Genomic DNA, 57,671 nt, shown 5'->3' with positions numbered 1-57,671 from the left:
AAAGAGCGATAAATTTATTACTGCTTTTATTTAGTGCTAATAAAGCAGTGTAACAACGAATTGTTACACTTTATTGTTATACTTTATCGGGTTCTATTTCTTTTATATATCTATTTACAGACAAATACGAGCCGACAAAACCAAGCCCCGTTGCAAGTGCAACTAAAATGGCAAATTCAGATAACGTCAAACCGATTAAATTAAAACGGCTGCCATAAACTCCCGCGACTTCGCTCACCGCTGCACCTAGCCACCACATCATCAAAGCAACACAAATAAATGAAAATAGTCCACCGATAATGCCATACCAAATACCCGTCCATAAAAATGGCGCATGTATAAATGCATTGGTTGCCCCCACTAACTTCATAACTTGGATCTCTTCCTTTTTATCCATGATAGATAAACGAATCGTGTTTCCAATGATCAAAGTCACCGAGGTTAATAATAGTAAAGCAATGGTAATGACGCTCTCTTTTAATAAGCTTAACAGTGCGTTTAAGCGCTCAAGCCATGCAATATCCAGTTTACCAAAATCAACTTCACGCTCATCTTCAAGTTTTTTCAGTAACTGTTCAGCAGCATTTGGCTGACGATACCGTGCCGTCGGTGTCACAATAACAACATCGGGCAGTGGATTCGCATCTAAGTATTCTAATGCTTGTCCAAATCCTGACACCTGCTTAAATTCAACAAGCGCATCTGCTTTAGAAATAAACTCAACCTTATCGATTTCAGGGTAAAGCGCTAAACGTTTGACTAATGTTTGTGTTTGTTGCTCTGTCATAGACTCTTTAACAAACAACGAAATTTCAGCGGCATCTTCAAACCCGCTGCTTACCTGAGACACATTTTTCACGACTAAATACAAGGTCGCTGGTAACGTTAAGCTTAGCCCTAATACCGCAATAGTCATCAAGGAGGCAAGTGGCGTGCGCCACATTTCACCTAAGCTATGCACACCTTGACGGATTAAGTTAATAAAAAAGAAATACGGCGCCGCTAGAATTGATTTCTGCTGACGATCATTGTGACTGGCTCTACTTTTAAATAATAGGCTCATAGCGCTCCCTCAGCTAATGGATCCTGGATCATACGTCCATCTTTAAGGGTTAGGCTGCGATAGCGCATCCGTGCAATTAAACCAATATCATGGGTGGCAATTAACACCGTCGTACCATGATTATTAAAGTCTTCGAATAAGCGTAAAATATCCATTGAAAGTTCGGGGTCTAAATTACCGGTCGGTTCATCAGCTAACAAAATAGGCGGTGAATTTACGATAGCCCTCGCAATTCCCACGCGTTGTTGCTCGCCTCCAGATAAAGTCGCAGGGTTACATTTGGCTTTATCAAGTAAGCCCACTTTATCAAGCGCACCATGCACACGCTTTGCAATTTGTTTATGGTGTGTGCCTTCAATAATCAACGGCAAAGCGACATTATCAAATACCGAATAGCGTTCTAACAAACGATGGTTTTGAAAAATAATCCCTATATCACGGCGTACATAAGGAATTTGACGAGACTTAACAGCATTTAAATCAATATCATTAATTAGTACTTTGCCAGCCGATGGACGTTCCATCAAACTAATCAGCTTTAATAATGTACTTTTACCTGCGCCACTATGCCCAGTTAAAAAAGCCAACTCGCCTGACTTAATATGAAAACTGACTTTTTCCAGCGCACGGTGACCGCCGGGGTATGTTTTACTGACTTGCTGAAAATTTATCATTTTAGTTATCAATCATCTTGCAGCTGAAAAGGGAGCATGCTCCCTTTTTTATGAATTATACGTCGTCCTCATCTTGGCTAAACAACGCATCAATGAAGTCATTACTATTAAAAGTACGCAGGTCGTCGATTCCCTCGCCAACGCCTATGTAACGAATTGGAATATTAAACTTATCTGCCACAGCAAAGATAACCCCCCCTTTTGCTGTCCCATCCAGTTTAGACAAGGTAATACCCGTTAAGCCAACACATTCATTAAATAGTTTTACTTGGCTAATGGCATTCTGCCCCGTGCCCGCATCAATTGTTAGCATGACTTCATGCGGCGCATCTGGGTCTATTTTCTTCATTACACGCGCTATTTTTTCAAGCTCTTGCATGAGGTTATCTTTATTTTGCAAGCGCCCTGCTGTATCCGCGATTAATACGTCTACATTACGTGCTTTCGCCGCTTGAAAGGCATCAAACACAACCGATGCACTGTCTGCACCAGTATGCTGTGCAATAACAGGTATACTGTTACGCTCGCCCCACACTTGTAATTGCTCAACCGCGGCGGCACGGAAAGTATCCCCCGCAGCCAGCATGACTGATTTACCTTCATTTTGGAATTGCTTAGCAAGCTTACCAATGGTCGTGGTTTTACCCACCCCATTTACACCCACCATTAAAATAACAAATGGTTTTTTATTTTCTGGCAAAGTTAATGGCTGCTCAGCTGTCTTTAACATTGCGGCCATTTCCTGCTTCATTAGCTCGTAAAGTGCATCGCCATCTTTAAGTTGTTTTCGATCGGCTGCATCTGTTAGATTATCAATCAACTTCATGGTTGTATCGACACCTAAATCAGCCGTTAATAGCTGCGTTTCTAACTCTTCGAATAGCTCATCATCAATTTTTTTACCACTAAAAATAGAGGCAAAGCCCGAGCCAATATTAACGCGAGTTTTTAATAAACCTTTTTTAAGGCGGGCAAAAAAGCCTTCTTTTTTCGGTTTATCGGTTACTTGCTCTGTTTTTTCTTTTTCAATACGAGCTTGTTCTATACGCTCAGCTTCAGCTTGTTCTGCTGCAATACGTTCCTGTTCTACACGTTCAGCTTCAGCTTTTTCTGCTGCAATGCGCTCCTGTTCTAAACGTTCAGCTTCAGCTTTTTCTGCTGCAATACGTTCTTGCTCTACACGTTCAGCTTCAGCTTTTTCTGCTGCAATGCGTTCTTGTTCTACACGTTCGGCTTCAGCTTTCTCGGCTGCAACACGTGCTTGCTCTACACGTTCGGCCTCTGCTTTTTCTGCTGCAACGCGTTCTTGTTCTACACGTTCAGCTTCAGCCTTTTCTGCTGCAATGCGTTCTTGTTCTACACGTTCGGCTTGTGCCTTCTCTGCTGCAATGCGTGCTTGTTCTACACGTTCGGCTTCAGCTTTTTCTGCTGCAACGCGTGCTTGTTCTACACGTTCGGCTTCAGCTTTTTGTGCTGCAATTTGCTCTGCTTCACGCTGCGCCTGTTCAGCTGCAATACGCTCCTGCTCTAACTTCATGGCCGCTTCTTGCTCTGCAAAACGCGCTTGTTGTTCTTGACGACGTTGCTCTGCTGCTTGCTGTTCTGCAGCGATACGTTCAGCTTCAGCCTTTTCTGCCGCAGCGCGTTCCTGCTCTATGCGCATCGCTTCTGCTTTTTCTGCTGCAATACGTTCTTGTTCTACACGTTCAGATTGTGCCTTCTCTGCTGCAATTTGATCTGCTTCACGCTGCGCCTGTTCCGCTGCAATACGCTCTTGCTCTAACTTCATGGCCGCTTCTTGCTCTGCAAGACGCGCTTGTTGTTCTTGACGACGTTGCTCTGCTGCTTGCTGTTCTGCTGCGATACGTTCAGCTTCAGCCTTTTCTGCTGCAATACGTGCTTGTTCTACACGCTCGGCTTCAGCTTTTTCTGCTGCAATACGTTCCTGCTCTAAGCTCGCCGCTTGCGCTTTTTCAGCTTCAATACGCTGTTGTTCTTCTAATTGCTTTTGGTTATCAGCCTCATTTGCTGTTTGCTCTGCTTGTTGTTTTTCTGATTTGCCAAAACCAAACCAAGACAAGAATTTACTTTTTTTTGCCATACTTGCTAATAACCACTTATAAAAATCTGATAAACTTACATGAATAATAGTTTGGTGATAGTTCAGCTATGCTCAGCCAAACCGAAACGGGTACCATCTATCCTAAGGTCGCAATACTACCATTTTTAGCGCAGTAGAAAAATGACACACCAGCTATTGCTTGCAATATTATCTGAGCTGGGGGTCAGTTACCAATAATTAGTGAGTTAAATGAGAAAAAAATCAACAGCTAACCGCCAAGTAAACGCTAGCAATAATAAATCAGCAAATGGCTTTATCCGTATTATTAGCGGACAATTTCGTGGCAGAAAACTTCCTGTTAAAGATGTACAAGGTTTACGTCCAACGACTGATCGCATTAAGGAAACCGTGTTTAACTGGTTAATGCAAGATACGCGTGATGCAGCGGTCCTTGACTGCTTCGCAGGTTCTGGCGGGTTAGGATTCGAAGCGTTGTCACGCTTTGCTAAACGTGCTGTATTTTTTGAGCTTGATAAAAGTGCTGCATCTCAACTTATACAAAATATAAGCACCCTCAAACTTGAAAATGCCACAATTAAACAGGGCGATAGCCTCGCATTATTGGCAAATAATTCGCTAGATGAGCAGTTTGATCTTGTTTTTGTTGATCCGCCATTCCGACAAAATTTAGCTGAAAAAAGTTGTTTATTACTCGAATCAAATCAATGGTTAACTGAGCAAGCGTTGATTTATGTGGAACTTGAAAGTGAGCTAACCAGCTTCACTCCCCCAGGTAACTGGCTGCTTTTAAAGGAGAAATCTGCAGGGCAGGTAATTTGTCGTTTGTATCAACGAGAGCCAAATTAATACTGTTTAGCCGCCTCAGTTTCTGTTAATATTATTCTTTACATGTGGTGTTGCTTCGGATTACAATACCGCACCATTTTTGAACCACTTGATCGTTATTCGATCAACTTGAGCAACGCTCATTATTTAGGTAGGTGAATTTTTAATGCCAGTAATTAAAGTAAGAGAGAACGAACCGTTTGACGTAGCACTTCGTCGCTTCAAGCGTTCATGTGAAAAAGCAGGTATCCTTTCAGAAGTTCGTCGTCGCGAGCACTATGAAAAGCCAACAGCTGAGCGTAAGCGTAAAAAAGCTGCTGCAGTAAAGCGTCACATGAAGAAGCTTTCTCGCGATAACGCACGTCGCGTTAAATTATACTAATCAGTATTTGGTCTTGTATAAATGAGCCTTTTATTAACGCTAAAAGATGCGCAAAAAGATGCGATGAGAGCAAAAGACAAAGACCGTCTTAAGCCAATCCGCATGGTACTTGCTGCAATCAAGCAACGTGAAATTGACGAGCAAATCACGCTAGACGACGACGGAATTACCGCTGTTTTAGTGAAGCTTGTAAAACAACGTCGCGACTCTTACACCCAGTATATTGATGCGGGTCGTGAAGATTTAGCAGAAATTGAAGCCAATGAGATTAAAGCTCTTGAAGAATTCTTACCTCAACAATTGAGTGAAGAAGAAATCATTGCTCTTATTGACTCGGCTATTGCTGATACAAACGCAGCAGGTATGCAAGACATGGGTAAGGTAATGGGAGTAATCAAAAGCAAAGCCGAAGGTCGTGCCGATTTAGGTAAGATTTCTGGCTTAATCAAGCAACGATTAACTGCCTAACCCCCACATACAGACGTATGATTCAAGCAAACCGAGCCTAGTGCTCGGTTTCTTGTTTTTAGTCTTTCATAAAGAGAGTAATTGTGTTCAAATCTCACTTTAGAACGTAAAAATAGCGCAGGAAAAACAACAGCTATGGCCGGAAAAATCCCTCGACAATTTATTGATGATTTGCTCGCACGAACAGATATTGTTGAGCTAATTGATTCAAAAGTTGGCCTAAAAAAAGCCGGGAAAGACTACCAAGCATGTTGCCCTTTTCACAACGAAAAAACCCCGTCATTTACTGTTTCTCAAGATAAACAGTTTTACCACTGCTTTGGTTGCGGAGCGAATGGTAATGCCATTTCGTTTGTCATGGAATACGACAAATTAGAGTTTGTTGATGCTATTGAAGAGCTAGCTAGTATTCTAAATTTAGACGTACCACGTGAGCAAGGCACTAGTTCAGGTCCACAGCGTACCGCCGAGCAAAAACGTTCCGATTACGATTTAATGCTTCATGCCGCCCGTTTTTATCAGCACCAATTAAAACACCATAGCAACTCAAAAGCGGTAATTGATTACATAAAAGGCCGTGGCCTAAGCGGTGAAACCGCTAAAAAGTTCATGATTGGTTATGCGCCAAGTGAATGGGAAGCACTGTGCCAGCAATTAGGCCGAAATAAAGAGCAAAAAGAGCAATTAATTGAGCTAAAACTCGCGTCTGAAAAGTCGCCGGGTCGCCAATTTGACTTTTTTCGTGATCGGCTCATGTTTCCTATTCGTGATAAGCGAGGCCGGGTTATTGCCTTTGGTGGTCGCGTGATGCAAGCCGATCAAGGCCCAAAATACCTTAACTCTCCTGAGACACGTATTTTCCACAAAGGTTTTGAGCTTTATGGTTTATACGAAGCGAAACAAGCACATAAGAAACTTGAACATATTTTAATTGTTGAAGGGTATATGGATGTGGTTGCCTTAGCAGAGCAAGGCATTGAATACGCTGTAGCAGCACTTGGCACAGCAACCACAGCTGAGCACATGCACACCTTGTTTAGAACCACTGATAAAGTGATATGCTGCTATGATGGTGATAGAGCGGGTCGTGATGCAGCATGGCGCGCACTCGAAAATGCCCTGCCTTATTTAGCTGATGGCAAATCACTTCAATTTGTCTTTTTACCTGACGGTGAAGACCCCGACTCATTGGTACAAAAAGAAGGAAAAGAGGCATTCGAAGCACGCCTAGCAGAGGCCGATGATTTCAGCAAAGTGTTGTTCAGCAAGCTAAGCCAAGAGATTGACCTAACGAAAGACGCTGGCAAAGCAAAGTTACTCAGTGATGCCTTACCTTTAATCGAAAAAATACCGAGTGAATTTTACCAAGAAAATATACTGGAACATTTGGGCCGATTAATTGGTCGTACACGAGAGCAATTGAGTAATCGGGTTAAAACCCCGAAGCAGCAACATGCAATTGAGCGTAAATTTAAAATAACGCCGATGCGTCAAGCTATAGGTATTTTATTGCAGCATCCGAATCTAGCAACGAGCATCGCTTACATGCCTGAACTTGCTGAAATGAAAATTGCCGGCATTGAGCTATTTTTACGGATACAGCATTTAGCACGTGAACGACATGGTATTACAACCGCGCAAATCTTAGAATCGTTCCGAGATAGCGCTGAATATGATGCATTAGTGAAATTAGCAACTTGGCAGCATCAAATAAATGACGATCGTTTAGAGACAGTTTTCAAAAATACTTTTAAATTTATTGAAGACCAGTGTTTAAATTATCGACTAGAGACCCTATTAATAAAAGACAAGACCCAAGGCTTAAGCAGCGAAGAACGGCTAGAATGCCACTTACTGACGCAAGCGTTAAAAGGCAGCAACAGCTAGTCAGAATTGAATAAAGCTGTTATACTGTGCTATTCACTGCGTCTAGTTAGTTTTCGTGTCGCTTATTTTTTAAGCGAGCTGGCGCCTGTTGTATCAACTTTCAGAGTGGAAGAAAAAATCTCTATGGATCCAACTCCTCAGTCACAATTAAAGCTTCTGATTCAAAAAGGTAAAGAGCAAGGTTATTTAACTTTTGCAGAAGTTAATGATCACCTTCCACAAGACATTATCGACTCAGATCAGGTAGAAGATATCATTAGCATGATTAATGATATGGGTATCAAGGTAAGTGAAAACGCGCCTGATGCCGATGAATTAATGATGCAAGAAACAACGACAGACGAAGACGCAGCAGAAGCCGCAGCCGCTGCACTTGCGACTGTAGAAAAAGAGATCGGTCGAACGACTGACCCTGTGCGTATGTACATGCGCGAAATGGGTACTGTTGAGCTACTTACACGTGAAGGCGAAATTGTTATCGCCAAGCGTATTGAAGAAGGTATCAACCAAGTTCAGATTTCTGTTGCTGAATACCCTGAAGCAATTACATATCTACTCGAGCAATGGGACAAGTTTGAAGCAGAAGAAATGCGCTTAAGCGACATTATTTCTGGTTTCTTTGATCCTAATAATGAAGACGAATCACAAATTTCTGCGACTCACATCGGTTCAGATCTAAATGAAGAACAGCTCGACGACGAAGACGACGATGACGACGACGACGATGATGACAGCGATGATGATGCAGATGGTGACACAGGTCCAGATCCTGAAGAAGCACGTGTCCACTTCGAACATTTGCGTGAGCTTTACAATAAAGCACGCGATACATTCGAAGCAAAAGGCCGCTCACACCCTGATTCACAAGCTGCTATTTTTGAAATCGGTGAACTGTTTAAAACATTTAAACTAGTTCCTAAACAGTTTGATCGCATGGTAAACAACATGCGTGAAATGATGGATCGCGTTCGTGTACAAGAACGTCTTATCATGAAGCAAGCTGTACAAATTGCGAAGCTACCAAAGAAAAACTTTGTGAAGCACTTCGCTAACAACGAAACAGACACTGCTTGGATTGATCTTGAAATTGCTGCAAACGAGAAGTACTCAGTAGCACTTGAAGAAGTAAAACCAGAAATAATTCGTTGTATTAGCAAGTTATCTGCAATTGAAGAAAGCACAGGCTTAAGCATTGAGCGTATTAAAGATATCAACCGTCGTATGAGCATTGGTGAAGCTAAAGCGCGCCGTGCAAAGAAAGAAATGGTTGAAGCCAACTTACGTCTTGTAATTTCAATTGCTAAAAAATACACCAACCGTGGTTTACAATTCTTAGACCTTATCCAAGAGGGTAACATTGGTCTAATGAAAGCGGTTGATAAGTTCGAATATCGCCGTGGTTATAAGTTCTCTACTTATGCAACATGGTGGATCCGTCAAGCAATTACGCGTTCAATTGCTGACCAAGCGCGTACCATCCGTATTCCTGTGCACATGATTGAGACGATCAACAAGTTAAATCGTATCTCTCGTCAAATGTTACAAGAGATGGGCCGTGAGCCGAGCCCAGAAGAGTTAGCTGAGCGCATGTTAATGCCTGAAGATAAAATTCGTAAGGTACTTAAAATCGCTAAAGAGCCAATTTCGATGGAAACTCCTATCGGTGATGATGAAGATTCGCACTTAGGTGACTTCATTGAAGATACAACCATTGATTCGCCAATTGATTCTGCAACAATGGAATCTCTTCGAGGCGCAACCAATGACGTATTAGCAGGTCTAACAGCACGTGAAGCTAAAGTACTGCGTATGCGTTTCGGTATCGACATGAACACCGACCATACTTTAGAAGAAGTAGGTAAACAATTTGACGTAACACGTGAACGTATTCGTCAAATTGAAGCGAAAGCGTTACGTAAATTACGTCACCCTTCTCGCTCAGACTTACTAAAAAGCTTCTTAGATGCTAAATAAATAGCATTATTAATATATTAACTAAAAGGCCGCTGTTGCGGCCTTTTTTCTATTTGAGAGACGACCATGGCTTGGATCCAAATTCGCATAAATGCAAACGCTGATAATGCCGAGATGATCAGCGACTTACTTATGGACACTGGCAGCGCATCGGTTACTTATGTTGATGCGAAAGACACCCCTATTTATGAACCAAAACTTGGTACAGTACAACTGTGGGCTGATACCACGGTGATTGGTTTATACGATGCTAATCATGATATGGACAGCGTCGTAGCCGTACTTAAGGCTGAACCGACGCTCGCTGACAAACTCGTATACAAAATTGAGCAACTTGAAGACAAAGACTGGGAACGTGAGTGGATGGATAACTTCCACCCGATTAAGTTCGGTGAGCGCTTATGGATTTGTCCAAGCTGGCGTGATATTCCAGAACCGGATGCAGTCAATGTATTGCTTGATCCTGGTCTTGCTTTTGGCACGGGCACACATGCAACGACAGCGCTATGCTTAAAGTGGCTAGAAAGCCAAGATTTAACCGGAAAAACGGTCGTCGACTTCGGGTGTGGCTCAGGTATTTTAGGAATTGCAGCGATCAAATTAGGTGCTGAACGTATGATCGGCATCGATATTGATCCTCAAGCAATTGAGGCCAGTCGCGATAATGCTGAGCGCAATGGTGTTGCAGACAAGCTCGAAGTGTATTTACCTGAAGATCAACCTGATTTTAGTGCTGATGTGGTTGTTGCGAATATCTTAGCACAACCTCTTAAAGAGCTTCATGAAGTCATTTTGGGACTATTAAAGCCCAACGGTAAAATTGCTATGTCGGGTATTTTAGAGGAACAAGCACAATCTGTTGCCGATGTTTACGCACCGTTTTTAGCACTTGACGAGATTGCTGTTGAAGGTGAATGGACACGTGTTAGTGGTACCAAAAAGTCATAATACACATCTGAACATTTAATAGGTAAAGCCAGTATTTAACAGGCTTTACCTTATTTTTACACTCTTCAATTTGTTATCTATTTTCACGCGAATTTTTTTCTGGTTAAATAACAAACAAATCAACCCGCCCGTCAAACTGTTATCAAAAGTCAATACAAAATAGGCAAAAAAAAGTCACTTTTGTTCAATTTATAGCCTTTGATTTTTGCAAAAAAAGCCGTAAACTTAGCGCCCCTTGAAAAGAGGCCTATTGAATAACAGTGCGTATCGGTTCATACCAACTTGAGAACAACGTAATTGTCGCGCCAATGGCAGGCATTACAGACAGACCATTTAGACAACTTTGCCGTCGCTTAGGTGCGGGGCTTGCGGTATCTGAAATGCTCTCGTCAAACCCAAAAGTGTGGAAAACCGAAAAGTCGATGAACCGTATGGATCACAGCGGTGAATCGGGTATTCGCTCGGTGCAGATTGCCGGAGCCGATCCTGAGCTTATGGCACAGGCTGCACAATTCAATGTTAGCAACGGTGCACAGATCATAGATATTAATATGGGGTGCCCAGCTAAAAAAGTGAATAAGAAACTCGCAGGCTCAGCCTTATTACAGTTTCCTGAATTAGTGGAAGAGATACTCGATGCAGTTGTTAATGCTGTCGATGTCCCTGTCACCTTAAAAATCCGTACTGGATGGGATCAGGATAACCGTAATGGTGTCGAGATTGCGAAAATAGCTGAACGTTATGGCATTGCTTCTTTGGCTGTACATGGGCGTACGCGCGCATGTATGTACAAAGGTGAAGCAGAGTACGCCACGATTAGGGATATTAAACGTTCAGTGTCGATCCCTGTCGTTGCCAATGGTGATATTACATCACCAGAAAAAGCAAAACAGGTTTTGGATTATACGGGTGCAGATGCCATTATGATTGGTCGAGCCGCCCAAGGTCGCCCTTGGATATTTAGGGAGATAGACCACTATTTGCGAACTGGAGAACATTTGCCAGCACCTGAAATTGCAGAGGTGCGTAGCATTTTGATGGAGCACTTAGCAAACCTTCATCAGTTTTACGGTGAGCCAATGGGAGCGCGTATCGCTCGTAAGCATGTATCTTGGTATTTGCAAACCCATGACAGTGACGGTCAGTTTAGGCGAGTATTTAATGCGTTAGATAACCCACAGGCACAAGTCGACGCATTAGAGCAATACTTTAAAACACTAGCAGCTAACTAAGAAAGAAAGAGACATATAACGATGTTCGAACAAAACGTGACTTCTCCATTTATCACAAACCCTCATGTACAGTCACACGAGAAACCACAGCCGTTGCGTGATGCAGTGAAAAAAGCGGTTCATCACTACTTGAAGCAACTTAATGGTCAAGACGTACAAGACGTATACGACCTTGTTCTTTCTGAGCTAGAAGCACCATTACTTGAAGAAGTAATGACGTACACGCGTGGTAACCAAACTCGTGCAGCAATCTTACTAGGTATCAACCGTGGTACTTTACGTAAGAAGCTTAAAAAATATGGCATGAACTGATACCAGTTGTATTGAAACCGTAATCATTCTAACGAGCTAAATAAGTCCCTAACTGCGTTAAAAATTTCTTATGTAGAATAACTACACTGCAAAATTTTTGCCTTGTTATTGACTTATTTCTCTGTCGTTATAATTACTTACTAATCCAATACAACTGGTATAGAAGTTTTTTAAGAACTGGTATATAAGTTTTTAAAGAGCTGATATAAAAGTTTTGAATAAAAAGCACCTTAGGGTGCTTTTTTTATAACCGTTAAAAACTATGCAAATTCCTCACGCTTAAAACATCGTTTTCTCAGCAATATTCAGTTAAAATACCGCCTTTCTAAGCTAGCTCAAACATTGAGGTAATCAAAACTACAATGGATACACATCGTCCAATTCGTCGCGCACTATTAAGTGTGTCAGATAAAACCGGTATCGTTGAATTTGCTCGCGCTCTTGAAGCTCAAGGCGTAGATATTTTATCAACAGGCGGTACTTGCAAATTACTTGCTGATAATGGCATTAAAGTCACTGAAGTATCTGACCATACTGGTCACCCTGAGATCATGGATGGTCGCGTAAAAACACTTCATCCAAAAATTCATGGCGGCATTCTTGCGCGTCGCGGCCAAGATGAAGATGTAATGAGCGAGAACAATATCTCTGCTATCGATATCGTTGTAGTTAACTTATACCCCTTCGCAAATACAGTTGCGAAAGAAGACTGCAGCCTTGAAGATGCAATTGAAAACATTGATATCGGCGGTCCAACAATGGTGCGTGCTGCAGCGAAAAACCACAAAGACGTGACTATCGTTGTTAATGCGAAAGACTATGACCGTGTAATCAGCGAAATGCAAAGCAACAATGGCTCAACAACGTATAAAACACGTTTTGACCTAGCGATTGCTGCGTATGAGCACACAGCACAATACGATGGTATGATTGCAAACTACTTCGGCAAAATGGTTCCTGATTATACAGAGGAAGCTGCTGAAGAAACTAAATTCCCTCGTACAATCAACATGCAATTCACTAAAAAGCAAGACATGCGCTACGGTGAAAATTCACACCAAGATGCTGCTTTCTATGTTGAAAATGACGTTGCAGAGGCATCTGTTGCAACTGCAGTACAACTTCAAGGCAAAGCATTATCATTCAATAACATCGCAGATACGGATGCTGCATTAGAGTGTGTTAAAGAATTCGACGTACCCGCCTGTGTTATCGTAAAACATGCGAACCCATGTGGTGTGTCTATCGGTGAAAATATTCTTGAAGCTTACGACCGTGCATTCAAAACTGACCCTACATCAGCATTTGGTGGCATTATTGCTTTTAATAAAGAGCTAGATGCAGACACAGCCGAAGCGATTGTTTCTCGTCAGTTCGTAGAAGTTATCATTGCTCCTAAAGTATCAGAAGCTGCAGCACAGATCGTTTCAGCTAAACAAAACGTACGTTTATTAGAATGCGGTGAATGGTCTGCCAAGACAACAGGTCACGATATCAAACGTGTTAATGGTGGTATCTTAGTTCAAGACCGTGATTTAGGTATGGTAACCGAAGGTGACCTTAAAGTTGTTACTAAGCGTCAGCCTACTGAGCAAGAATTAAAAGACTTATTATTCTGCTGGAAGGTTGCAAAATTCGTTAAGTCAAACGCAATTGTTTACGCTCGTGACGGTATGACTATTGGTGTAGGCGCCGGCCAAATGAGCCGTGTTTACTCAGCGAAAATTGCAGGAATTAAAGCAGCTGATGAAAACCTTGAAGTAAAAGGCTCTGTAATGGCATCTGATGCATTCTTCCCATTCCGTGACGGTATTGATGCAGCTCGCGACGCTGGTATCACAGCGGTTATTCAACCTGGTGGTTCAATGCGCGATGAAGAAGTTATCGCGGCAGCTGATGAAGCGGGTATGGCAATGGTATTTACTGGTATGCGCCATTTCCGCCACTAATTACATAAAGGGTTAAGCAAATTGTTTAACCCTTTTTGTTTGCTACTAATTCACGTATTCTGATTATTAATAACCCTAAAAATGAAGGAATAGATGATGAAATTTGCCGTAAAATCGCTACTTGTTGCAAGCCTAGCACTTGCATCTGCACACGCACTCAGTCACAGCCATGAATCAGCGCTTACAAGTGCTGTACAATCAAGTGAACGTGACGCTAAAAACAGCGCGCGCGATACATATCGCCACCCTATTGAAACCCTTGAATTCTTTGGTTTCAAACCGACAATGACAGTGGTAGAAATTGCCCCTGGTGGTGGTTGGTACAGCGAAATCTTAGCGCCGGCTGTAAAAGGTCATGGCGTCTATTACGCGGCACATTTCCCAGCTGATTCAGAAGTCGGTTATTATCAACGTTCATTAGCGGGTTTTAAGAAAAAGATGAGCGATGATGCACGTTTTAGTGAAGTAAAACTCACTGAATTTGCTCCCATTACTCACCTTGATATTGCCCCAGCCGGCAGTGCTGACTTAGTACTCACATTTAGAAATGTACACAACTGGTACATGGGTAAAGAGAAAGAAGGCACCTTAAGTGCATTTAAAGCATTTTATAAAGCACTTAAACCTGGTGGCACACTAGGCGTTGTTGAACATCGCCTTCCTGAATCTCGTAGTGATGACGATCAGAAATCTTCAGGTTATATGAAACAAAGCTATGTGATTGATATTGCAAAACAAGCAGGCTTTGAACTGGTAGCAACTAGTGACATTAATGCAAACCCACTCGACACAGCAGATCACCCTAAAGGGGTATGGACATTGCCACCACGCTTAGCGCTTGACGAACAAGACGCTGCAAAATATAAAGCGATTGGTGAAAGTGACCGCATGACGCTGAAGTTTAAAAAACCGCTTTAAATAGGATTATTTCGCCATGAATGTACTTGTCATCGGCAGTGGCGGCCGCGAACACGCACTTGCGTTTAAGGCTGCTCAAAATAGTAAAGTAAACACGGTATTCGTTGCGCCAGGTAATGCTGGTACGGCACTAGAGCCAAAACTTGAAAACGTTGCAATCAATGTTGAAGACCTTGAAGGTCTTGTTACGTTTGCAAAAGAAAACGCTGTAGAGCTCACCATTGTAGGTCCTGAAGTGCCATTGGTACTGGGTGTTGTTGATACATTCCGTGAACACGGTCTTGCTATCTTCGGCCCTACAGCTGGTGCGGCACAACTGGAAGGCTCAAAGTCATTCACGAAAGACTTTTTAGCACGACACAATATTCCAACAGCTGATTATCAAACATTTGAACAAATCGACCCTGCTCTTGCTTATTTAAAAGAAAAAGGCGCTCCAATTGTTGTTAAAGCAGACGGCTTAGCGGCAGGTAAAGGCGTTATTGTTGCAATGACTGAGAGCGAAGCTGAAGAAGCTATCCGCGACATGCTTGCAGGTAATAGCTTTGGTGAAGCGGGTAGCCGTGTGGTTATCGAAGAGTTCTTAGAAGGTGAAGAAGCGTCTTTCATCGTCATGGTTGATGGTAAAAACGTATTGCCATTCGCCACAAGCCAAGACCACAAACGTGCTTACAATGGCGATAAAGGTCCAAACACTGGCGGTATGGGTGCATACTCACCTGCCCCCGTTGTTACAGATGAAATTCACCAACGTGTTATGAATGAAGTGATCAACCCTACGGTTGAAGGTATGGCGCAAGAAGGCCACCCTTACACTGGTTTCTTGTACGCAGGTTTAATGATCACTGCAGACGGTACACCAAAAGTGATCGAGTATAACTGTCGTTTTGGTGATCCTGAAACACAACCAATGATGCTGCGTTTGAAATCAGATCTTGTTGAATTAATTGAAGCGGCTAACCGTGAAGAATTAGATAAAACAAGCATTGAATTTGATCCGCGTGCAGCAGTGGGTGTTGTTCTTGCAGCGAAAGGTTATCCTGGTGATTACCCGAAAGGTGATGCAATTAACGGTTTACTTGTTAATTACCCTGAAGGCGAAAAGGTATTCCATGCTGGCACTAAGCAAGATGGTGATGCGGTTGTAACCGCGGGTGGTCGCGTATTATGTGCAACCGCACTAGGTAATACGGTAACCGAAGCACAGCAACGCGCGTATAAGCTAGTTGAGCAAATCAGCTGGGATGGTATGGAGTATCGCACCGACATCGCTTACCGTGCTATTGCACGTGAACAGCATTAAGGTCGAACCTGTACCCTTGTGAAAAAAGCGCAGTTTAACTGCGCTTTTTTAATGCTACACTGTAGTAAAGTATTAATTTGTTAAAGAACCCATTTTGAATAATAAAACGCTGAAATATCATTTTGTTTCATTTTTTATTCTTGCAACTTTGTTTTTTATCATCACGACTTTGTCGACTCATCTTGCAAGCCCTACTCGTTATACTATTGATAAAACAGCGCCTGTATACACCCACACAGCTTACCGTATTGACGACACTGAATCATTAACCCTTAAAGAGCTCCTTTCTGAGCCAAAGAAATTAATTGAGCAACCCTTCGAGTACATAGAATGGGATTTAGCGGCAAAAGATTACTGGCTCAAGCTAGACCTGGAAAATAGACAATCGAAAGCAATTGATTTATTTATCCACTTCGACAATCCCATGGTTGACTATTTAACCCTGTTTGAATTGGATGCTGATCAAAAGCTGATCAAAAAAACGAGATTAGGCGATAAAGTTACTGGGCTTAACTTATTTCAGTACAGTACGCCTCATGCGTTACTCACATTACAGGCTAACGAACAAACAACTCTGGTTGTAAAAATTGATACGGTTGGTATCAGCAAAACCCCCATCAAAATTTATGGTAAAAACGAATTTCAACACCTTATTCGCTCACAAGTGGGGATTTGGGGGATATTTATTGGCGTGCTTATCATGGCGGCCCTTTATAACTTAGTGTTATTTTTTGGTATTCGTGACCGTGTTTACCTAATTTACATTGGTTATATCATTTCAGCCTTATTACTTATGGGCTCAGTACTGGGTTTTGGTTTTTATTTATGGCCTCTTTCATGGCAACTATTTTTTAATGAACACGTCGTTTTTAGTAACTATGCCATTGCCTTTTTCACGGTCGCATTTTGCACCATGTTTTTGCGTTACCACAAAGACAACTGTCTTCTCTACAAACTCAGCATTAGCTTTTTAGCCTTACTGTTCAGTTTTAGCTTAATTAGCTTCTTTATGTTGGAGTACCATTCGTCAAAGATTTTCTTTGCCTTAATGGTGCCGCTGTATATTTTATGTATTTGCATGATTTACAAAAAGCTTGTGAGTGGCTTTCGTTGGGCAAAGTTTTATGTGATGTCATGGGTCCCGTTAATAATAGGTGCTGCTGTGCAACCACTCGAATTAACGGGTTTTATCCCTTACAGTTTTGCAACTCGCCACCTATTTTTAATTGCGATTTTATGCGAGATCGTATTAATGGCAATGGCTTTGGCCGACCGTGTACGGTACCAACGAGAGAAAGCGCTGTATCATGCGACTCATTCGCAGCAAACAAAATTACTTAATCAGGCCATGTTAAAGCAAGCCTACATGAGAATGATAAATGAGCATAGAAACGCCAACTTATGCTTGTTAAAAATCGAGCAGTTTAATGCCTTAATGAGCATTTTAAATCCGACCCAAAGCAGTCATATCATTACCACAGTTGCTAAATCTTTAGAGCACCAACTTAGCAAACAAAGACAGTTTATAAGCTTAGAATCCTCACTGGATACCGCCCCAAAGGTAGCCGATTTAGGCAACGGCATACTGGCTTTTGTTTCAACCAAAATTCAACCGCAAGACGAGCTCAACGAAGAACTCAATACGCTTTGCAAACAACTGCCAAAGCAGTATCAAATATCAGGGCTAGATTTACAGCTTTATTACCGCTTCAGTATTACAGAACCTGTGGAAAATGATGGTTTTGACTCTTGGTTACAACGCGGCTATTTAGGGCTGTCACAAAAGCACCAAAATACAGATACAACCGCCCCACATATCGACATGGATTTAAGTTTAGCGGTGTCATTACAACACGCGATTCGCAGCAACTCTCTCGCCATTTACTTGCAACCCATTGTCAATTTACGCACCGGAACTATCGTGGGTGCTGAGGCGCTATTGCGCTGGCCATCAGCCGATAAGCACCTTGATATTGAGCAACTAATTTTACTTGCTGAACGCACAGGCCTTATCAACGAGCTAAGCTTATGGGTTATCGAAAAAGCATGTCAGACAGTGGCAAAACTGAATCAACAAGGCTATTACGATCACACGATTAGTGTGAATTTAAGTGCTAAAAATTTAGCCATTCCTAAATTAATCGAAAAAATCGAAAACAGTATCTTAAAGCACGGGGTTTCTGCTGCGCAGTTAAAATTTGAGTTAACTGAATTTGCACTGATAAAAAATCACACTGATATGGTGCGTTTCGTAAATGAATTAAATAAATTAGGAAGCCAAGTGATTCTTGATGACTTTGGTACAGGCTACTCTTCATTGAATTATTTAGTTAATTATTCATTTAGTACCATTAAAGTTGATAAGTCATTTATTCTCGACCTTACCAACAACGAGACACACCAAGTTATCGTTAAAACAGCCATTGATATGGCTCATAACCTGGATATGAATATCACCGTTGAAGGCATTGAGGATCAAACGACAGAACAGTTATTAATTAAAATGGGCGCCGACCAAGGACAAGGTTTTTATTACAGCAAAGCGATTCCATTCGATGAGTACCTGTCGTTAATTGCCACACATTCTAAATAGAGCATGTTACACTAGCCTTTTTTACATCTTTAGGGGCTATGTAAAGATGCAAGGCACACTTCGCAAATTAAAATCGTCGCACGCTGCACCCGTTCAATACCACCTGCCAATTGGTGATGAACTCGTTTCTTTAAATGATTACATTGGCAAAACACTGACACTGACTTTTACAGGCAATATTTTTTGTAGCAACTGCGGCAAGAAAACCAAAAAAAGTTACTCGCAAGGTCACTGCTTTGTATGCATGCGTAAGCTCGCTAGCTGTGATATGTGTATTATGAAACCAGAAACATGCCACTTTGATAAAGGGACTTGCCGCGAGCCACAATGGGGGGAAGAAAACTGCATGATCCCTCATTATGTCTATTTAGCAAACACTTCTGGATTAAAAGTCGGTATTACCCGTCACACGCAAATCCCCACTCGTTGGATTGACCAAGGCGCGACCCAAGCACTTCCTATCTTTAAAGTGCAAACTCGACTTCAATCGGGTCTTGTTGAAGTTGCTTTAGCACAGTTTATCGCCGATAAAACGAACTGGCGAAACATGTTAAAAGGCCAATCAGAAGTCATCGATTTAAAAGCTGCTGCTGCAGAACTTATTCCGCAAATAGAGCCTAAGCTCTCTGAACTTGCAGCGCTTTTTGGTGCAACAGCCATTGAAAAACTTAACGAAGACGTTGTTGAACTAGACTACCCTGTTAGCGAGTATCCGACAAAGGTTAGCTCTTTTAACTTTGATAAAAACCCTGAGGTATCTGGCGTACTTCAAGGTATTAAAGGTCAGTACCTCATTTTTGATACTGGCGTCATTAATATTCGTAAATTTACGTCTTATGAAGTCACTCTGGGTTAAGCACTCTGGGCTTTAGCAAGATAAAAGTCATACCATTGCTGCTTCGCTATGGGGCGGCAAAAGTAATACCCTTGGATGGTATCGCAGTTAAGCATTTGCAAATAGTTTAGCTGCTCTATTTTCTCCACGCCTTCAGCAACCACATGAATACTTAGACTTTTTGCAAGCGTAATTATTGCAGTTACAATCTCACTATTGCCATATTCATCCGGCACTTTGGCGATAAAACTGGCATCAATTTTCAATGTATCAATGGGTAACTTGGTTAAATAACTTAGCGCAGAATACCCCGTGCCAAAATCATCAAGCGTAATATGCACACCGAGTTTTTTTAGTGCAAGTAACTCTTGCTTCGCTTCACTAAAATGACTAATAAAGCAGCTTTCTGTTAGCTCAATTTCTAACTTGCGGGGGTCTACATCATATTGTTCAAGTAAACGCGCAACATTAGATGCCAGCAACCCCTGACGTAAATGATTGGCCGAAATATTAATCGCTAAACGGCCTGCCTCAATATCATATTGCCGCCATTTGGTTAATTCCTTACAGGCTTGCTCGATCACCCATAAATCAAGCTTAACAATTAAACCAAGCTCTTCTGCAAGGGGGATAAATTTGGCAGGCGATATCACACCTAAACTCGGCTCTTGCCAGCGTAATAATGCCTCAACGCCTAATATTTTACCGCTATTTAAATGCTGCTTAGGCTGAAAGTACAATTCGAATTCATCGCTTTCGATAGCATTTTGTAAACGACTCATCATCGCTAAACGCTCTAAAGAACGTGCATTCATCGCGGGCTTAAAGAGCTGAAATGAGTTTCGTCCGACTTCTTTAGCACGGTACATCGCTATGTCGGCATGTTTAAGCAACGTTGCACTATCAATGCCATCATCGGGGTAAACAGCCGCGCCGATTGAAGCAGTAATCGCAACCTCATGTTCATTAATTAATAGTGGCATACTGACTTGTTGTAATACTTGCTCTGCGAAGCCCAATAAAGTTTCAACACGGCTCACTTCGCACAGCAATACAAACTCATCGCCACCTAAACGCGCTAGAGTGTCTCCTTGGGGGAGAATAGATAAAATACGATCTGCAACTTGCGCTAATAAGTTATCGCCAGCATCATGCCCTAAGCTGTCATTGACTTCTTTAAAGCGGTCTAAATCAATAAACATCACAGCGAGTAGATCATCGTTTCGCTTAGCCGCACTTAATGCGATTGAAAGCCGGTCATTAAATAAGCGTCGATTAGGCAGACCGGTCAATTCATCGTAATAGGCAAGCTGTGAAATCTTTTCTTCTGCGCGCTTACGCTCCGTGATATCACTGAAAATAGCAGCGTAAAGAATTTCATCAACATTAGGGTCTTTAATTTTAATGATGGTCAACCACTCAACAAACTCTTCCCCCCCTTTTTTGCAGTTACAAATTTCTCCCTGCCAAACTCCGTCGTACTCAATGGCATGCCACATTTTCTGATAAAAAGAACGACTGTGTTTTGTAGAACTTAAAATACTCGGCCGTTTGCCGATGACTTCATGCTCAGCAAAACCTGTTAGCTTTGTGAACGCGGGGTTTACTTGAATAATCGTGCCGTCTCTTTGAGTCAGCATAATGCCATCGAGTGAAGCATCAATAATCTTATTAGCAAGGAATAAGTTACGCTGAGACTTTTGTAGTGCAATGTCGCGTTGTTCAATTGCACGCTCTAATTCACAGCAATAAGCCGATTCAATTTCAGTAATCAAATCGGCAAATGAAATAACGCCACAAATATCGGTATCTCTCACAACAAGATGACGTACATTTCGATCAGACATCAATCGGTACGCATCAAATAGGCTGCTTTCACTATCAATTTCAATCAATGGATAACTTGCATACTGCCAACAAGGATTTAGCCATTCAGTTTGAATGATCAACCCAACAATATCACGCTGCGTAATAATGCCATGAATGTCTAACGCTTGATTATAAACAAGAACGCTTTCAAGGCGCTTCGCGCGCATAATATCAACCACGCCTTCGATAGACATCGCTGAGTCCACAATTTCTAAATCGGTGCGGTATTGCTCATGAATGGGTCTAAACTGTAAATAATGATCAAGCCCTTGATTATGAACTATATCAGAAAGGCTGAGCATTCCCGCGGGCTGCTTATCGTTATCCAATACCAACAAGTGACGAATCCCATGTTGCTGAAAACGCAATGTCGCATCACTCAGCAAGCACTGACTTGGCACAGAAACAACTGGCGCCGACATCACCTCGTGAATCGCCACATCTTTAAAAACAGGGCTGGTAATGTCTACCTGCAAGCAGTCAGCTTCGGTCCAAATACCGACAATTGATTGTTCGTGTTTAACAAAAATAGCCGTTACATTATGAACATGCATCAACCGCACAGCATCAACCAGCGGAGTATGCGCAGGGCACGATACCAGCTTTTGCGAGAAAACATCACCGACCTTTTGATGGCGTCTTGGTTGATTCATAAGCAAACTTACCTAGTTTTGAAAGGAGTTAGCAATTATAATCATTTCAACCTATGTAGCTTTGATGCAGGACAATAAATGCACCAATCATTTCCCTTGATCATCTGCGCACAGCAGGAGTTGGATTACTTAAAAGATGAGAGTGATCTGGAGAGTTTCTTATTTAATTTAGATGAAAATCAAAAAAATCAGGTCATTTTAATAGCCAAAAACGGCCAGCACTTTGACTTAAATAATAACCAACTCGCCCCATTGAGTGATACAGATCTGGCAAAGCGCGTAACGCAACATTTAACTCAAGAAGGTATTTGTTGTCTCAGTAAGGTAACGAGACTGACTACGCAACAAGCATTTTCACTGCTGGAGTCTTAGGGCGCATCCACCAGCGCTTTTACATGAGCAACGGCGCTGCGACCTAATGCAGAAAGAGCGTATCCCCCTTCTAAAAAAGACACAATACCCCGGCAGTGTTGTTGCTCACACAGCTCAGCGAGCTGAGATGTTAGCCATGCATAGTCATCTTCTACAAACTTTAAGCTTGCCATATCATCTTCTAAATGAGCATCAAATCCCGCACTTATGAATAATAACTCAGGCTGAAATTCAGTCAGTTTAGGAAGCCATTGCTCAAGATAAACAGCTTTTAAATCATTACCATCACTGGCAATTGGCAAGGGGGAATTAACCAGAGTTTGATTATTTTCAACAGCCGTATTCGGATAAAAAGGATGTTGGAACAAAGAGCAAAATAATACATTTTCATCGTCTAAAAAGATGTCTTGCGTACCATTACCATGGTGGACATCAAAATCAACAATTGCAATGCGCTGAACCCCTTTACTTTGGGCATACTTAACCGCAATTGCTAAATTATTAAAGACACAAAACCCTGCAGAAGTGGTACGGTTAGCATGATGGCCAGGGGGTCTTATAGAACAAAATGCTGCATCAATGTTATCAGCAAGAATTTCATCAACCGCAAGTATGCCCGCCCCTACAGCTCGCTCAATGGCTTTCATCGAGTCGGGACATAACCATGTATCACCATCTAGTTCAGCAAGGCCTGAGCTTGGAATCGTTTGCTCAACATGCCGAACAAGGGATTCATCGTGAGCACGTAAGAAGTCATTCCGGGTGGCTTTGGGCGCTTGTAAATGAGTTACCGCAATATCAACACCGCTTGCCAGTAAGCGATCAGTGATCATATCTAATCGTGCTGGACACTCTGGATGATCTTCTATCATTTTGTGTTTACGGCACATTGGGTGTGAGATAACAGCCGTTCTCATAACATGCTCCTTGAACAATTTTCTCCGATTATAACAAAGCCGCCATGTGGCGGCTTTGCGACTTTGGTTTACTTTTTAGCCTGTAAATCGAGGTTTCTAAAGTCAAAGCTAAAGTCAGTGACCTCGGTCGAAACGGCACGCATTGTCGCGCTACTGACACGGTTATCGGGGTTCATTTGGAACTCGATATACGCATCTGCTTCAAGCAGCTTCTCATCCCATTTAACAATAAACGTATTACCCGTGTAATGCTCAAGCTGGCCTTTTAAACGTTTGGTATGAGTGAAATCAATACGTAGTTGACCATTTAATTCTTCAATTATTACATCGCCATACCAGTTATCATGCAATGTGCCTGTGTAATTAATATTAGGCAGTTTAGGTTGATAATCAGCGGGGGTTTCTGGCGTAGCGTTCGCGTAGGCCTTTTCTTTGTTCTCAAAATGCTTTTTCGCTAACTCTTCCACCCAATCTTTATCGTCAAGTTCAAGGGCATCTTCCAATACTTCGTAAGTCACAGCTGATAATGCACTGAATGCTTGCTGGTTACTTAAAATGACAATCCCAAGGTTTTTCTCTGGGAGTAACGTTACTTGCGAAACCATGCCAAGAATCCCCCCACCATGGCCTAGCTTTTTAATTCCATGAAAGTCTTCAATACTCCACCCTAAGCCATAACCTCTAAATTGCTGATGATACATGTCATAGGCACTTTTTGATGCCAGTGAGGTAATGTGTGGATGCCACATTTGCTGCTGTTGTTTTTCTGTGAATAGTTGCTCACCGTTAGGCATTTTTCCGTGAGCAAGTTGTGTACGTAGCCACTGGCTCATATCGTTTACACTGGATGCTATTGCACCTGCACCACGAAAATCTTCTAAGTAATTAACGAAAAATGGGTGTAACTGACCATCCATCGGAATGTGGCCTATTGCCCAGTTTTTATTGCTTTTAGGAATACGTGAAAAACCTGCTCGTGAATTTTCCATCGCAAGGGGTTGTAGTATGTTTTTTTCGATATAATCATTCCAGCTCATGCCTGATACGCGTGCAACGACTTCGCCTGCCGTAACAAACATTAAATTGTTATACGCATACTTACTGCGAAAACTACTTGCCGGTTTTAAATATTTTAGACCTGCGATAATCTCATCAATCGATTTATCCGTGTCAGGCCAGATCATCAAATCGCCCTGGCCTAAACCAAGGCCACTGCGATGGCTTAATAAATCGCGTATGGTCATTTCTCGGGTCACGTACGAATCGTATAAACGAAACTCAGGTAGGTGATCAATCACCTTGTCATCCCAATTTAACTTACCTTCATCAATCAATTTTGCTAACGCGGCTGCCGTGAACGCTTTTGTATTAGAGGCGATACCAAATAACGTGTCTTTGTTCACTTTTTTACCGGTATCAAGGTTCGCAATACCAAAACCTTTAGCTAGCACTACCTTGTCATTTTCAACAATCGCAACAGCCATCCCCGGTACATCAAAACGTGCCATTGAGGTTTCAATAACTTTTTCTATTTTTTGCGTGTCGATATCGGCATAGCTGTTAAATGCACAGCTAGTTAACAGCGCAGCTGCTACGGCTAATTTACGGAATGTCATAATGTACCTTGGTGATTTTTATTGTTATGAATAGCGAACTCTTTCGCTGCTCGGGTTTTATCTGGATCATCGCGACTATCTCGCGATAGGATAGCTTCACTGTAATGATTTGGCACGCCAGCTTCAAGTGCGCCGCGATGAACATGCTGTAGATACCAGTCGAATGGCAGTAACGCGCTGTCTAATGTATTGGCAATGTAGCAATGCGCTGTCAATTGCTCACCTTCAACTAATTCTACACACACATCAACACAATCGTATCGTGGACCTTCAATTTCATCTAATATCGCTTTTTCAGCTAAACTTAACTGATACACCACACCATAAACTAACGCTTCAGGCTCGTGGGTTTGACGAATACTGCATTTAGCTGAGCCATCTGTGCTCACCATATCAAACGTCAGTTCGTAGCCTTTCAATACCGCTGTCCCGACACGCTTTGCTTCAGGCAGCCTAGCTAATAGACGACTTGACGACATGTTTGACCCAAATGAAAAGTTATATACTGTCATAATCACCTCACACGACTACACGAATGGCTAAGGCAATTAGCACCACACCAATGCCTCTATCAAACCAATAACCACGCTTTAAAAAAAATGCACGAACCGATGCCTTGGAAAGCACCAGTGATAAAAATGAAAACCACAGCCAAGTAGCAACAGCCATATACACCCCATAGCTAGCTTGCACTCCAACTGGCGTATCAGGGCTAATTACAAGTGTGAATAACGACATAAAAAATAATGTCGCTTTAGGATTAAGCGCATTAGTAAAAAAGCCCCGCCGAAACGCTTTGAAGTAGGATTCAGGTGCAGTTTCAGTGAGTGTTTGTTCATCAGTGTGAGCGGGCTTAGCACTGCGAATTGCGTGTACGCCTAAATAAGCTAAATATGCACCTGCCACGTATTTAAGCACCATAAATAAGCTGGGTGATTGTGACAAAATAAGCGCCACACCTAAAACACAATAGCCAATATGCAGCAGTATTGCCGCGCCCACTCCCGCACTAGTCCAAAGCGCATTTTTACGCCCTTGTTGAATACTTTGTTTAAGCACCACTGCAAAATCAGGGCCGGGGCTTGCCACAGCAAAAAAATGCGCCACAGCAATTAATAAAAATTCATCAACATATTGCACGTGCTAACTAACCTACTTTTTGTTCATCTAAAGCAAGTAGCAAAGGATTAGCGCTATCATTAATAAAGGCTTTTATCTGCTTTTGTGCTTTTTTATATTGGCTACGTAAATGTGGTTTCAAATATTTTTTAGTTTGATTGTCTGTTTTAAAGTGCGTGACCAGTGCATGCATAAATAACGTTTGAGGCTCTGTTAATGCAGCCTGACGATTTGCATACGGATTATAACCACACCCACATCCACCTTTAAACTGATAGACCGTGTTACTCATCATAACCCCAAACCCTAAATAACACGCAAGTGCATCACTGGCCTGTGGTAAAAACTCTTTTCCACCTGGCGGTAACACGCCAACATGATGAATCAATATGGTTGCCAACGTACCAGCAAAGCTCGCCACTAAATCTTGTGGTTGGTTAATTTGATTTTGGTTAAACGACACATTAATCAAATGATTGGCAGGTACCATAAGCGTTGCACTTTCCCCTCTTAATGAGTCTTGAAACGCAAAATGAGGAAATACCTGTGGTGTTAATTGCGAGGGCGAGACCAAATTAACTGGCCACGCTTGCATGCCGGCATAATCAACAACGCGGGCAAATACCTTTTTTGCCATGTCTTCAATGCTAGACACACTGTCAGGAAAGAACTGACTATTCGGCAAAATTATTTGTGTCTGATTTAAAAAGTAATCGCTGTCAAAGTGTTCAACAGCCCACATAAACGTGTCTATTAACCATTGTTGTTCTTGTTCATCAACTAATGGGGCTGATTTAAATAGTGCTAACATAATTTACTCTTGTGAAAGTGCCCACTGCCATGCTTCGGTATTATACAAAGGCACCGTAGATAAGGCGTGATGATGGCTGCCTGTTGACTCTTTGGTTGAATAAGACAGATACAATAAAGTACGCGTTGGCGCATCATAAATGCGACGGACTTTTAACGATTTAAATAAAATACTTTTCGATGACTTAAACACCACTTCACCAGATTTACTACGATCGATACTTTGTAACTGCTGAGCCGTAATTGGTCCCGTTTGACGACACGATATCGACATATCCGATGGATCGGCAAAATCGAGGTTCGCCTCAATATGACTAATATGACAGGTGACACCGCTAATAAGTGGGTCTTGTTGTGATACAACTTTAATATCTTTAGTCGTAAATAGCCCTAGACTGACAGACGCAGCCTCATCCGAACAGCCGTTGAGCAACGCCAAAATCGCTGCACAGGCTACATATTTCAGTAACTTCATGTTAGTTATCCTTATAAAAACGCGCGTTATGCATTTACAACAATTTGCCTGCTATGTTTCAATACTATCTCAAAACATCCTCAACAACGAGCACCTAAACAATGAAAAAGTCGCTAACTGTATTGTGCTTAATGCTAACGAGTTTCACCGCCTCTGCTGGGTATTCTGTCAGTGCAGGTTTTGGCAAGAATTTCAGTCAATCATTAGAAACCGAAGAAAACCTAAAAGTTGATCTCGACGATGATAGTCAATTTACATTCAGCATTGACCGAACTATTGAATCAGCACGGTATGGGCTATTTTACTCAGCAACAACATTGAATATGGAAGCACAGAGTGATAAGAAAATCGAGATGCAATACCTACTATTTCAAAGTGCTGTTGAAGTGCCTCTAGGTAAAAACATCAGTGGCTTTGTCGGTGCACAAATTGGTGCAAACCATGTTAGTACCAACTTTACAGAGTCTGATACCTTTTTTACCACAGGCTTATATGCCGGTGCTGAGTACTTATTTACCGACAATGTACGTGTTTATGTTGAAAGTCGCTGGTTGGCGACTATTGTAAATAATGCAAGTAATGTGTCATGTACCTTGCCCACATCAGAAAACGAACAATGCCTTTGGCATTTCGACGGTGATGTGTTGAACCAATTTCAGACAAACATCGGTTTTAGCTACCGCTTTTAAGGAACACCCCATGCCGCATATTGTTATTGAACACTCTGAAGACTTACCAATTCTTCCGCAAGTGCTGGTTGAAAAAGTACACTTGGCAGTCTTTGATTCTGGTTTATTCGAACTATCAACCATAAAAACGCGTGCCATCGCTTATCAACACTACCAGCTAGGTGAAGGAAAAGACGGTTTTATTCACATTAGCGCATCGATAATGCAAGGTCGTACCGTTGAACAAAAGCAACTCTTGAGTGAGCAATTGCTGAATTGTTTGAGAACATACTGTCGTCGTTCATACAGCTTAAGTGTCAACATTTCCGACATGAACCCAGACATTTACTGCAAGTGTTAAACAATTTGCTGAGTTAGAAACTCTGTTCATAAGCATTTCATTTCTATTTAAGGCAACAAATAAGCAGTAAGCACTCACCACGCTCATTGGGCAACAATGCAAAACCCAATGAGCAACTCTGTGCATATTCAGCTCTCCCTTTAAATCAAAAGAATGTGCTGTTTAAAAATGATAATAACTTGCTTGCTTAGTCATTAAGCGAACATCCTCAGTACACTTAGATTAGTGTCGTGGTTCTCACTCAATGCTTTACTCTCCCTCTAACACTATTTCAGCGCCGAATGCTGTTAGTAGTCGCTTTTTCAAAGTGTTACCCAGTAATAAAACAAGCTAATAAACCATCAAAAGAGAGCGAATATTACATAGTTACTAGCTTTTAGGTACTGGCTTTTAGGTACTGGCTTTAACGTACTCACTTTAGACTAATGAGTTACATAGCTACAATCTTATTCGCTTCTCTTTAAAATCATCAAAAACATAACAAATTGTTTTTATTAAACAATATTTAAAAATAGATGTAAAAAAGACATATAAGCCATCAAAAATAGAGTTTAAATGATTTGTTACCTCATTCTGTAATTGCGATAACTCATTACAGGTGCTCTTTTCGCCTTACCTTAGTGATGGATGTTGCAATGAATTAACACCTTCGAGTACATCCCTAGCACCTGATGATAGAGACAAATAACGTAACGCACATAGAAAATTAGGAGGTAAAAATGAATAATCACTCCATAGCAAAGCGAAAGCATAAGTATCGTGAAGAGCAAAAAGGTGTACTGGCTTTAATGCTTGATTTTACGTTTATTATTTTCGTTACATTAATCTGCTCTTTATATATTTACTCACTTTGCTTTATATCTCTTAAAGCTTTGTAATACGCAATTAAAGAGAACCCGAGGTATTAACATGCTCTTTTCTAAGTTTTTAATTTACACATTACTTCTTACAAACTCATTGTTTATCACCACAGCATTGGCACACAATAACGATGAAAAAAGCACCAAGTATGATGATGGCCCTTATTTATTTTATAATAACAATCACATCCAACAATTTGATGTGATTAACAGCAAGCTAGAAATTACAAACTATGCTGGCCCACTTGCTATTCCTGAGGAGTTTAAAGCGACAGACAAGGATCAATATAGTGATGTAAAAAAGTTTGCTGCAATCAGTGATATCCATGGGCAATTTGCAATATTTAAAAAATTGCTCATCAACAATGGTGTAATAAACGACGCATTAAATTGGCAGTATGGTACTGGGCACCTAATCATAACTGGCGATATTTTTGACCGTGGCGACACTGTTACAGAAGCACTTTGGCTAGTATTCAAGCTTGAGCAACAAGCAGCAATTGCCGGAGGTCACGTTCATTACCTTCTCGGTAATCATGAATATCTAGTTTTGCGAAATGACCAACGCTACCTGCACCCCAAATATAAACATACCGTCTCGTTTTTTAACGATAATCTAACAGAGCAATACAGCGTGCAAAGTGTGTTAGGCCGCTGGTTAAGAAGTAAATCAACCATTATAAAATTAAATGACTTTATTTTTTTACATGGGGGCATTCATGAGGACTTTCTGAATCTAAACATGACACTTGAAAGTGCAAACCAAGCGTTTAGAGACAGCATATCTAAAAGTAAGAAGGAATTAAAAGCCAATCCTTTATGGGCTACTTTACATGGAAAAACAGGCCCTATCTGGTATCGAGGCTACTTTAGAGATGAGCAACTTAAAGATGAAGCGGTTGCTGGCGTGCTAAGAAAGTTACAAGCGAGTAAAGTAATCGTAGGCCATACTTCAATGCCATCAATCGAAACGCGTTTCGATGGTAAGGTTATCGCGATCGACAGCTCAATCAAACGAGGAAAAGAAGGTGAATTGCTCCTATGGGAAAACAACCAGTTTTTTAGAGCAACGCTTACCGGTGAAAAAAAGCCACTGTAATAAATGCAATTTAAAGCTGCAACATTAACCACCCAATGCTTAAAGGAGTGCTTAATGTTGCAGTTAACTACACCGTTAATGAGAATGGGTAATGAATAACAGGTAACTGAACAGATTAAGACGTACTTGCACTTAAGGCATTTAGTTTTAAACCCACAGTGTTAAAACCCACTTAGTCTTGTACGCGCTTAGCCTTAAGCCCTCTTGTTTTACACAGAATTTGTCCCCTATTTCGCTGCCTTGGCTATCAGATAAAGACACCGTAATTACATATACATGCCTTTTCTTTTAATACTTACCGGCAAAGCTGTAAAACAGAGGCAGCAAAACTAGAGTTAGAGAAACTAGGGTATAAACTCGGCAGGTAAACGCTTGATCTCTATATCAGGCAATAAATAAGCGGTATAGACTAACCAACGCTCATTAGGTATGTAGGTTAAACCTGATGAGCGGCTGTATGCTCGTTCAGGTAACGCAATTAAATCAAAATGACGTTGTGTTTCTAAATCATAATAGCTAATACGGTAGTCGCCTAAGCGCACTTTATAGTAATAAATACGCCCTTCATGAAAAGCATTTTCAGCAACATATAACCATGTATAGTGATGCGCTAAATTAATATCCTGTACCAGTAATTCTTCTACACCTGTGTCGTGATGCTTAACCCAAATAGCATCATTTGAGTTACTAAATAATATATCGCCTTGCGATGTCTCAATACCATAACGAGCTTTAGTATTTACAGCCTTGCCTTTAATTTGCCCATTTAAATCATAACGGTATAAATAATCACCATCCGACACCAAAAACGATTGACTGTCTGCTGAAAATCTCGGCTTAATATCAGGCTTAAATGGCAGCGTTAGCGCTTGGCTTTGCTCGACTTTGAAATCATAAAAATATAAAGACGTGCGTCCTTTGTTTTCCAAAAAGAACAAAATATAGCGGCCATCAGGTGACCACGTAGGATCGAGTATTTGCCCTGTAACATGACTAAAATCAGTAAGCTGTTTGCGAGAACTACTATCAGGGTTCACAATCCATAATTGTGAACTACCAGATTCATCAGATACATATAAAAGTTTATTCTGTTGCTCGTTATATTCAGGAAAACGAGAGCTAAAATTAGTTGAAAGCATTGAAAAAGGTGAACTTGCAACTTGCTCGTCTATTTTCAAGCGCGTGATCACTCTATCGAGATCCCACTGATGATAATACACACTGCCATCACTACTAAAGTTAGGTGAACTCATACCTGCAATTTGTGTATTTATTAAAGAGTTGTCACTTATGTCGTAAAAGTACCCATAACGCTTTCCTGCTTCCACAGCTGTAAAAGCCAGTTTATCTTTATGTGGATGCCAATCAACGCCATGAATATCAACAAAATTATCGGTAATGCGGCGGCTTTCCCCAGAAGACACATCGATTAAAAACAATGCTTTTTGATCATTTTCAACATTTCGAGTCACCACTACTTGCTGAGCATCCGGAGAAAATGACACTGATTCATCGATTACGTCACAGTGATCTGTACAGGGTATAAATGTTTCACTTAATTGATTAGCATGTAAATCAAGTAGTTTTAAGCGACTAACAGACTTACCAGATTCAGAAATTTGTTCATCAATATAAACTAATGTACGACCATCAGCACTAATGTCTAAATCAGTTCGAAACTGACGACTACACTCAGTCAGTACCACACTGGTTGCATTCACTAAAGAGAGTTTAACAATCTCACAAAACTTATTTGTTTGATACCGATAATAATAGAGAGTCTTTGCATCAGGACTGAATACAGAGTGGCCTTTAGCATAAGGTGAGTCAGTGAGTTGTTTTGCTGGGTGCTCAGGAAAGTGCAAATCACGTAAGTATAAGTTGGTCGGTTTGCCTAACTGTCGCCATAAATACACTAAATAATGCTGGTCGTTTGATATCGCAGGGTATATTTCTCGCCCGGGGCTTGCCGTTACGCTTTCGATACTGTTAAGGGGGAGTGAAAATGCAGTATTATCTTGATTATCAGGTTGGGTAGAAAACTGCCAATACAAAGCAACAACACTAATAACAGAAATGGCTACAAAAGCCCCCGCAAGAATCGGCCTAATCAATGATAAGCGCCTACTTTTGTTTTTTTCGTTTCCACTTAACGCACATTCAGAGGGAGGTTGAACCAGTCGATACCCTGTTTTACGCAACGTTTCTATATAAGTCTGTTCAGGGTCAAGCTCTTTAAAAGCTTTACGTAAATGCCATATTGCATTGGTTAATGCTTTTTCACCAACATAAAAATTCCCCTCCCATACAATATTGATTAACTCTTCTCGGGTAATAGCTTCAGGATAACGCGCAACAAGACAAGCGAGTAATTCAATAAACTTTGGTTGTAAGATTTGCTCGCTATTATCATGGATCAGTTTGTTTTCGAGCGGGTTAATAACACAACGACCCAATTGATAAGCACGATTAGTTGTTTCCATTAACTCAAAATAACCCTCATTGTTGGTATGTAGCAGTATATAGCTTATTCAAGTTATCTTAAATCCTCCCTTTTAACCAGCTTTAAAGTTAAGAACTAGTTAATAGCATATCCAAAGTTAACCAACTGATTTTAAATAAATAGATATTCAATAGATGTTAAATAGAGACATAAACGAGTCATGGTTAGTTGTAGTTGCATTCACATTTATATAAAAGTTTTAACGTCAATACCTGACAACCAGAGTGTTGCTCGCTGTACATTTATACTTAACTGCCCTTAATTGAGCTTCACTCTGGTTTTTTAGAACTAAAAATAAACACAACATAAGTAGGAACACCCGTGAGAAATCAACTAATCAAACCGTGTGCTATCGCGCTTGCTGTAACGAGCGCTTTATGTCAGCAAGCTTATGCAAATGAAGCTGAAGAAGTTAAAATCGACCGTCAACAAACTGCTAACTCTGTTAATGTTGAACCCGAAGCCAAAGAAGACGTTGAGCAAATCATTGTTACTGGTTCACGCTTAAAGCGTGATAGTTTTTCTGTAACAACCCCCTTAGTAACGATGGACAAAGCGGCGATTGATGATTCAGGTTTTACCAACCTATCTGAAGTTCTCGTTGACAGTATGCCGGCTTTATCACAAAGCTTGGGTAACAATAACAGTCAGTCAAATATTTCAAATACTGGTTTATCAACCATTCAATTACGTGACTTGGGCGCGAATAGAACATTAACCCTAATTGACGGACGCCGTGTGGTTTCTAACAGCTACAGTGGTAACTATGTAAGTTTAAACACAATTCCTACAGGTATGGTAGAGCGTGTTGAAATTATTAGTGGTGGTGCCTCTGCAACTTATGGCGCTGATGCCGTAGCTGGTGTGGTTAATATTATCACTCAATCTAAAAAAGAAGGCGCTGAATTCCAAGCCAAAGCAGGCCGTACCGATGAAGGTGGGGGTAAAACCTTTACCATAGATGCAAGCTACGGTACTTCATATGCAGAAGACCGCGGTTATATGTATGTCAGTGCAAACTGGGACCGCGATTTTGGTATTAGCTATTACGACAGAAAACGCGCCCAAATTGAGGCCGATATTTTCTACGATGAAGATAACCTTTGTAATGGTGTAAACACGACTACGGGCGACCAATGTATGCGTGATACTACGCGTGCCGAATGGCGTGATAGAAGTGATGGCACACTAGGGGGGGTATTTTTAGAAAGCTCAAAATACGATACACAATATTGGTATGATGGCACTACACTACGTGATGATTGGAAAGGAAACGAAGAAATATACGGTATCCATTCAGCGCAGTACGTCATGCTTAATGTGCCGAGTGATAATTTTTCTTTAGCATTAAAAACTGACTTTGATATTACAGATTCAACAACGGCATATGCCCAAGTTCAGTACAGCCGAAGTGGTTCATTTAATGATAAGTCGCCAGAAGATGAATCAGAGTCAGATGGTGTTGCTTATCATGATCCTATCTCAGGTGAGGTTATTGAAATTTCACCAGGTTATATTCCTATTGATAACCCGTATGTACCTCAAGTAATTGCGAATGATGCAACCTATAAAAACCGCATTTACTGGGATCGCCGCTTTGGTGAAGTCGGCAACATTAGCACCGACAATGACCGTAAAACCATTCGTGCATGGGCAGGCTTACAAGGTACCATGTTTGATGATATGTGGGATTGGGATGTATCAGTTGGTTATGGTGAGTATAAACAAAAACAAATTCGCGCTAATGAGTTAAGTGTAGTCCGCCTACAACAAGCACTCGATGCTGAAAAACTGGATGATGGAACAATTCAATGTGCTGACAGTGATGCACGTGATGAAGGCTGTGTGGCCATAAACTTATTTGGTGAAGGCTCTATCACACCTGAAATGGCCGATTGGATACGTTCGACGCCGGTAATTGATACTACTAACAAACAACTGACCTTAATGGGGTATATTAGTGGTGATTTATTTGAACTACCAGCGGGTTATGTGTCGTCTGTATTTGGTGGTGAGTATCGCAGAGAATCACAAGATTTAGCGCTATCAGAAGATATGAGAACGGGTGGTATTACCTTTAATTTAGTACCTGAATTTTACGGCGAAGTAAATGTTGTTGAAGCGTTTGCTGAGTTTGGTATTCCACTCTTAAAAGATGTCGATTTCGCTAAAAGCTTAACAGCAGAAACGTCACTTCGCTTGTCAAATTATGATATTGGTGACATTGGTACAGTTGCAAGTTATAAACTGGGTTTCTTCTGGCAGCCAACTGATGACTTTGCTTTACGTGCCAATTATGCACGAGCACAACGTGCCCCCACTATCACCGAGCTTTTATCACCTGAACGTGGCGACTATGACTCATACGATGATATTTGCGATAAAGTAACAGCAACCTCTGACGATACTGGTCATGACAAGTGCCGATTAGATCCAAAAATTGCAGCTTTAATCGCAGAAGATTCTAGTTTTGAGTTTGAAGATGAAAACAGAGGCTATTCACCTGCAGCTGGTAACTTGAATTTAAAAGAAGAAACTGCTGATACCTATACATTTGGTATGACGTTTACTCCAAGTTATTTAGATGGATTCCAACTAGCCGTTGATTACTATGATATTGCTATTGAAGATGCAATTGATGAAGTAAGTAATGAAAATATTATGCGTCAATGTTATGCCTCTAATGCTGAGTACGGCGAAAATAACCCATACTGTAATGCCATAACACGTAATGATGAAGGTCAAATTACTAAAATACTACAGCGTGAATACAATCTTGATGAAATTCGCACACGTGGTTATGACCTTGTGGCTCAATACGGATTTGATATCAACGAATACGGTAAGATTGATCTAAAGCTTGATTACACCCATGTAATTGAACATTCACAAACATTTTTAGGTGAAGATGGTGAAATCGTAACCTCTGATTTTGCTGGTTACGGGCGTGGTAAAGACAAAGCATCATTATCACTTGCTTGGAGCAATGAAGACTTCCGTGTTCGTTGGAGTACACATTTCAAAGGCAGCTTCGGAGAGGATCAAGAGCTAGATACTGAGTATAAAGATTTGATTGCTGAAAATGCAGAAGAGTGTGCTAAGGCATCAGATGATTGTATCAGTAACCCTGAGCCACTTGCATATCAAGCATTCGGATCTTACATAAAACACAATCTAACAGCCTCTTACAATATGGAATTAGATAACAAGAGCGATCTACGTCTATCAGCAGGTATTAATAACGTGTTTGATAACAATGGGGCGTTCTTCCCACACGGCAAAGGTAACTTCAACCCTGACTGGGGCGGTGGTAAAGGACGTTACTTCTTTGTATCTGCAAAATATAACTTCTAAAAAAGTATATTAGTGCTCCCAAGCAATCCCTGGTAAAGGCGAAGCGTAATGGCTTCGTCTTTTTTCACCATGTTTGTACCTCAATAAGGCGTGATTCTGCTCGGGCGTATTCAAATGCTAACTTGTGGCCTTGATACAACTCACTTATGCTCCCCTCGGCTGATATAATTAACAGCCTATTTCTATCATAAAATTCATCCACTAAAGCAATAAAACGCCGCGCTTCATCATCTAAAAAATGTTCTTGTAAATCTTGTTTCTCACGCTGATAACTGTCTTCAATACCGTGTACTATCTGCTTACCTGTCGCACCTCGTCCCATAACGGGGACGTTAAGCAAATACACTCGTTTAAACTGCTCAGCTAAATAGATATAATCAGCCGTACTGCGTGCTCCTGAGCACAGCGCCATAAAATCAAACATAATGGCTTCTTTTGCCTTTAGCACGAAGCAAATACTTCGATTGTGAACCGTTATAGCCTGATTCTCAGTAATTGCTTGCTCTTGCGCATAAAAGCGCTCTTTTATTGCTTCATCATTATTGATAACAAAGTGTTTATTTTGTTTTCCAAAGCGAAGCCGATGATCAGTCTCGCCCGCAATACTCATCACACAGCAATGTTGTTGTAATAAATCAATAGTCGGTAAAAAACGTGCACGTTGTAGGCCATTCCAATATAGCCTCTCAGGCTGACAATTTGAGGTGGCAACCAGTACAACTTGATGCTCGAATAGCGCTTCAAAAAGCCCTGCTAAAATCATTGCATCGCCAATATCAGAGACAAAAAATTCATCAAAACAAAGTAGTTTAATTCGCGCGGCCCACTCTTTGGCTATAACAGACAGCGGATTTTTTTGTCCTTGTAATTCTCCCAAACGTGCATGCACTTGCTTCATAAAATGGTGAAAGTGCAACCGCACTTTTTCTTTGATATCGACATGATGAAAAAACACATCCATCAGCATCGACTTACCGCGTCCAACTGGGCCGTGCAGATAAAGGCCTTTAATTGGCTTTCGTCTTTTCCAGAAAGGTGTTGGCGCTGTTAGCTCAAAGGCTAAACTATCAAGCGCAGTAATGGCATTACGCTGAGCAACATCATCACTTAAGACTCCCTGCTCTATTTGCGCATTGTAGTACTGTAAAATTTGTCCTTGCTGTACTGTCATAGGTCACTAGTATCCGCTATACTCGCCGCCATTGTAGCCGACTAAAAATGTGATCCCAATGAAATTTCCATGCCGTTTAGATAAATTTATCAGCCATATTGCAGAGTTACCTCGCAGTAAAACCAGAGCGGGTATAAAGCGTAAGTACGCTAGCGTTAATGGTGAGGTGATCACCTCGTTTGATTATTCAATAACTCAAGAAGACGATGTACGTTGGCAAGGCGAACCGTTAGTATTTTTAGGTAAACGCTACTTTATGCTCAATAAGCCCTCAGGCTATGTATGCGCAAATAAAGATGACTTACACCCAACTGTGTTTGATTTATTAGACGAACCAAACATGAGTGATTTTCATGTTGCCGGACGCTTAGATATCGATACGACAGGTCTTGTTATCATCACTAACGATGGCGATTGGTCACACAAAATTACGGCTCCTAAACACAATAAATTCAAAACGTACTTAGTTGAAACACAAGAGCCTATCGATGAAGATGCTATTTTAGCTCTGCAGCAAGGTGTGCAATTACATAACGAAAAAGAGTTAACTCGCCCAGCCATTGTTGAGCAACTTGCGAGTTACAGTTTACGTTTATCAATCTGCGAAGGTAAGTACCATCAAGTTAAGCGAATGCTTGCCGCTGTTGGCAATAAAGTCGTTGAATTGCATCGTGAAAAAATAGGCGACATTCACCTTGATGAAAACTTAAAGAGTGGTGAATATCGTCCGCTAACAGACGCTGAATTGATACTCTAAATAGGGACTTGAGTAAAAATCATGATAACGCTGTCATTTTTTCTTAATTAATGCTGATAAACATGGTAGAAGATTAAAGGGGAAATAATAAAGGAGGCTGACTGTGTTATCAGGACTAGCTTTAAAAACAAAAATCACCTTTTTTGCTATCGCTATTTTTATCGCGTTATCAGCGATAGCTTTACTAGGTTTGCAATCATTACGTCATGCCAGTGAAAGCGACAATATCGCTCGCATAAACCAACTAATGAAAAGTACTACCAACATTGTAGAACAGTTTGAGTTGATGGTTAAAAACGGTCAACTTGAAGAAGCACAAGCCAAAAAACTCGCAATCCAAGTACTTAGAGAAAATAAATATCACGACTCTGAATACGTGTATGTGGTCGACAACAACCTTGATTTTGTTGCCACACCGCATGATCCCGAGTTGCATGGTACGAGCTTTAATGACTTTAAAGATGCCAGTGGTAACAGTATTGGTCGCATGGTTGAAAAACTGGTGGGTAATACTACCAATAAAATTATTACTTATCATTGGGACTCTGTCCGTGACGGTGAAACCGTCGACTTAACCTCTGTCGTGCAAAAAACACCTCTGTTCGGTTGGTATGTTGGTACTGGTATCAGCGCAAAAGAAGTTGATGAGCGCTACTGGAGCACCGCAAAATGGTTGCTCGCTTTATCAATGCTCATTGCGATAGCTCTCACGTTTGCTATCGCTCGGTTTGGCTCATCACTCACCAATGCTTTAGGCGGTGAAATTGATGAAGTAATTGGCATTGTTAAAAACGTATCGCGTGGTAATTTGCATTCGCCTATTCGCCAAGATGCTCCTAGTGAAAGCATTATTGCCGCTATGCATTATATGCAACAAGGTTTGCGAGGCGTTGTTGGCGGTATTAAAGACGTGACCGACAGCTTACAAAATCAAAGTGTTGACAATGAATCACGTTCAATTGAACTTGATAGACTTACTCGCAGCTTAAATGAGGAAACGCAGATAGTCGCCTCTGCAATTACCGAATTAACCGCCTCAGCGCAAACCGTCGTTGAGCATGCTGAGCAAGCCGCTTATTCAGTCCAAGAAGCTGAGAATCAAGGGCAAAGTGCCAGCCATTTAACCAACGAAGCAGCCGAAACCATTGCCCTGTTAGAGAAGCAAATTGACAATGCGGGCAATAACATTCAAGTACTTGATGATGAGGTAAATAATATCGCTAACGTACTTAGCGTTATTCAAGGTATTGCGGAGCAAACAAATTTACTTGCTCTGAATGCAGCCATTGAAGCCGCCCGAGCGGGGGAGCAAGGTCGTGGTTTTGCCGTTGTCGCCGATGAAGTGCGTGGTCTTGCGCAGCGTACTCAAACCAGTACCGAAGAAATACGTAATATGATTGGGAAACTGCAATCAGCAACGCAAGACGCTAAATCATCCGTGTCGTTAAGTATTGCAACCAGTGAACAAACGGTAGAAAAGTCGACTAAAGCAAACGAAGCACTTAATCGCGTCGCCAGCTCGCTTAGTGCCATTGCTCAAATGAGTCACCAAATTGCAATTGCAGCGAAGGAGCAGCTAGATGCAGGTGAAGATACAGCAAAACGTATTGTGACCATCTCTGATACCGCAGCACAAACAGCCAATGTATCAAATCAAGCACACACTGCGACTGATTTAATTAAAGGCCTCACCACAAACTTAGAAACCGAAACAGCTAAGTTTAGCTAATGAGTACACTTAACGTGTTATTTATGTGCATTTGTCATAATGAGTTCTCAGTGTGTCAGCACATTTAAAACAACACAGTACATGACACTAAAAAGCCCAGAAAACAACTGGGCTTTTTATTATTGATTACTTAACTAAGGCCTGAACTGTACTAGGATTTAATCTGTACCAAATCAAAGTCAGCCATCCCTGGTACTATTTTTTGCAACCGTGACTCGGTAACATCTAACGAGTTCAAACACTCACAATACTCAGAGGCTTTCATTTCAAGTTGCTCTGCTTTCTTTTGGAGGGACTTATCTATTTCTTTAGATATAATATCCATACGCTGTCCCATGTCGTTGATGCGGTCTTCAATATTTCCTTCGCGAGATTTAAAGGCATCCCCTAACGAAACTAAAATAGCGCCTAATGAACCATGCACCGCTGAGTGAATTTTTTGACTGATCTCTTTAGTAAAGAAATCATCAATTTTCGATAATGATTGCGGAGCAATAAAGAAAAAGTCATCACCGCGCTTAAATTTATCCATCAACGCGCGTTCTACATATTGTAGTTGAGTTTTTAATACTTCAGGCTCTTTATCAGACATCCCTTCAACAACTTGTTCAATTGCGCTCAACCCTAAATTCACACCGTCAGTGGCCAGTTCAACTAATTCTGGCACCGTATCTCGGATACCAAGACTAAATTGCTCAACAACTTTGGTTTCTTCTGGATTTAAATCAACCCAATAACCACGAATAAACAGCTGGTTATTATTATTAATTTGCACACGAGTTTGGCCTTTATCAACAATACGAATGACATCGTCAGTAATAATTAAGCCATGACTTAGCTCGACCTCACATTGTTTTTTTTCTAACGAGGCATAACTAGAAAAGCTAGAGAATGCAATGGCCGCTGCCAATAACGAGCGAGAGAGTAACGCCATATACACCCCAAAAAGACAAAAAAGAGAGGCCGCTAGATTAGCAAATATCCAATTTTATGCAAGTAAAACGCCAAGGCCTAACGTCGCTTTCGCAATAGCTCAAACGTTCATCCATGGTAAGGCTTGGCGTTTTACTTTTTAGACTAATAAGTTAAATTGGCGAGCCCGGAGGCATGGGTAATGCCTTAAAGTTATCCGGCCATTTCCCCGTGTCTAAAAATTGCGACACCTGCTCGCTCAAAAATTGCTTAAATGCACTGTTCCCTACCGAGGCACTGCCTAGCATTGACTCTTGCTGATAACTTTTTGCAAGCTTTGCCAAGTAATAACGAAACTGCGCTTGCACCTCAGGATCAACCTCATCACTGGCAACTAAATCAGCGAACTGCTTTGCCGTTAACAGTTGCACACGCTGAGTTATTTTACCCGCTAGGCCGTCATCCATTTTTTGCTCAAAAATCTGCTGATACGTTTGTGCTAATAACGCATCTAACCCATAAAACGCATCGCTTCTGGCGTGTTGTTGTGCCAAACGGTTAACACGTTGACTATTAAACAGTAAGCTTAAACTATGTGTCGCCGCCACTTCGGGAAGTGCCATTGCATCAAGGGTCAGTCCTGTACGACCAACAATACTCTCACGTGATTTTGACTCTCCGTACGCTTTTGGCGGAATAAGCGATAATATCGATTCAGGCAAGACAAGATTATCAGCCTTAAGCGTTTCAAGAAGCGCATTAACGGCTAATTGTTGCGTTTGTTTTGCAACCACCTGTGCACCTTTAGGTTGTGAGCCATTTCGTACTTCATATTCGTAGTTTACGCCAGCTACGAGCTTTACTGCAGCTTCAACTTGATAGCGGTGGAACAAATATAACGGCACTAACATTTCCTCTAACTGCGACAATGCAGTACCCGTTTTAATATTATGAATGCCAAAACTAGCGAGTGCTTGTTTGCGCACAGCAAGTACACGCATTAATTCATCACTGGGCGAACTGCCATTATCCCAAAGATGTCCCGTAGGGTGTGCCCCACCTTGTGCCCGAGCATCACTGTCTGAGATGAACTCAAGACCTTTACTTTTGTTTTCGGCAAGAATAGCAGCAAGCTGCTTTGTTTCATCTTGATTGCTAAAATCACTGTAGCCATATTTAACGACTTGAGTATCCCAAACGCCCATCCCAGATGCATAGCCGCGACTAACATCCAATTTACCGTGCTCATTAAAACTTAATAAAGGATGCGGGTAATCCATGACAGAGGCTCTGTCGCCAACAGACGCTGCAAAGTTGTGAGAAATACCCAGTGTGTGCCCTACTTCGTGCGCACTGAGTTGACGAATACGGTCAAGCGCCATCGCATGTAAACGCGTTGCCACTTCATTTCCTTCTAAATACGGGGCAGCTAATGCTTCTGCTAGTAAGATATCTTGACGTACACGCAATGAACCAAGAGTCACGTGGCCTTTAATTATTTCACCCGTACGTGGGTCAATCACTGAACTGCCATATGACCATCCTCGGGTTGCTCTATGCACCCATTGAATCACGTTGTAACGCACATCCATAGGGTCAGCATCATCAGGCAGCACCTTCACAATAAAGGCATTTTTGTAGCCTGCTGCTGTAAAAGCATCGTTCCACCATTTAGCCCCATCTATCAGTGCCGTTTTCACTGGCTCAGGCACACCTGGATCTAAATAATACACAATCGGCTCAACGGGCTCACTAACTGGTAAGCTTGGATCTTTTTTAGCTAAACGGTGACGCGGGATATAACGCACATACATGGTTTCATCCAGTGGTGCCGCATAATCTTTATGTTCAATACTCCAAAAACCAGCCTGCGGATGGAATTTACGCGGCGTGTAGTTATCATCGGGCAATTTAATTAAAGAGTGATGCATGTGCACTGTCAGGGCATAAGGGTGCGCACTAACTTGACGAACATACTTACCAGGGTTGCTACCTTGAAAGGTTAAAACCGCTTCAAGCTCAGTATTTTCTGGGAATGCGTTTGAGCGCGTTAAATACACCGCACTTCGATTGGCGTCAACATTAAAACTACCCTGCCCCCGAGCTGCTAAGCTGCGAGTAACGCCATGCACATCACTTAATAAGTAAGGAGTGTAATCAATTAGGGTGGCAGAATCGGATTGGGCGACAACATCAAAGCCGGCAAGAATACTTGACGCGAATGCCTCTTTTATACTTTGTTGTTCAGCGACATTGGTAGTGTTAGCGCGATAATACGTATTGAGTGCACGTAACATGACTTTATCGCCAAAACGCTCGAACTGCACAAGGTGGGTATTGCCAAGTTGCCCTCGGTCTAGACCAATATCATTCGAGCCAACGCCATACGGCAAGCTTTGTTGTAATAAAAACGGCTGCGTGAGTTTATCTACCTCAACATAGACTTTGCCGTTTTCAGTGTCGTAATAAAAGGAAAAGTAACCTGAAAAATGTGTCATTTTTTCAGTAAAATCATTTATAGACTTAATTGCTGCGTGTGCTTGGGTTATCATAGTAAGTAACACGGCTAAGAGCAGGTATCGTAGTAATGGTATTTTTTGCATAATCTTATCTTTGTTATTCGCGTTTTAAATACTGTACAGGTATTAGGCAGTATAAAGTATCGCCGATAAAAAACAGCTATTTAAGACGAAATTCAGCGCTTGCTAAGACATTCTCTCTCACACTAAAAAATGTCTAGCTACAACGTTATCAGGAAAATAGAATGCGTAGACTCCCACCGGTATTGCTAGAAGATGGCTGCCCACGAGAACTGATTTCATTGATCAGAACGGTTCTTGCGGCATGTAAAGAAATTTCATTCCGTGTTGGCCAAGGCGCCCTTTCTGGCGTATTAGGGTCAACTCTTGATGAAAATATTCAAGGTGAAACACAAAAGAAGCTTGATGTCCTTACCAACCAGCTTTTAAAAGATATCTTATTAGAATCGGGCTACGTAAAAGCCATCGCTTCTGAAGAAGAAGATTTCACTGTAGCAGGGAATCCGGACGCAAAGTATATTGTGGCGTTTGACCCGCTTGATGGTTCATCAAATACCGACATAAACTCCTTAGTTGGTACTATTTTTTCAATAATGGAAGCCCCTGAAGGTGCAGACCCAGCTGACCAAAGTATTTTCATGCAACCAGGTAAAAACCAAGTTGCGGCTGGTTATGTTTTATATGGCCCATCGACAGTACTGGCATTAACAACGGGTAAAGGCACTCGCTTTTTTACGTTAGATAAAACACACGGTACCTTTTTATTAACAGAAGACTTTGCCAGTATCCCTGAAGAGACCAGTGAGTTTGCAATTAACGCCTCTAACCAACGTCATTGGCAACCGGCTATGCAAAACTACATTACTGACTTGATTGCTGGTGATACAGGTCCTCGTGGACGCAACTTTAACATGCGCTGGATTGCCGCAATGGTCGGAGATGTTCACCGCGTGTTATGTCGAGGGGGGATTTTTACTTACCCTACTGACACAAAAGATCCCAATAAACCAAACAAATTACGTTTACTATACGAAGCAAACCCTATGGCAATGTTAATTGAACAAGCTGGCGGTATTGCTTCTACCGGCACTGAGCGCATTATGGATATCCAACCTAATGCCATTCACCAACGTGTCGCGGTGATTTTAGGTTCCAAAAACGAAGTAGAAACTTGCTTGAGTTATCATAAGTAGCGACAGCTATTAAAAATAATAAAACCGTGTTTGTTAAAGCAGCACGGTTTTTTATTACTCACTCCCGGTTGTGCAATCACAGGGCCAACAAAAGTTACTTAATAAGTGCTAATAACGTAATCAGCGTCTCTTTATTCAGCTCGCCCATTTGCTCAGCATTACTCAACGCAAAAATAGCCCCTTCAACAGCACTTTCATCGATATCTTGGCGTGACTCTAAAACACTCGCCCATAATTCTAACTCATCAATATCAATTTCATTGCTGAGCACACGCTCTAGTACATTACAAAAAGTTGCTTTTGTTAGTGTATATATAGCGCCTTGATCATCTGCGGTATTAACGATTACAGCCACAGCTTGCTCGCGTTTCTTACCAAAACTCGCAAACTGACTTAGTGCGTCTAATTTATCCATTTGCTATGCTTACCTATTAATATCAAAAAATTACTTCTAGCCAATGACCATCCTTAGTTGCTCACAGTGTAATGCGACACTGACATGTCGTGCCGACGATATAAACGCATGCTGGTGTAATGAGTTACCTGCTATTTTACCACTTGATGACGCCGCAACATCCTGTTTATGCCGTGATTGTACAATTAAAAAGATAAATCTATTTTTATCTACGCTATATGAACAGCCCCTTGCACAGCAATTGGCTTTTGCAAAACCCTTTTCGCATCATGGAAACTTAATAGAAAATCTCGATTACACAATGCAGAACAACTACATGGTATTTAGCCGCTGGTTCTTTTTAAAGCGTGGTCATTGCTGTTCCAATGGCTGCACTCACTGCCCATTTACCGATAAATAACAGTAAAGTAGAGTATTTATTCAATTATTTTGCATTTAATTGCAAATAACGCATGACTACAAGAATAAAAATACATTATAATTGGATATAAATTCACTTAATATCCCTTATTTATTGCTTAAACTATTAACTTAGTGTGTTTTTTAAGCATAATTTTACTGTAACTTTATCGGAATCAAACATGAATACCTTTAAGCCTGCTCTACTTGCCAGTGCAATTTCTGCGGTTTTAATCAATAGCAACATCGCACTCGCTGCTGATGATACTGTTGAACTTGATAAATCAATTGAAACTATTCAAATCACTGCAACGCGACGAGCAGGTTCAGTACAAGATGCGCCACTTAATATCACCGCTTTAAATGGTGATGTAATTAGCGATCAGAATATTGGCGATCTTGAAGATGTTGCACGCTGGGTACCCGGTTTAACAATTTCTGACCAAGGTGGTCGTGAAGGGTCTCCGATCATTGTACGTGGTCTTAATACAAATACCTCAGACCGTATTTCTGACAGTGGCACTGTTGCAACTTATGTTGGTGAAATACCGCTCAGCATCGATTTGCGTTTAACTGATGTTGACCGTGTAGAGGTCCTCATTGGTCCGCAGGGCACCCTGTATGGTGCAGGTACTTTAGGTGGCGCAATTCGCTATTTATTAAAGCAGCCAGAACTTGATATCACTGAAGGTAAAGTAACCGGTGATGTATTCAGCATGAATGAAAGTGATGGCACTGGCGGTGAGTTTGGTGTGGTATTTAACACCCCACTCATTGACGATAAACTCGCATTACGTGCCAGCTTGAACTATTACGATAACCCAGGTTACATTGATTACACCCACGTGGTTAAAGAGCCGGGTGTGTCTAACCCAAATCCTGACTTTAGCGACAGTAGCGACGTTAATGCGAACCTTAAAAGCGTCAGTGACGTGAACGATGAGCAAATTACCACTGCCCGCTTATCACTGCGTTGGTTAGCAACAGAAACAGTTGATGCAACGCTTAACTACTTCTATCAAAAACAAGAAAATGGCGGCAACTCAACATCGCAATACGGCTCGTTGGCTGATAGCAGTGCTTTGCAAGGCGTATCAGGTAAATACGACAATGTCGCGCGAGTGCTTGAACCTGGTGAAGAAGAAAACGATTTATTAAGCTTAGAAATAAAAGCAGATCTTGGTTTTGCTGAACTTGTTTCAGCATCTGGCTGGTCAAGCTACGAGCAGTCGGGCCAACGAGACCAAACAGACCTACTCTACGATATTTGGTCTGGCTATGCTGATTTCCCTGCATTTGTTGGTTACACGCACGATACATCAGAGCGCGATAATTTCACTCAAGAGCTGCGCCTCGTATCAAACAGCAGTAGTAACCTCAACTGGATTGTCGGCGGTTTCTACAACAAACTAGAAAGCCACTCTGATGACCGCGAGTATACGCCGGGTCTTACTGAGTACTGGGGGGGTGGCATTTTAAATGTAGAAGAAGATCTTGAATACATTCTCATTTCAGATAGTGAAACCACTGAAAAAGCTATTTTCGGTGAAATTGGCTACAGCATCACTGATCAGTTTGATGTCACTTTAGGTGCGCGTTTTTATGAATATGACGTATCGACTACGTCGGGCTCTGCAACACCTCTATATTCAGGCGACTTTGATTCACTTGATAACCTAGTAATGGAAAATGTCAGTGCAAGCGATAGTGGTAACTTATTTAAGTTTAATGCTAATTACACGTTTGATAATGGTATTCTTGCTTACTTTACCGTCAGTGAAGGTTTCCGTATTGGTGGTGGTAATGGGATTGCACCATGCCCAGACGTATTACCAGAGCAACAAATTGTTTGTGCACTTCCAAACGAAGAAGATTATAAACCGGATACCACCGTTAACTACGAGCTTGGTTTTAAATCATCGTGGTTGCGTAATCGCTTGCACTTTAATGCCGCGCTGTTCAACGTTGATTGGAAAGATGCGCAAGTCGGCAGCAGTACTGTTAACGGCCAAGAACTTATCACGTCAAATGCAGGCTCTGCCAACTCAAAAGGTGTTGAACTGTCTACCCGTGCCATGATCGGCGACAGATGGGCTGCTTATGCAACCTACGCGTACGCTAAAGCAGAGCTAACTGAAGATACACCTTATTTATTTGGTGTTCTTGATGACAAACTTGCACACTATCAAAGCTACTATGACGGCGCAAAAGGAGACCGTTTACCGGGAGCACCTGAACATCAGTTTTCATTTGGTCTGCGTTATGAGCAAGACATCCTCGGTGATAAGTTACTTAGCGTAAACTACGGGATTACAGCCCAAAGCGATGTAATCACAAAAGTAGGTTTAAAAGCCGACGGTGAAATACTGCCAGGTTACGCTCTTAGCAATTTATCAGCAAAAATTACAGGCGATATGTGGTCAGCAACCTTATACATCGATAACCTTTTTGATAAGTATGCATTTACCTCTGTACGCCGTGATAAGTCATGGGCAGGACAGTCTCAATATGCTGAGCTAAACAAAGAGTTACCTGAGTTACAACGTGTATATGGCCACTACACAACAGCACCCCGTACTATTGGCTTAAAATTTAGTTATAACTTTGAGCTATAATTAGCCTATCTCATAAAAGCCTTGCTGGTTTACCGCAAGGCTTTTAAGATGAACCATGCTTAATAGTACTCAACACGCGCTTCGCACACATATACATCAACTTCTAGCGAATAAACAATTGGCTGAAGCCCACCAGCAGTTAGTTTTACGCCTGCAGCAAAACCCGCATGATCACGTTAGCTACTTTTTACTCAGTGAAGTAAATACAGCTGCCGGTGATTTAAATAAAGCGGTTAAGTTAATTGAAAAAGCCCTCAGTATTGAGCCTTTAAATATTTATCATTTAAACCTCGCTAAGCACCTTATATTGCGAGGGGAGATAAGTCGCGCCACTGTTCATTATAAAAGTGCAATGGCAACACAGCATTACAGTGCGTTGGAGTTAGATACACTCGCCAACATTGCAACTCGCTTAGGCTATTATGATGATGCCCTTACATTTCAACAATCAGCCTATCAACTTGATAAGCAAACACCTCAAATAAGCTATAACTTAGCAGTGGCCTTAAAAGTTCACGGCCTGTTTGGCGAAGCTAAAACACTATTAAAGCAGCTTATTACTGAACACGAGCACTATTATCAAGCCCATTATTCACTGGCCGAGTTGAACAATACCGAAGAAGCTAAGCAGCACTTAAACGTGTTACAACCCCAAGCTCAACGCGTACATACAGCGAGTGATCAACAGGCGTATTTCCATAGTCTTGCTTTAAATTATGAGCATTTAAACGACTACGAGAATGCATTTAAGTACTTTACGCACAGTAAACAAGCTATTGCGCAACAACTTAACTATCAATCACAGCAACATCGTCAGTTTTGCCAAACATTAATGAGACACAGCACACACAGTCAATTATCTCCTAGTAACTCTGACTTTGCCCCTGTGTTTGTTGTAGGGATGCCGCGCTCAGGCACCACTCTCGTTGAAAAAATACTTAATCAAAGTGATGAATTACAAGGGATTGGCGAACTGAATGATATCGCACAACTCATGCAACATGGCACACAATCAAACCGTGTTATTGATAGTGAAATGTTCGCCAAGGCTTACGCTTGCGCTGACATTCACCAAACAATAACCCACTACCAACAACGAGCCGAAAAACTCAGTAACACACTGCGCAGTTGTGATAAACAACCGTTTAATTTTTACTATATTGATTTTATTTTAGCGGCTTTTCCTCACGCCAAAATAGTGTGTATGCAACGAAATTGGCATGATTGCAGCGTAGCCAATTACAGGCAGTTATATAACCCGCAAAGTGTCTTTCACCATTACAGCTTTACATTTTACGATATTGTCGCCTTTCACCAAGACTACACCGCTTTAGCGACGCACTTTGCCACTAAGTACCCTAAACAAGTGTATTTACAGAGTTACGAGCAGTTAGTCGAAGAGCCAATTAAACAAACCCAAAAGCTCTATGCATTTTGTAACTTAAATTGGCAAGCAAGCTGTTTGGCATTTTATAAAAATAACGCAGCATCAGCGACAGCGAGTAAAAAGCAAATTCGCCAGCCACTTAACAAAAATAGTATCGGCAGCTGGCATAACTACGCTGCATTTATTGATGCGGGCCTTTTTCAATAGGTAAATCGTGACAAGCGCCCCACTCACTCCAAGAACCATCGTAAACCCGAAGGTTAGTATAACCACACTCATCCGCACACAAAGCAAGGGCACAGGCCGTCACTCCTGAGCCACAGCTAAATTGCAGCTGAGTGTGTCCATTTACATGTAAGTTGAACACTGTGTGCAGTGCATCAAGAGACTTAAGCTCCCCGTCATTCAATACATCTGACAAAGGTAAAGAACGACTACCCGGAATATGACCACTGCGCATGCCATCACGTGGCTCTGCTTGCTCGCCAGTAAAACGAGCTGTAGGCCTTGCATCTAGCGTGATAATACTCGTATCTGAAAGTGAATTTAGTACCTGATCTGCCGTGATAAAATAATCTTTACGGGGCTGTGCAACAAAGTTACCTTTTGTTGTCGGCGTATAATACTCAGAGTGAACATCAAATCCCTGAGCCAACCACTTTGCTAAACCTCCACTTAAGACTTTTACGTTATCAAAGCCCATAGCCTTAAACATCCACCATGCCCGTGCTGAACTAAATAAACCTTGGTCTTCATAAATAACAACACGTGAATTCTGATTAACTCCCGCGACTTGCATGTGTTCGGTGAATTGCTCGCTACTACACATCATACTTGGGACCGGATTACTGTTATCAGCCAGTGTATTTTTAAAATCAAAGCGCTGTGCATTCGGTAGCATAGCGGCTGGAGCGTAGCTGCCCTCCTGACCTGGGCGAACCATACCCGCATCAAAAATAACCAGTTCCTTCGCTGTCAGGTTATTATTTAACCATGAGGCTGAGACTATATTTTTCATTTAATTCCTGTTTAGTCATAAGTGTTTAAACGCTGCAAACGCAATTCATCAAACTTTCAAATTCTGAATATATCTTTTATTCTAAATGTTAGAATAAAAATTAGAAAAGGTTAATTAATAGAAGTCATGTCAGTTCCTATATTTGTCATTAACATGCAAGGCAGTGAAAAGCGCTGGAAAACACTCAATAATAGACTTGCGAACTTAGGTATCAGCGCCGAGAGGTTTCCTGCAACAATTGGCAAGGAACTCACTAAAGAGCAATTAGATGAGTGGTATTCACCGCAAAACAATAAACAAAAATATCATCGTGACTTAACGCTAGGCGAAATAGGCTGTTATGTAAGCCACATGCGTATATGGCAAAAAATGGTCGATGAAAAAATTAATCATTGTTTAGTGCTTGAAGACGACCTGTTTATTGAAGAGCACCTAATATCAATCATAGAATTATCAAGTTCGCTGCATGGTTGGGATCTCATTAAGCTTTCTGACAACAGAGATTTTCCGTTTATTGATAGCAAAAGCCTTCAACATAATTTCACACTTGGTAATTATCGAAAAGCCCCAAATGGCACACAGGGATACTTAATAAGTTTACCTGGAGCAAAAAAATTACTTACTCGAAAACCCTTCTGCCGGCCTGTCGATGTGGATATGCAATTCCATAGCGAGGTAGGGCTGCAAATGCTAGGTATCAAACCCTATCCAATTTCAGAAGACAGAAGTTTTGAAAGTGATATAGTGATGGCAAATTCTGGAAGGCACTCATCACGATCCACATTCCTTAGGAACCTAAAGTATAGAACTTACATGTATTTGCAACGAAAAGTGAAAACAGCAGATATTGAGAAAATAGTTATAACAAATATATAAAAACGGATTGTTGAAGCATATTTAAATACTAATGAAAAACTTATCAACTATAAATAACCTCTCAATCAGCGGAAATGTACTAATTGTATTACCAAAATTTATTGGTGATGTTGTCAACTGTACCCCTACAATCGGCATATTAAAAAATCTTTATCCACAAAAACAAATTTACGTTCTTGCTCGTCCTCATCTAGTTGATATTCTTGCTAGAGATGAAACAATCCATGTTATCAGTGATGAAAGGTTTAACAAAAACCAACCTACTTCTTTATTAGGCCAAGCGAAAAAGTTAAAAGAAAAGAATATAGGACTAGCAATCATACTCCGTAATTCTCTTTCTGAAGCACTACTATGTTACGCAGCGTGTATAAAGTTTCGTGTTGGTTATGCACAAAACGGCCGCTCTCCACTCTTAACACATAAGTTTAAGCTGAATAAAAACCACCATTATATTTATCGTTATTGTCGCTTAGTCAATGAAAGTCACGGCGAGCCTTTCTCCCAATTTCCCAATACCAATTTACATTATAAAAAAAGTAACTTGATAATTAAGAAAAGTGAAAGCAAAAATATTGGTATTTATTTTGGCGGGACAAACAAAGGACACCGTCACTATCCTGTAGACTTAGCAATTGACGCTTTGCAAAAAATAAATGCTGAATATAAAAGTTGTCATTTCTATCTTGTCGGCGATCCAACTGAAAAAAAAGACTCAGAGCTTCTAACTTCTCAGCTTCAACAAGATACAATCCATATCACTAACTTAGTTGGTAAAACATCACTTATTGAAATGGTTGATGTAATTGCTAGCTTAGACTTGCTAATATCAATCGATTCTGGACCAATGCATATAGCTGCAGCTGTCAATGTTCCTTTCATTGCCGTTGTTGGTTTAGGTACTTCACCTTGGAGCACGGTTGCTCCAAAACAAAAAAATTATATTGCCTTAGTCGCCAATGGTCAGCAACTTAAAGAAAGTGAATTTATTCGCGATATAAAGCCTGAACAGATTAGTCATGCTGTGACTCAGCTTATTTAAAACGAGTAATAGCAACTCGCTTAATTAAGTGGTCTATTTTGAGACAATAAAACCTCGTTGATAACAAAGCAAAAATTTCGTTATTTAGTGGTTCTCGGCAATTGCTCCTGCATTGCTCTACCTCCTGCATCCATGCAGTCGTAAATAAGAAATTTTTAACACAGGTAGTGACGGGTTTAATCCCTCACAATGATTAAGCACTATTGCGGGTTGGTATCATATTTAACCCATCTCGAAACAAAAAAGCCAAGTGCTCTTTTAGCAAACTTGGCTTTTATACGCTACATCAGTGCGTCACTTACGAAAGAATACAGCTTAGCCCTGCTTAATTAAGCCGTACTCTGTATCTAAAATGGCAATCACTTCACTGCGTGGATCACTTGGAATAGTGATCTCTTGGCCAATGATCTTACTTGCAATACCCACATAAGTATCAGATACCTCAAGCATCACAGATTCTGGCAAGGTGTAGTCTTTTGCAAGCTGCTCACGCTCATCCATACGATCTTTGTTTAATAACACATCACTGTCAGGCACATTATTGATTAATAACTGACGGAAGCCTTCTTTAGAGTTTTCGATAATGTTACCATCGCGATACGCTTGCCCATCCCAAATACGTGATGAATCAGGCGTACCCACTTCGTCGATGTATATAAGTTTGTCAGAACCATCAACGTCTTCAACGTAACCAAACTCAAATTTCGTATCTACAAAAATTTGGTCAAGTTTAGCAAGCTCTTCGCTGATTAATTTAAAGCCTTCAACCAGTAACTGTTCGTACTTCGCAACATCATCTTCCGACTTAAAATTAAACACTGACAAGTTATTAGTGATGTTTTCACGCGTGATATTGACATCATCCACTTCGGGGATCTCAGCTACGCCGGTAATAATTCCTTTCGTTGAAGGAGTGATAAGTACGTTATCTAGCTTTTGATTTGCTGTTAGACCTTCTGGTAAATCGATACCACAAAAGTTACGAGTACCCTTTGCGTAATCGCGCCACATGCTGCCCGTGATGTATTGGCGTGCAATTGCTTCCACTTTGACTGTACTTGCTTTGCGTACAATCCACACATAAGGGTGAGGAATATCAACGATGTGGTTACCAGCAAGGCCTGCTTTATCAAACAATTTAAACCAATGAGATGCAACTGAGTTTAACGCGATCCCCTTACCAGGCACGCCATTTAAGCCATTCTCACCTTGCCAAATACAATCAAATGCTGAAATACGGTCAGAGATAACCATAATAGCAAGCTCAGTCCCCTTTGGAACCTGATACCCTTTTTCACTAATTAAACGCGCGCTGTCCTCATCAGTTAACCAATAAACTGAACGCACTTTACCACTGTGTACCGCACCTTTGGTACGGATCGGTAAATCATCGTTTACGTCTAAAACTTTATAGCTAGTCATGCTATCTCCGATAGTATTTGGCATGCTCTTAAAAGCACATGTATGGGATTGGGGTTATGGCCGCCTATAATAATCTAGACGCTGTGAAAGCTCAATCATTGCGCTCAGATCCGCTACGAGGCTCCGCAGATAAAATCAAAAAAAATTAAAATCTCCGTAATTTTGCTGTCATAAACAATATTTAGCTATAATACGCCTCTCGCAATAGGAGGTTTTTTTGGATTACTTAACAGCTACCGCAGAAAAAAAATACTTAATGTATATTTCACAAAACTATTCGTACGCTATTTTGCGCCCATTACAGCAAGAGATCTTAGCGCGCGGTGGCCAAGTTAGGTGGTTTTTAGAGGGTAGCAACGTTAATCATGAATTCTTAAATGAAGGTGAACAGACTCTGAGTACTATAGAAGAGATTCACAACTGGCAACCTGATGTTGTTTATGCACCTTCAAATATTATTCCTACATTTATTCCAGGAATTAAAGTCGGCGTTTTTCATGGGTTTGATGCCGGAAAGCTAAACAGAAAAGGCGAGAATGATCACTTTAAAATTCGTGGTTGTTTTGACTTATATTGTACTCAAGGACCGAATACAACGGCTCCATTTAAGGCACTTGCAACAAAACATGGCTTTTTTGAAGTGAAAGAAACCGGTTGGCCAACGCTCGATCCGTTCTTTTCACAGATCGCAAATAACCCTTATAAAAACCCAAATGATCCTAGAAAAACCTTATTGATCTGCTCAACGTTTTCAAAGCGATTATCGCTAGCCCCTAAACTTTACGAACACATTAAAGCATACAGTCAGCAAGGTAAGTGGCGTATTTTAGTGCAATTCCACCCAAAAATGCCGAGTGAGTTAGTCGAGCAATATAAAGACTTACAAAACGATAATTTAACTTTCGTAGAAACCGATAACGTATTACCGCTACTACAAGCGGCAGATGTCATGCTCTGTGATACCTCCTCTATTCTGCTGATGTTTTTACTGCAAAGAAAGCCCGTGGTAACTTTTTGTAATCAAGCACCCGGTGAGCACCTGATTGATGTAACAAACCCAGATAAAGTTGAAGAAGCAATCAATTATGCGCTCACAACGCCTACTGAGCTGATGACAAAAATTGAGCACTTTTGTCAGCAGTTGCACCCCTACCAAGATGGCTTATCGAGTCAGCGTGTACTTGCAGCAAGCAATGAATTACTATTGAACAATCCAGTACTTAAGCCAAAACCACGTAACTTTATTCGTAATTTTAAAATGCGTAAAAAGTTAAATTACTGGCGATGGTAACAACGAATAGGTCGTTATGATCACGCTTTCAAATGTGCTTTTTAAATGGCACGCACAACAAGCTTCGCCCACCATTAATATTGCTTCGCTGCATATTGAGCAAGGTGAGCATGTGTTTTTACATGGCCCGAGTGGTTGTGGTAAGTCGACGCTATTGTCTTTGCTTGCGGGCGTCACCACTCCCAACCAAGGGACTATCACTCTTTTAGATAAGGCTGTTAACCAATTAAGTAATAGTAAACGCGATCGTTTTCGAGCCGATCACATTGGTTATATTTTTCAAAACTTTAATTTATTGCCGTATTTATCACCTATTGAAAACGTAATTTTAGGCTGCCAATTTTCTAAATTACGGCAAAAGCAGGCGCTTAATAACAGCCCTTCTATTAACCTTGAAGCAAGTCGTCTTTTAACAGCACTTGGTTTGACAGATGCGTTACAGCATCAGGCTGTCTCTAAACTGAGCATCGGTCAGCAACAACGTGTTGCAGCTGCACGTGCATTCATTGGCAGCCCTGAAATTATTATTGCCGATGAACCGACCTCCGCACTCGATACACAAAATCGCCAAGCATTCGTTAAATTGCTGTTTGAACAAGCTAAAGCAACGCACAGTACACTGGTATTTGTAAGCCATGACGAAACCTTGCAAGGGCTTTTTAAGCGCAGTGTTAACCTTGTTGAATTACAAGGAGGCGCACATGTCGCTGCTTAAACTCGCGATTAAAAGTTTACTAAACCGCAAAGCTAGTGCCTTACTCACCTTATTTACGATTGCCATTAGCGTCATGCTCTTGATGTCAATTGAGCGAGTGCGGGTCGATGCTAAAAGTAGCTTTAGTAACACGATTTCCGGCACTGACTTAATTGTTGGTGCTCGCACCGGCGACATCCAATTATTGTTATCTTCGGTGTTTCGTATTGGCCATGCTAATAACGGGGTTAGCTGGCACAGCTATCAATACATTACGCAACAACGTGGCGTAAAATGGGCCATTCCACTGTCGTTGGGTGATAGTCACAAAGGCCTTGCAGTGCTCGGGACCAATAAAGATTATTTCAACCATTATCGGTTCGGAAAAAAGCAGCCTCTTCGTTTTGCATCAGGCCAGCAGTTTAATCACTTATTTGAAGTGGTGCTGGGTTCAGAAGTTGCCAGTTCGCTTAATTATAAATTGGGCGATAAAGTCGTTATTGCGCATGGCATGGGTAACACTAGTTTTCATAATCATGATGATAACCCATTCACGGTAGTCGGTATTTTAGAGCCAACAGGTACGCCGGTTGATAAAACTCTCCATATACCACTTGCTGCAATTGACACGATTCATGGTAAATCTCATACGCACGAAGCCGACCATGTCGAAGATGAATCTCATGAGCATGAGCATGACGAGATTAATTTGGTTGGAAATCCTAAGCAAATCACCGCTTTTTTGCTTGGCTTCGATTCACCGCTTTACACATTACAAGTTCGCCGTAATATCAACCAATATAAACCAGAGGCTTTATTAGCGATTATGCCGGGAGTCACATTGCGTGAACTGTGGGAGATGCTGTCAATTGTCGAAAAAATCTTGCTGCTGTTTTCCATCGTCGTGGTCTTAATTAGTTTACTTGGTATGCTAACTAGCCTGTTATCGAGCCTAAACCAACGCCGAAGAGAGTTGGCAATTTTGCGTTCTGTTGGCGCGAGACCGTGGCATATATTCACCTTGATCAGTGTTGAATCGATTCTCATCACTGGGTTAGGTTGCCTGCTCGGCATTGTACTGTTCTATGGCTTAATGCTACTGAGCGCAGATTACTTGCAAAGCCATGCAGGAATAAGTCTAAATATAGCGTTATTGTCATCCTATGAACTCATGCTATTAGCTGCGATAATAGCAGCAGGCTTTATTGTTGGGTTAATTCCTGCGACCCGCGCGTATTTCTACTCACTTGCAGATGGTATGAGTATTAAAATTTAAGGAATGTTATGCAGTTTTTTCAAAAGTTCGCAGTCTTAGCGACATTATTACTATGCACAGGGGCTTATGCTGGATCACCAAAGGAAATCTTCTGGGAAGATTTAATCCCTAAAGGGCACGTGCAAATTGACACGCAAGCACAAGCAAACCATGAAGGCAGCGAGCAAAACTGGGTACAACCAGACCTTGATGCTCCTGTAGTCAAAGAACTTGATGGCCAATCAGTCAGCCTTCCGGGCTTTGTCGTCCCGCTTGAAGGGGACAGTGAGGTAATTACTGAGTTTTTACTTGTGCCGTATTTTGGAGCTTGTATTCATGTACCACCTCCACCGCCTAATCAAATTGTTCATGTAACCATTAAAGGTGGCGTACCAATCGAGAGCCTATATGATGCCATTGTGGTAACAGGGGTAATAAGCACTGAGACTTGGTCCGGTGAAATAGCCCAAGTAGGCTATAAAATGAAAGCCGTCGGTGTTGCCCCGTTCGAGCTATAATTAAAAAGCACGCCAACGGGCGTAATGCAGATCAGTTAAGCATATTTTTATGATCACTTGACTGATCTTTTCATAGCTTCACAATCCGATATTAGAAATAGTATCGGATTTTTTTATGTCTCTAATTCAACACTTCGATGATATGTCCTCCTTTTTAGATGATGTACATACACTCGACAAACTTAAGCAGGTTCTTGACCCTGATATTCTTGAACAAGCATTTGAACATGCGGGAGTTGCCACTGTTCGCAGAAGGCGGTTACCGCTAGAAGCTATTATGTGGTCTGTAATTGGAATGAGTTTATTCCGAAACGAAAC

The 57,671-nt window shown here is 41.3% G+C and carries 48 protein-coding genes; 31 read left to right on the top strand and 17 right to left on the bottom strand.

Annotated features, from left to right (window positions below; all coding sequences use genetic code 11):
* Window positions 1-76 precede the first annotated feature (76 nt).
* Genes ftsX through ftsY form a run of 3 tightly spaced genes read right to left on the bottom strand, consistent with a single transcriptional unit; the run spans window position 77 to window position 3,838 of the window.
* Window positions 77-1,063, bottom strand: coding sequence for a permease-like cell division protein FtsX (gene ftsX, locus LPA49_RS10860; RefSeq protein ID WP_065978123.1), 987 nt, complete (start codon window positions 1,061-1,063; stop codon window positions 77-79).
* On the bottom strand, window positions 1,060-1,737 hold the full coding sequence (gene ftsE / locus LPA49_RS10855) for a cell division ATP-binding protein FtsE (RefSeq protein WP_075594080.1): 678 nt from the start codon (window positions 1,735-1,737) through the stop codon (window positions 1,060-1,062). Before ftsE ends, ftsX begins: the two co-directional genes overlap by 4 nt.
* Window positions 1,738-1,792: 55 nt before the next feature.
* The gene (gene ftsY, locus LPA49_RS10850; protein ID WP_230236527.1) at window positions 1,793-3,838 is read right to left on the bottom strand and encodes a signal recognition particle-docking protein FtsY; all 2,046 of its coding nucleotides are present in this window, start codon (window positions 3,836-3,838) and stop codon (window positions 1,793-1,795) included.
* A gap of 210 nt (window positions 3,839-4,048) precedes the next feature.
* Here ftsY and rsmD point away from each other — a divergent pair, with 210 nt between their 5' ends.
* The 13 genes from rsmD (at window position 4,049) to LPA49_RS10785 (ending at window position 19,467) form a co-directional block, all read left to right on the top strand.
* The gene (gene rsmD / locus LPA49_RS10845; RefSeq protein ID WP_199524323.1) at window positions 4,049-4,666 is read left to right on the top strand and encodes a 16S rRNA (guanine(966)-N(2))-methyltransferase RsmD; all 618 of its coding nucleotides are present in this window, start codon (window positions 4,049-4,051) and stop codon (window positions 4,664-4,666) included.
* Window positions 4,667-4,811: 145 nt separating this feature from the next.
* The gene (rpsU, locus tag LPA49_RS10840; RefSeq protein WP_002957797.1) at window positions 4,812-5,027 is read left to right on the top strand and encodes a 30S ribosomal protein S21; all 216 of its coding nucleotides are present in this window, start codon (window positions 4,812-4,814) and stop codon (window positions 5,025-5,027) included.
* A gap of 21 nt (window positions 5,028-5,048) precedes the next feature.
* Window positions 5,049-5,495 (top strand): GatB/YqeY domain-containing protein, encoded by a 447-nt coding sequence (locus tag LPA49_RS10835; RefSeq protein WP_036971016.1) that lies wholly within the window; start codon window positions 5,049-5,051, stop codon window positions 5,493-5,495.
* A 135-nt stretch (window positions 5,496-5,630) separates the two neighbouring features.
* Window positions 5,631-7,382: a DNA primase gene (gene dnaG / locus LPA49_RS10830; protein ID WP_036971774.1), complete on the top strand. Its 1,752-nt coding sequence runs from the start codon at window positions 5,631-5,633 to the stop codon at window positions 7,380-7,382.
* A 123-nt stretch (window positions 7,383-7,505) separates the two neighbouring features.
* Window positions 7,506-9,356, top strand: a complete 1,851-nt coding sequence (gene rpoD, locus LPA49_RS10825) for an RNA polymerase sigma factor RpoD (RefSeq protein WP_230236525.1) — start codon at window positions 7,506-7,508, stop codon at window positions 9,354-9,356.
* Window positions 9,357-9,422: 66 nt separating this feature from the next.
* Complete coding sequence (prmA, locus tag LPA49_RS10820; RefSeq protein ID WP_036971022.1) at window positions 9,423-10,304, top strand: 50S ribosomal protein L11 methyltransferase; 882 nt, start codon at window positions 9,423-9,425, stop codon at window positions 10,302-10,304.
* A 260-nt stretch (window positions 10,305-10,564) separates the two neighbouring features.
* Entirely contained in the window at window positions 10,565-11,536 is a 972-nt protein-coding gene (gene dusB, locus LPA49_RS10815; protein WP_036971025.1) for a tRNA dihydrouridine synthase DusB, read from the top strand.
* A gap of 21 nt (window positions 11,537-11,557) precedes the next feature.
* Window positions 11,558-11,848, top strand: a complete 291-nt coding sequence (gene fis / locus LPA49_RS10810; RefSeq protein ID WP_002957804.1) for a DNA-binding transcriptional regulator Fis — start codon at window positions 11,558-11,560, stop codon at window positions 11,846-11,848.
* 362 nt (window positions 11,849-12,210) lie between these two features.
* Complete coding sequence (gene purH / locus LPA49_RS10805) at window positions 12,211-13,797, top strand: bifunctional phosphoribosylaminoimidazolecarboxamide formyltransferase/IMP cyclohydrolase (RefSeq protein WP_036971028.1); 1,587 nt, start codon at window positions 12,211-12,213, stop codon at window positions 13,795-13,797.
* Window positions 13,798-13,893: 96 nt separating this feature from the next.
* The gene (locus LPA49_RS10800) at window positions 13,894-14,715 is read left to right on the top strand and encodes a class I SAM-dependent methyltransferase (protein ID WP_036971030.1); all 822 of its coding nucleotides are present in this window, start codon (window positions 13,894-13,896) and stop codon (window positions 14,713-14,715) included.
* A 16-nt stretch (window positions 14,716-14,731) separates the two neighbouring features.
* Window positions 14,732-16,018: a phosphoribosylamine--glycine ligase gene (gene purD / locus LPA49_RS10795; protein WP_036971033.1), complete on the top strand. Its 1,287-nt coding sequence runs from the start codon at window positions 14,732-14,734 to the stop codon at window positions 16,016-16,018.
* A 94-nt stretch (window positions 16,019-16,112) separates the two neighbouring features.
* The gene (locus LPA49_RS10790; protein WP_036971037.1) at window positions 16,113-18,611 is read left to right on the top strand and encodes an EAL domain-containing protein; all 2,499 of its coding nucleotides are present in this window, start codon (window positions 16,113-16,115) and stop codon (window positions 18,609-18,611) included.
* 46 nt (window positions 18,612-18,657) lie between these two features.
* Entirely contained in the window at window positions 18,658-19,467 is an 810-nt protein-coding gene (locus tag LPA49_RS10785) for a DUF2797 domain-containing protein (protein WP_036971040.1), read from the top strand.
* Here LPA49_RS10785 and LPA49_RS10780 read toward each other — a convergent pair.
* Window positions 19,464-21,968 (bottom strand): EAL domain-containing protein, encoded by a 2,505-nt coding sequence (locus LPA49_RS10780; protein ID WP_036971043.1) that lies wholly within the window; start codon window positions 21,966-21,968, stop codon window positions 19,464-19,466. The two genes, LPA49_RS10785 and LPA49_RS10780, sit on opposite strands and share 4 nt — an antisense overlap.
* A 78-nt stretch (window positions 21,969-22,046) precedes the next feature.
* On the opposite strand from LPA49_RS10780, the gene LPA49_RS10775 reads away from it, so the two are divergent.
* On the top strand, window positions 22,047-22,340 hold the full coding sequence (locus tag LPA49_RS10775; protein ID WP_036971045.1) for a DUF4144 family protein: 294 nt from the start codon (window positions 22,047-22,049) through the stop codon (window positions 22,338-22,340).
* Here LPA49_RS10775 and LPA49_RS10770 read toward each other — a convergent pair.
* The 6 genes from LPA49_RS10770 to LPA49_RS10745 all read right to left on the bottom strand — a co-directional run bounded on the left by LPA49_RS10770 (window position 22,337) and on the right by LPA49_RS10745 (window position 27,277).
* Window positions 22,337-23,257, bottom strand: coding sequence for a histone deacetylase family protein (locus tag LPA49_RS10770; protein WP_036971046.1), 921 nt, complete (start codon window positions 23,255-23,257; stop codon window positions 22,337-22,339). The two genes, LPA49_RS10775 and LPA49_RS10770, sit on opposite strands and share 4 nt — an antisense overlap.
* Window positions 23,258-23,325: 68 nt before the next feature.
* On the bottom strand, window positions 23,326-24,873 hold the full coding sequence (locus LPA49_RS10765; RefSeq protein ID WP_036971048.1) for a serine hydrolase: 1,548 nt from the start codon (window positions 24,871-24,873) through the stop codon (window positions 23,326-23,328).
* The gene (locus tag LPA49_RS10760) at window positions 24,870-25,385 is read right to left on the bottom strand and encodes a gamma-glutamylcyclotransferase family protein (RefSeq protein ID WP_036971050.1); all 516 of its coding nucleotides are present in this window, start codon (window positions 25,383-25,385) and stop codon (window positions 24,870-24,872) included. The genes LPA49_RS10765 and LPA49_RS10760 overlap by 4 nt, the downstream gene beginning before the upstream one ends.
* Before the next feature lie 7 nt (window positions 25,386-25,392).
* Entirely contained in the window at window positions 25,393-26,013 is a 621-nt protein-coding gene (locus LPA49_RS10755) for a LysE family translocator (protein WP_036971052.1), read from the bottom strand.
* 7 nt (window positions 26,014-26,020) lie between these two features.
* The gene (locus LPA49_RS10750; protein ID WP_036971055.1) at window positions 26,021-26,803 is read right to left on the bottom strand and encodes a hypothetical protein; all 783 of its coding nucleotides are present in this window, start codon (window positions 26,801-26,803) and stop codon (window positions 26,021-26,023) included.
* 3 nt (window positions 26,804-26,806) lie between these two features.
* Complete coding sequence (locus tag LPA49_RS10745; protein WP_036971058.1) at window positions 26,807-27,277, bottom strand: CreA family protein; 471 nt, start codon at window positions 27,275-27,277, stop codon at window positions 26,807-26,809.
* A gap of 101 nt (window positions 27,278-27,378) precedes the next feature.
* Here LPA49_RS10745 and LPA49_RS10740 point away from each other — a divergent pair, with 101 nt between their 5' ends.
* The 3 genes from LPA49_RS10740 to LPA49_RS10730 all read left to right on the top strand — a co-directional run bounded on the left by LPA49_RS10740 (window position 27,379) and on the right by LPA49_RS10730 (window position 30,265).
* Window positions 27,379-27,966, top strand: a complete 588-nt coding sequence (locus tag LPA49_RS10740; RefSeq protein WP_036971061.1) for an outer membrane beta-barrel protein — start codon at window positions 27,379-27,381, stop codon at window positions 27,964-27,966.
* A gap of 10 nt (window positions 27,967-27,976) precedes the next feature.
* Window positions 27,977-28,306 (top strand): 5-carboxymethyl-2-hydroxymuconate Delta-isomerase, encoded by a 330-nt coding sequence (locus LPA49_RS10735; RefSeq protein WP_065978132.1) that lies wholly within the window; start codon window positions 27,977-27,979, stop codon window positions 28,304-28,306.
* A gap of 909 nt (window positions 28,307-29,215) precedes the next feature.
* Window positions 29,216-30,265 carry a metallophosphoesterase gene (locus tag LPA49_RS10730; RefSeq protein ID WP_036971067.1) on the top strand — a complete coding sequence of 350 codons (1,050 nt, stop codon included), beginning with the start codon at window positions 29,216-29,218 and terminating at the stop codon, window positions 30,263-30,265.
* Between the two features lie 344 nt (window positions 30,266-30,609).
* Here the strand turns inward: LPA49_RS10730 and LPA49_RS10725 are convergent, their stop codons facing one another.
* A complete protein-coding gene (locus tag LPA49_RS10725; protein ID WP_036971070.1) occupies window positions 30,610-32,748 on the bottom strand; it encodes a winged helix-turn-helix domain-containing protein in 2,139 nt (712 codons plus the stop codon).
* 341 nt (window positions 32,749-33,089) lie between these two features.
* Here LPA49_RS10725 and LPA49_RS10720 point away from each other — a divergent pair, with 341 nt between their 5' ends.
* Window positions 33,090-36,122: a TonB-dependent receptor gene (locus tag LPA49_RS10720; protein ID WP_230236523.1), complete on the top strand. Its 3,033-nt coding sequence runs from the start codon at window positions 33,090-33,092 to the stop codon at window positions 36,120-36,122.
* A 64-nt stretch (window positions 36,123-36,186) separates the two neighbouring features.
* On the opposite strand, the gene zapE is transcribed toward LPA49_RS10720, so the two are convergent.
* Complete coding sequence (gene zapE, locus LPA49_RS10715) at window positions 36,187-37,293, bottom strand: cell division protein ZapE (RefSeq protein WP_182396119.1); 1,107 nt, start codon at window positions 37,291-37,293, stop codon at window positions 36,187-36,189.
* A 58-nt stretch (window positions 37,294-37,351) separates the two neighbouring features.
* Here zapE and rsuA point away from each other — a divergent pair, with 58 nt between their 5' ends.
* Window positions 37,352-38,050 carry a 16S rRNA pseudouridine(516) synthase RsuA gene (gene rsuA, locus LPA49_RS10710; RefSeq protein ID WP_036971079.1) on the top strand — a complete coding sequence of 233 codons (699 nt, stop codon included), beginning with the start codon at window positions 37,352-37,354 and terminating at the stop codon, window positions 38,048-38,050.
* A gap of 103 nt (window positions 38,051-38,153) precedes the next feature.
* Window positions 38,154-39,779: a methyl-accepting chemotaxis protein gene (locus LPA49_RS10705; RefSeq protein ID WP_036971082.1), complete on the top strand. Its 1,626-nt coding sequence runs from the start codon at window positions 38,154-38,156 to the stop codon at window positions 39,777-39,779.
* Window positions 39,780-39,930: 151 nt separating this feature from the next.
* Here LPA49_RS10705 and LPA49_RS10700 read toward each other — a convergent pair whose 3' ends face one another.
* Together LPA49_RS10700 and LPA49_RS10695 are read right to left on the bottom strand one after the other, a co-directional pair.
* Entirely contained in the window at window positions 39,931-40,713 is a 783-nt protein-coding gene (locus LPA49_RS10700) for a YggN family protein (protein ID WP_036971085.1), read from the bottom strand.
* A gap of 151 nt (window positions 40,714-40,864) precedes the next feature.
* Window positions 40,865-43,294: a zinc-dependent metalloprotease gene (locus LPA49_RS10695; protein WP_199524349.1), complete on the bottom strand. Its 2,430-nt coding sequence runs from the start codon at window positions 43,292-43,294 to the stop codon at window positions 40,865-40,867.
* 161 nt (window positions 43,295-43,455) lie between these two features.
* Here LPA49_RS10695 and LPA49_RS10690 point away from each other — a divergent pair, with 161 nt between their 5' ends.
* On the top strand, window positions 43,456-44,424 hold the full coding sequence (locus LPA49_RS10690; RefSeq protein ID WP_036971090.1) for a class 1 fructose-bisphosphatase: 969 nt from the start codon (window positions 43,456-43,458) through the stop codon (window positions 44,422-44,424).
* Window positions 44,425-44,518: 94 nt separating this feature from the next.
* Here the strand turns inward: LPA49_RS10690 and LPA49_RS10685 are convergent, their stop codons facing one another.
* Window positions 44,519-44,839, bottom strand: a complete 321-nt coding sequence (locus LPA49_RS10685; protein WP_230236520.1) for a hypothetical protein — start codon at window positions 44,837-44,839, stop codon at window positions 44,519-44,521.
* A 43-nt stretch (window positions 44,840-44,882) separates the two neighbouring features.
* On the opposite strand from LPA49_RS10685, the gene LPA49_RS10680 reads away from it, so the two are divergent.
* The 3 genes from LPA49_RS10680 (at window position 44,883) to LPA49_RS10670 (ending at window position 49,447) form a co-directional block, all read left to right on the top strand.
* On the top strand, window positions 44,883-45,239 hold the full coding sequence (locus LPA49_RS10680) for a DUF5522 domain-containing protein (protein WP_074988837.1): 357 nt from the start codon (window positions 44,883-44,885) through the stop codon (window positions 45,237-45,239).
* A gap of 181 nt (window positions 45,240-45,420) precedes the next feature.
* Window positions 45,421-47,853 carry a TonB-dependent receptor gene (locus tag LPA49_RS10675; RefSeq protein ID WP_065978137.1) on the top strand — a complete coding sequence of 811 codons (2,433 nt, stop codon included), beginning with the start codon at window positions 45,421-45,423 and terminating at the stop codon, window positions 47,851-47,853.
* A 55-nt stretch (window positions 47,854-47,908) separates the two neighbouring features.
* Window positions 47,909-49,447 carry a sulfotransferase gene (locus tag LPA49_RS10670; protein ID WP_182396116.1) on the top strand — a complete coding sequence of 513 codons (1,539 nt, stop codon included), beginning with the start codon at window positions 47,909-47,911 and terminating at the stop codon, window positions 49,445-49,447.
* On the opposite strand, the gene LPA49_RS10665 is transcribed toward LPA49_RS10670, so the two are convergent.
* Entirely contained in the window at window positions 49,422-50,258 is an 837-nt protein-coding gene (locus tag LPA49_RS10665) for a sulfurtransferase (protein ID WP_230236518.1), read from the bottom strand. The two genes, LPA49_RS10670 and LPA49_RS10665, sit on opposite strands and share 26 nt — an antisense overlap.
* A 126-nt stretch (window positions 50,259-50,384) precedes the next feature.
* Between LPA49_RS10665 and LPA49_RS10660 the strand changes: the two genes are divergently transcribed.
* Together LPA49_RS10660 and LPA49_RS10655 are read left to right on the top strand one after the other, a co-directional pair.
* The gene (locus LPA49_RS10660) at window positions 50,385-51,134 is read left to right on the top strand and encodes a glycosyltransferase family 25 protein (protein WP_268260752.1); all 750 of its coding nucleotides are present in this window, start codon (window positions 50,385-50,387) and stop codon (window positions 51,132-51,134) included.
* Window positions 51,135-51,165: 31 nt separating this feature from the next.
* Complete coding sequence (locus LPA49_RS10655) at window positions 51,166-52,173, top strand: glycosyltransferase family 9 protein (RefSeq protein ID WP_075594063.1); 1,008 nt, start codon at window positions 51,166-51,168, stop codon at window positions 52,171-52,173.
* A gap of 315 nt (window positions 52,174-52,488) precedes the next feature.
* On the opposite strand, the gene LPA49_RS10650 is transcribed toward LPA49_RS10655, so the two are convergent.
* Entirely contained in the window at window positions 52,489-53,595 is a 1,107-nt protein-coding gene (locus LPA49_RS10650) for a phosphoribosylaminoimidazolesuccinocarboxamide synthase (protein WP_230236515.1), read from the bottom strand.
* A gap of 217 nt (window positions 53,596-53,812) precedes the next feature.
* On the opposite strand from LPA49_RS10650, the gene LPA49_RS10645 reads away from it, so the two are divergent.
* The 5 genes from LPA49_RS10645 to LPA49_RS10625 all read left to right on the top strand — a co-directional run.
* Window positions 53,813-54,886: a CDP-glycerol glycerophosphotransferase family protein gene (locus LPA49_RS10645; protein WP_174403865.1), complete on the top strand. Its 1,074-nt coding sequence runs from the start codon at window positions 53,813-53,815 to the stop codon at window positions 54,884-54,886.
* A gap of 16 nt (window positions 54,887-54,902) precedes the next feature.
* A complete protein-coding gene (locus LPA49_RS10640) occupies window positions 54,903-55,601 on the top strand; it encodes an ABC transporter ATP-binding protein (RefSeq protein ID WP_230236513.1) in 699 nt (232 codons plus the stop codon).
* Window positions 55,588-56,856, top strand: a complete 1,269-nt coding sequence (locus LPA49_RS10635) for an ABC transporter permease (protein ID WP_230236511.1) — start codon at window positions 55,588-55,590, stop codon at window positions 56,854-56,856. The genes LPA49_RS10640 and LPA49_RS10635 overlap by 14 nt, the downstream gene beginning before the upstream one ends.
* An 8-nt stretch (window positions 56,857-56,864) precedes the next feature.
* Complete coding sequence (locus LPA49_RS10630; protein ID WP_230236509.1) at window positions 56,865-57,353, top strand: DUF3299 domain-containing protein; 489 nt, start codon at window positions 56,865-56,867, stop codon at window positions 57,351-57,353.
* A 115-nt stretch (window positions 57,354-57,468) separates the two neighbouring features.
* Window positions 57,469-57,671 (top strand): transposase domain-containing protein (locus LPA49_RS10625; RefSeq protein ID WP_230236502.1); only part of this gene is annotated, 203 nt, incomplete at its 3' end.

The sequence above is a fragment of the Pseudoalteromonas sp. MB41 genome (assembly GCF_020966275.1).
GTDB lineage: Bacteria > Pseudomonadota > Gammaproteobacteria > Enterobacterales > Alteromonadaceae > Pseudoalteromonas > Pseudoalteromonas lipolytica.
This window is presented reverse-complemented; position numbering and strand designations above follow the sequence as displayed.

Bases quoted from the DNA above. Each gene is read 5' to 3' on its own strand.
- LPA49_RS10640 (WP_230236513.1), top strand. From the start codon at position 54,903: ATGATCACGCTTTCAAATGTGCTTTTTAAATGGCACGCACAACAAGCT.
- LPA49_RS10635 (WP_230236511.1), top strand. From the start codon at position 55,588: ATGTCGCTGCTTAAACTCGCGATTAAAAGTTTACTAAACCGCAAAGCT.
- fis (WP_002957804.1), top strand. From the start codon at position 11,558: ATGTTCGAACAAAACGTGACTTCTCCATTTATCACAAACCCTCATGTA.
- LPA49_RS10780 (WP_036971043.1), bottom strand. From the start codon at position 21,968: ATGAATCAACCAAGACGCCATCAAAAGGTCGGTGATGTTTTCTCGCAA.
- LPA49_RS10730 (WP_036971067.1), top strand. From the start codon at position 29,216: ATGCTCTTTTCTAAGTTTTTAATTTACACATTACTTCTTACAAACTCA.
- LPA49_RS10745 (WP_036971058.1), bottom strand. From the start codon at position 27,277: ATGAAGTTACTGAAATATGTAGCCTGTGCAGCGATTTTGGCGTTGCTC.
- LPA49_RS10690 (WP_036971090.1), top strand. From the start codon at position 43,456: ATGCGTAGACTCCCACCGGTATTGCTAGAAGATGGCTGCCCACGAGAA.
- LPA49_RS10680 (WP_074988837.1), top strand. From the start codon at position 44,883: ATGACCATCCTTAGTTGCTCACAGTGTAATGCGACACTGACATGTCGT.
- LPA49_RS10765 (WP_036971048.1), bottom strand. From the start codon at position 24,873: ATGACATTCCGTAAATTAGCCGTAGCAGCTGCGCTGTTAACTAGCTGT.
- LPA49_RS10785 (WP_036971040.1), top strand. From the start codon at position 18,658: ATGCAAGGCACACTTCGCAAATTAAAATCGTCGCACGCTGCACCCGTT.
- LPA49_RS10660 (WP_268260752.1), top strand. From the start codon at position 50,385: ATGTCAGTTCCTATATTTGTCATTAACATGCAAGGCAGTGAAAAGCGC.
- LPA49_RS10760 (WP_036971050.1), bottom strand. From the start codon at position 25,385: ATGACAGTATATAACTTTTCATTTGGGTCAAACATGTCGTCAAGTCGT.
- LPA49_RS10665 (WP_230236518.1), bottom strand. From the start codon at position 50,258: ATGAAAAATATAGTCTCAGCCTCATGGTTAAATAATAACCTGACAGCG.
- rsuA (WP_036971079.1), top strand. From the start codon at position 37,352: ATGAAATTTCCATGCCGTTTAGATAAATTTATCAGCCATATTGCAGAG.
- purD (WP_036971033.1), top strand. From the start codon at position 14,732: ATGAATGTACTTGTCATCGGCAGTGGCGGCCGCGAACACGCACTTGCG.
- LPA49_RS10735 (WP_065978132.1), top strand. From the start codon at position 27,977: ATGCCGCATATTGTTATTGAACACTCTGAAGACTTACCAATTCTTCCG.
- ftsX (WP_065978123.1), bottom strand. From the start codon at position 1,063: ATGAGCCTATTATTTAAAAGTAGAGCCAGTCACAATGATCGTCAGCAG.
- LPA49_RS10630 (WP_230236509.1), top strand. From the start codon at position 56,865: ATGCAGTTTTTTCAAAAGTTCGCAGTCTTAGCGACATTATTACTATGC.
- LPA49_RS10695 (WP_199524349.1), bottom strand. From the start codon at position 43,294: ATGCAAAAAATACCATTACTACGATACCTGCTCTTAGCCGTGTTACTT.
- LPA49_RS10700 (WP_036971085.1), bottom strand. From the start codon at position 40,713: ATGGCGTTACTCTCTCGCTCGTTATTGGCAGCGGCCATTGCATTCTCT.
- zapE (WP_182396119.1), bottom strand. From the start codon at position 37,293: ATGACAGTACAGCAAGGACAAATTTTACAGTACTACAATGCGCAAATA.
- LPA49_RS10655 (WP_075594063.1), top strand. From the start codon at position 51,166: ATGAAAAACTTATCAACTATAAATAACCTCTCAATCAGCGGAAATGTA.
- dnaG (WP_036971774.1), top strand. From the start codon at position 5,631: ATGGCCGGAAAAATCCCTCGACAATTTATTGATGATTTGCTCGCACGA.
- ftsE (WP_075594080.1), bottom strand. From the start codon at position 1,737: ATGATAAATTTTCAGCAAGTCAGTAAAACATACCCCGGCGGTCACCGT.
- LPA49_RS10800 (WP_036971030.1), top strand. From the start codon at position 13,894: ATGAAATTTGCCGTAAAATCGCTACTTGTTGCAAGCCTAGCACTTGCA.
- LPA49_RS10685 (WP_230236520.1), bottom strand. From the start codon at position 44,839: ATGGATAAATTAGACGCACTAAGTCAGTTTGCGAGTTTTGGTAAGAAA.
- LPA49_RS10770 (WP_036971046.1), bottom strand. From the start codon at position 23,257: ATGAGAACGGCTGTTATCTCACACCCAATGTGCCGTAAACACAAAATG.
- ftsY (WP_230236527.1), bottom strand. From the start codon at position 3,838: ATGGCAAAAAAAAGTAAATTCTTGTCTTGGTTTGGTTTTGGCAAATCA.
- LPA49_RS10675 (WP_065978137.1), top strand. From the start codon at position 45,421: ATGAATACCTTTAAGCCTGCTCTACTTGCCAGTGCAATTTCTGCGGTT.
- purH (WP_036971028.1), top strand. From the start codon at position 12,211: ATGGATACACATCGTCCAATTCGTCGCGCACTATTAAGTGTGTCAGAT.
- rpoD (WP_230236525.1), top strand. From the start codon at position 7,506: ATGGATCCAACTCCTCAGTCACAATTAAAGCTTCTGATTCAAAAAGGT.
- LPA49_RS10835 (WP_036971016.1), top strand. From the start codon at position 5,049: ATGAGCCTTTTATTAACGCTAAAAGATGCGCAAAAAGATGCGATGAGA.
- rpsU (WP_002957797.1), top strand. From the start codon at position 4,812: ATGCCAGTAATTAAAGTAAGAGAGAACGAACCGTTTGACGTAGCACTT.
- prmA (WP_036971022.1), top strand. From the start codon at position 9,423: ATGGCTTGGATCCAAATTCGCATAAATGCAAACGCTGATAATGCCGAG.
- LPA49_RS10775 (WP_036971045.1), top strand. From the start codon at position 22,047: ATGCACCAATCATTTCCCTTGATCATCTGCGCACAGCAGGAGTTGGAT.
- LPA49_RS10750 (WP_036971055.1), bottom strand. From the start codon at position 26,803: ATGTTAGCACTATTTAAATCAGCCCCATTAGTTGATGAACAAGAACAA.
- rsmD (WP_199524323.1), top strand. From the start codon at position 4,049: ATGAGAAAAAAATCAACAGCTAACCGCCAAGTAAACGCTAGCAATAAT.
- LPA49_RS10725 (WP_036971070.1), bottom strand. From the start codon at position 32,748: ATGGAAACAACTAATCGTGCTTATCAATTGGGTCGTTGTGTTATTAAC.
- LPA49_RS10740 (WP_036971061.1), top strand. From the start codon at position 27,379: ATGAAAAAGTCGCTAACTGTATTGTGCTTAATGCTAACGAGTTTCACC.
- LPA49_RS10650 (WP_230236515.1), bottom strand. From the start codon at position 53,595: ATGACTAGCTATAAAGTTTTAGACGTAAACGATGATTTACCGATCCGT.
- LPA49_RS10670 (WP_182396116.1), top strand. From the start codon at position 47,909: ATGCTTAATAGTACTCAACACGCGCTTCGCACACATATACATCAACTT.